The organism is Prevotella falsenii DSM 22864 = JCM 15124 (genome assembly GCF_000613945.1).
Lineage (GTDB): Bacteria > Bacteroidota > Bacteroidia > Bacteroidales > Bacteroidaceae > Prevotella > Prevotella falsenii.
Map to the genome: position 1 here is coordinate 1 of NZ_BAJY01000008.1, position 57,671 is coordinate 57,671.

Sequence of the window (57,671 nt, forward strand, 5' to 3'; positions counted from 1 at the left end):
GGATGTGTCTATTTGACACACCCGCTTTTTCATTTTTTCGGAGAAAACATCGGATTGCATTCCATCGCAGTACGTTCCTTGCAGTTTTACCAACCGATGGTAATACGATTACCGTAAGTCTGTAATCTTATTACCATCAATCTGTAATCGATTACCACCAATTGGTAATCCGATTATATGATGTGAGTAATCCGACTGTTCGATGTAAGTAATCCGATTATCTGATGTAAACAGTTTCTTGAACTGTTAATCCCAAATTGGTTCATGGTACATACTTTTTAAACTATGTTCTTATATTAAGTTCACATTGTATAGTAATATTTTTAATTATTTTGTTATAATTACATAAAAATTACTATCTTTGCAAGCGACAAAGAATAAGTGTGAAAAATAGTAATCTATACATCTATAACCATTTTGTAAGTATACTTTTATTTGAGCAGCTTGTTTTAGTCGTACATTAACTATCACCTAATATTAAATAACTATTGTTGTAGTATGGAAGAAAATGAAAAGAAAGGAGAGAAAGTTACAATCATCTTAGAAGATAGTAAGTATGCCCATGACTTTAAAAGAAGTCAGAACATACACATTGTTGAGTACGATCGTGTTACAAAACTTATTGATAAACAAATCACCCAAATCACCCAAAATCCCCCAAAAGAAGATAATACGGGAAAAGAAAAATCTGAATTAAGTATATTACACCAATATAACACAATTTCTATTTTTGGAGGAAGAGGCTCGGGGAAGACTACGTTTATCCTTAATATTCTTAGATATATAAGTAATAAAAAGGAGAAAGAGGAAATATTGGGGATTATCGACCCAACACAAATGGAAGAAAAAGAGCACGTATTCTTGGTTATTTTGTCATTAATCAATAAAAAGGTAACTGATAAAATAGAGGAGATGAAAAGCTGTTTTTCAAGCGGTATATGTTCTTATGAACGCGATTGGAAAGAAAGTTTGAGAAAGTTGGCGAAAGGTTTACCTACACTTGAAAAAATAGATACAAAGCGTTATGAGAATTGGGATGACGATAACTATATTATAGATCGTGGCTTAGAGAGCGTAACTGCAGCATATAATCTTGAAGATAATTTCCACAAATTAGTAGATTTGGCATTGAAAATTATAGGTAAGGATTTTTTTGTTTTGGCTTTCGACGATATTGATGTGAATATGTCAAAAGGTTGGCCGGTACTTGAAATTATTCGAAAGTATCTGACAACACCTAAGTTGATTATCCTTCTAAGCGGTAATTTGACACTTTATTCATATAATGTTCGATTACATCAATGGAAACAACTCAGTGAATTAATGCACTTTGACAGTTTTGACTTCTTAAAGCAGGTAAATCAATTGGAGGGACAGTATCTGCTAAAGATACTCAAACCGGAAAACCGAATTCATTTGATGTCGCTACAAGAAACAAAGCAACTATACGGAGTATCATATTATTTGAAGAAGACAAAGGCGGATGAAGAGAAAGAAACTCAAATAGAAAGTGAATATATTAGAAGATTGGAGCTGTTGGGTATCAATAGCACAAGACAACTCTTTATGGATTATCTTTTAGGGCTTTCTATACGAAGTCAGATTAGCATACTTTCAAATTTGGGCGACGATGGTATCTACAGCCAAATAGATGCATTCGTTTCTCGAATGATGGCTGCAAAAATAGATGTAGATGCAGCTATCAAGAGTGAAACTTTCACAATTACTAGCATTGTGGAATACTTATCAAAGAATAATTTCTTCTCACATTCGTATTTATTGATACCCAATACTGAAGATCATGATGCTAATGGATGCTTTATGGGACTTACCACTATATTTGTTAATCAAGCTAAGATACACCCATGGATTTTGCTTGGCTATATGTTAAGAGTTGGCTATGCAAGATCTTTTAATATGTCATTAGAAAAGGGAGCTTTCGAACTGATGCTATCCTATACAGGAATGCAACACGATATGTCAATAAAGAATATAGTTGCACTAATGATAGCTGTAGGTAAAGCAAACGAACTAAATATGCCAGAATTGATTCAGTTAAAGGGATTAGCCTTAAAAGCCAAGAAGAATCAAGAAGAAAGCAAAAACTCATTAGACAGTGTTCTAAAGGGAAAAGAACTTAATATGGCTCAAAGAACATTAGCCTTATTGCCATTATTTTCTTTAAGTAGTAGTCGGAAACAGCAGACAGGATTGTATTACTCTGTACCAGTCTTGTTATCAACAATATGTTATATCGTACGTTGGGGAAAGGAAGAGGAGGATATTAAACGTTGCCTACAGGAAATGAGTTTACACAGAACCTATCCTGTGCCTTCTATGCAATTAGGAAGAACTAATATTTTAGAAGAAGACATAGAGGGGAATGAAGAACTATCAAGAGTGCTCGAATTAAAGGATACGGATAGGGAAAAGGAAAAGGTTTACGATAACTTAGTTACAAGTTTGAAAGAATGGAGAGTCTCAATAATGGGCAAGGAAAATTTTCCTGCTATTCCCCCCTATCTACTCGGACGTATTATGACTCGGTTTACTTCTTCAGTAAAAAATATTAATACTGACGCTACCCTTGGCGATAGAATGCAACAGGCTGTCATATTATTCCTAAATGCATGTTTGGTGGAAGAGGTTAAAGAGAAATTAGATGGAATTGGAGTCAGCAATAATAATCCGACAGGTTCATACACAATATTTCAAGAAAATATTAATAAGGTTAAAGAAAATAATAGTTGGGAAAAGTTACAACTGACTCGTTGGCTTATAACCTGTCCATTACTTTATTGTTTCATCGATGAAGAACTATTAAAAGAAAGGAAAGAGGTTTTTAATTTTAAAGACAATACTAACTTTTTATTGTTCAGTATTCTAAGGGAAGTAGAATTAGCGAATAATCAAAAAGGTGCTATTAAGATAACTGGTGGTAACTATAGAAAATCTCTTAAAATCATTTTAGAAAAAGGTATCACACTGAAAGAGTTTAAGGAAAGATTCTATGACAAAAACAATGCAGAAGCAAAGGAATGGATAGAGTCTCTTGAGTTCGTGAATTCTATCAATCAAAAAGGCATGGACGGATTGAGGGTTGTATTAGAAGAAGAACTTAAACGTAATGGACTGATATAGAAAAGAACCTGTACCCTATGAAATACCATTCATATCTTTCATATCTACTGACAGACCGTCTTTCCCTCTCTTCGTATCAAGAAGGAGGGGAGGTTAGTGTCGGTGATGTTAAGCGTCGTTTGATGTTAATTGAACGAGAACATAATACAACGATTCCAGACCATTATCTAAGGCTTGATGCAAACTATTCATTTCAGAAAATAGAAGAGAAAAGTCAAATTTTTACGATAGGTCTTACTGAACTTGCAGACGCTTTCTTAGAGTACCGGTATAATCGGGTGTATGTCAAGGCTGAAAAGTTTAATGAATGGCAGTATCTGATAGCATATATACCTCCTATGCTGTTAGTTTGTGCTTATATTTTCAGAAACGGACATTTCTCAAGTCAGGAACTTACAACGGATTCTTTCTATAATCAATCTGTAGCACCCAATTTACGTTATACAAGCTTTGTTTCACCATATATTCGACAGATGGAAGATTTAAAAAGAAAGCATAACGGCTTTTGCGACCTTCACATCCATCTAAACGGAACATTAGAAACAGATACGGTTTGGCTTGATATACTTAAGTATCCTAATTGTGTCATCAGTGAGATGTATGATGCCGAAAAAGACGAATTAGTCAAGGAACAATATGAACAGTTCGATAATTGGTCACGCCCGGATAGATTTAAGGAGCTGATAGAGAAGGCGAATGAACTCAGAGTGGAACTTTTCGATGAGTTATCGAAGAAAATTCCTATCTTTATGGACTTTACTCGCCGATCGGAGAGTATTTTTTACATTGCCGTTCTCTACTACTTGTGTTTATATCCCACTAACAAAGATGTGGCAGACAAATTTCATCATTATCTTCTTATATTGGGACTTACTAATTCTATACTTGTACAGCAACCTGAATGCTTTGGGTTTGAGCAATTTCAAAAGTACACTTCGAATAAGTTGCGAGACTTCAGTGAGCGAGAATACGAACAACGTTTTTTCCAGTTGGCAGGAAATGGTCTTGATAACCTTAGGATTATCGAAGGAAGATTTTCCCCTAAAGATACAAAAGATAAAAACAATAATTTGATAGATAAAATACGAAGAGGCTGGAAAAAACTGAATACAGCACAAATGAATTTAGAACTTCCCAACTCAGAGCTTCGTCTTATTGCACACTTCATAAAGAAGAAAGATAAACAAAAAGGAAATATTCGCTTTCAGAAATTACGTGCCGACATTAAAAGAAGGAGTGAAATACTAATATCAATGCATAAAAGTGTAAGTAAGAATGGAAAGTTCATTGTTGGTATTGATGCAGCCGCAAGCGAATTTGACACTCCACCAGAAGTTTTTGCACCTGTTTTTAAGAGATTACGTGAGAAAGGGTTTCGGCACTTCACGTATCATGCAGGAGAAGATTTCTATCACTTGCTTGGTGGTTTACGTGCCATATATGAAGCGATAGAATTCTTAGGACTACAGCGAGGAGACCGAATAGGGCATGCAACAGCTGCCGGTGTCAGCTCTAAGATTTGGCATAAAAATGTTGGCGATAAGATTATAGTTCCTAAAGGAGCATATATGGACGACCTCCTTTTTGCATATTACTTAGCAAGTACTGAAGAAGGAGCGGATTTACGTCCACTTATGCCACAGATTTCAATGCGTGTTATGGAGCTTGCGGGGGAAATCTATCAAGGTGATGAAAATATTGAGGCTTACATATCTGCATGGAAGAATCGGAAACTTGATATTGTGGAATTAGACAAGCAAAATAAATTAATAGAGTATCATTTGTTGGAACTATATCATAAAAAAGATTACGTTGAGAAATATAATGAGAAAATAGAAGTGGAAATCTATGAAATTCTTGATGAAGCAGCTTTACATAAAGTACAATTAGCGATACTAAAATTGATGCATAAGAAAGAGATAGTGATAGAAACACTACCCACAAGTAATGTGCTTATTGGAAATCATCGTCAATTTTGCACCTTTCATCTGCATAATTGGTTCAAGTGGGAAGGCGAAGGAAAAGCCATTCCTCCCATTGTGCTTGGTACAGATGATGCAGGCATATTTGCTACCAATATATATAATGAGTACTGCCACGTTTTCACATTATTGGTATACGAATATGGGGTTAGTGTTAATGGGGCTTTAGACTTTATTAAAAAATTAAACTATAATACAGAAATCTATGCTTTTAGTTAAGACTGGTTTTAGAAGTTACCAAGTTTAAGCATTGAGTTGGCTCTGTCGATAATTAGTGGAAAGAAGTATAAAGTGATTTGACGAATAAAAGAGAGGATGAAATGTTAATAACTACGAAAGTATATTCTGTGTCCCACGGAAGTATATTTCGTGCCCTACGGAAGTATATTTCGTCATGTTCTCTGTCGTCTACACTTGTGTTGATTAAATTAATTCTTTCGGACTATACCTTTGAAAAATCACTTTTTGCGCAACAATACTCATTGCTTGGTTGATAGATGAATGTGTTAAATACGATATTGTTTTAGCCTTTTATAAGATGAAAAACTGTGTTTTGGTGTGTTTTTTAACCTTGTTTTCCTTTGTTGCGAATGCGCAAGAGCAGCGCGATTGGCAGCGGCTGTACGATGAATTGATGGTTTCGGAGGAGCAGGAGGGATTGATGAATGAGGAGAATTACGATTTGCTGTGCAGTTTGGCAGCGCACCCCATTGACTTGAATAAGGCGACACGGGAAGAATTAGAGCAGCTTCCGTTTCTTACGGCTACACAGGTGGAAGACATTTTGGCTTACATTTATCAGTATCATGGTATGCGCTCGGTGGGCGAACTGCTGATGATAGAGTCGCTTGATACCGCGAGAAGCGAATTGTTGAGCTGTTTTGTAACAATAAAGATTGATGAACAGAAGCATTTTCCACCACTTGCTACGATTTTAAAATATGGAAAACACGATATTACTTTTACGATGAAAGCACCTTTCTACGAACGAAAGGGCGATAAAAATGGCTACTTAGGCTATCCCTATACGCACTCGCTGCGCTATAAATTTTCTTATTCCGACTATTTCCGAGCCGGTCTTGTCGGTGCACAAGACAGCGGCGAACCTTTCTTTGCCAACCGCAATGCGCTTGGTTACGACCATTACAGCTTTTATATCTCAGTGCGCAAGTTGGGGCGCATAAAGTCTGCCGTTGCAGGACGCTATAAAGTGCGGTTCGGGCAAGGTCTTATAATCAACAACGATTTTAGTTTTGGCAAAACAATGACCCTTCTTTCGCAAGGCGTTCCTACACGGCTATTCGTCCATACTCTTCGCGTTCGCATGCCAATTATCTGCAAGGAGGGGCTGCAACGGTGGCTTTGACACGCCATATCGACCTATCGGCGTTTGCATCTTACCGCAAGAACGATGCTACGCTTAATGCCGATGGCACCATTCGCACACTGTTGAAGTCGGGTTATCATCGCACGCCCACCGAAATGAAGAAGAAAAACAACATTTCGCAAACCACTTTCGGCGGCAATTTACAATGGTTCGACCATGGCTTTCGTGCGGGTCTGACGGCACTGTACACACATTTCGACCGTCCGTTGATGCCCAATACCGGGCAAACTTACCGTTCCGATTACCCACAAGGGTACGATTTTTGGAACGTTGGTGTGAGTTACGGCTATCTGAACTATCGATGGAATATGAATGGCGAAATTGCAATGAGTGGCAATGGTGCTGTGGCTACTTTAAATTCCCTATCGTTTCAACCCACGAAACGGCTTTCTCTGACTGCCATTCAGCGATATTACGGCTCTCGATATTGGGCACTCCACGCCAATGCCTTTAGCGAAGGCGGACAGATGCGCAACGAGATGGGTATGTTGGTAGGAGCAAATTGGACTGTAAACCGCTTCCTCGCCCTTTCTGCCTATACCGACTATGCCTATTTTCGCAAGCCACGCTATCGCGCATCGGTAGCAAGCAGTGCATGGGACAATTATATTTCCGCCATTTACACCCGTGGAAATCTCTCGTTCTTAGCTCGCTACCGGTTTAAAATTCGCGAGAAAGACAATGCCGACCACACAAAATTAATCAATGAATATACGCAGCGAACACGTTTTGCATTCACCTGCTCGGGGCTGAATTGGGATTTCAAGACGCAGGCAGACCTTGCCTATAACCACCATAAAACCAATAGTTTTGGCTATATGCTAAGCGAATTTGTTGCTTGGCAACCTCTTTCGTGGCTGCAAACCTCGGCGAACATCGGTTATTTCCATACTGCGGACTTCGCTTCTCGCTTGTATATCTACGAGCGCAGCATGCTTTACAGTTTTAGTTTCCCCACTTTCTACGGCAAGGGCATTCGCTGGTCGGTGTTTGCTCGTGCCAACTTGCGTCAAAATCTGTCTGTTTTGCTGAAGGTAGGTACTACGCACTATTTCGACCGCAAGCATATTTCGTCGGGTTTGCAACAGATAAACCGTTCAGAACAGACCGATTTGGAAGTGCAATTGCATTGGAAAGTTTAGTGCGAACCGCTTTCTACTCAGGTTGCGGCTTTTACTACTTGCCGAAAGCAAAAAGAAAGGAAACAGTTTTCCTTACTGCTTTGGTCCGCTTGCCGGCATCTGCGCCGCCATTCCATCTCGGCGTAGTCCGCTACGCCTTCGATGAAACGCCGGCACATCTGCTCGACAATCGAACAAAACCGGTCAAGGACGCTAATAGCCAATTGGGGTTAAAAACAATAGACAGAATTGTTAGTGTTTCACAAAAAAGCGGCTTATCCTTTCCGTTTTCACCATTTTTTAAGTAAGTTTGCATTGCTATTATTATGATACAACGAAATATTCTGCCATATAAAATAAAGGCTTTGATGGTTTGGCTGCAACGAATGAAGCATATTCAGGGGTTTGGCATTCAGTCGCCATCGGCTTTTTCGTTTGATAGGAAGGTGATAAACGACCACACTTTCTATCCCGTTTATGCTGAATTGAAGCGAGCCGGCAATGCCTTAACAGCAATAGAGCGCAAGAAAGCTCGGCTGTTGTATCGGATAAACCGTTTTGCCGAAGCCGATAGATTTTGTTTCTATCCCACGAAGTTGCCGGCTTACGAAAGCTATATTAAGGCTGCGTGCGAGAAAACATTGATAGAAGAGGCGAAAACACTATGCGAGGCGAGCGAAGGCACTGCGTCTTGCGAGTCTGCTATCTATTTCCTGACGGTCAGCGAACACTGCCAAACGTTTTACGATACGTTGCGAACAACCATCAATGCGCAAAGTTTTATCATTGTAGACGGCATAAAGCGCAATGCAGAAACAAAAGCCTTTTGGCAGCAAATTGTGGACGACGAGCGCGTCAGCTTCTCGTTCGACCTATATCATATAGGTATCGCCTTTTTCGACAAGCGACCCAAGCAAAACCATATAATAAATTTCTAATAAACAAAGCGCAATGAGCAAAGTGTACACAAAGACAGGCGACAAGGGAACAACCGGTCTGATAGGGGGAACAAGAGTAAAGAAGAGCGATATTCGCATTGATTCTTATGGAACGGTAGACGAGCTGAACTCGTTCATCGGGTTGCTCGCAACCTATGTAAACGAACAAGAAACCGCCGACCTTTTAGCCGAAATACAGAACATACTCTTCAATATCGGCTGCAATTTAGCCATGGGCGAGAATTTTAAAAAGGAAATAAAAGAGTCGGTAGTTGCCGGTGTGTTCATCGAACACGTAGAAAACGCCATCGACAGAATGCAGGCTGCCATTCCCGAACTGAAAAGTTTCGTTATTCCCGGCGGCAGTCGTTCGGCTTCCATCGCCCACGTTTGCCGCACTGTTTGTCGGCGTGCCGAGCGTCTTATCATTGCTTTGGACGAGACTTCGGCGGTAGACAGCAACCTGATGGCGTATGTAAACCGTTTGTCAGACTACTTCTTCGTGCTTTCACGCTATTTAAACAATATCGAGAAAGTAGACGAAAAAATATGGCAAAATCCTTGCAAATAAGAAATAAAATAGTATTTTTGCACGCAAAACAAACTAAAGCAAATATTTTAAGCCTATGTATTGGACACTGGAATTAGCATCGAAGCTGGAAGACGCACCATGGCCGGCAACTAAAGAAGAGCTTATCGACTATGCCATTCGTTCAGGTTCGCCATTAGAAGTATTGGAAAACCTTCAGGAAATTGAAGACGAAGGCGATGTTTACGATAGTATCGAAGACATCTGGCCCGACTATCCGTCTAAGGACGACTTCTTGTGGAACGAAGATGAATATTAGTTATTGAATTTAAAATAATGCGGACAACTCACCATGGCTATGCCCCTTGGTGAGTTGTTTTTGTTTATTTTCTTTTGCAGTCTTATTTTATCGGTAAATGCAATAATACGCACAAACAATCGTTATACATACGTGTTTAAACGCTTAATATCCATAATCAGCCTGTATTTGCTCGTCAGTGCCACCGCATTGGCGCAGTACGACGTATCTTTTAGCCATTATTGGGAAATGGAACCTTACTATAATCCTGCTTCCGTGGGAAAGGAAAACCATCTCAACGTCGTAGGAACATACGCCTTGGACTTTGCAGGCTATAAAAACAATCCGCGTGTAATGTACGTCGGTGCCTGTATGCCGCTCTATTTCATGCGGCAATATCACGGCGTGGGTATGTCGATTTTGAACGACCAAATCGGACTTTTTACCCATCAACGCATCGCAGGACAGTACGCTTTTCGCAAAAGTCTTTTTGGTGGAATGTTGGCAGCCGGTGTGCAGTTAGGAGTGCTGTTGGAGAAGTTCGACGGCTCTAAGGCAGACCTTGAAGATGCCGGCGACCCTGCCTTTACACGCGCAGAAGTAAGCGGACAGAGCCTCGATTTGGGCGTCGGACTTTACTATATACACAAGAATTGGTACATCGGTGCATCTGTGCAGCATCTGAATGCGCCCCTTGTAGAGTTGGGCGAGAAGAACGAACTGCAAATAGATAAGACCTATTATTTGACAGGTGGATACAATATAAAACTAAGAAATCCGTTTCTTACTATACCAACCTCTGTTATGGCACGTTACGACGGTAACGGCTATCGGGCGGATATAACTGCACGATTGGTCTATACGAATGAGAAGAAAGTGCTGTACGGTGGTGTGTCTTACAGTCCTACAAACTCTGTAACGGCATACGTGGGAGGAAGTTTCCACAACATCAACGTTGGCTACAGTTACGAAATGTACACAGGAACAGCCGACGTGGGCAACGGCAGCCACGAGTTGGTGGTGAGTTATCAAACCGATATAAACCTGCAAAAGAAAGGACGAAACAAACATAAAAGCGTAAGATTTCTATAGAAACAAAATATGAAGATGAAAAAAAATATATTAATTCTTTGTCTTGGCATTGTTATGCTTGGCACACTCTCAGGCTGTTTTGCCGGAAAATCGGCTTCAATGTCGGGCAGAGGAGGCGAAGTAACCGGTGTTGGCGGCGGTAAACCTTTCCGCGAACCCACTCCTTACGGTATGACCTTGGTGAAGAGAGGTTGGCTGAAAATGGGTCTTGCCGACCAAGACAGCCTTTGGGGTAAGAACACTCCGGTAAAAGACATCTCTGTAGACGGCTTTTGGATGGACGAAACTGAAGTTACGAACTCTGAATATAAACAATTTGTAGAGTGGGTACGCGACTCTATCCTTCGTACACGCCTTGCTGATCCGGCGTATGGAGGCGATGAAACATATATGATAACCGAAGATAAGAGTGGCAATCCTGTTACTCCTCACTTGGATTGGAATAAACGATTACCACGTAAACCCAACGAAGACGAGCAGCGAGCTTTCGAGAGTTTGTACACAACAAACCCTGTTACGGGCGAGAAAAGTCTTGATGCTAAGCAGCTGAACTATCGTTACGAAATATACGACTATACTACGGCTGCACTTCGTCGCAACCGTTTGAATCCATCGGAACGCAACTTGAACACCGATATAGAGGTAGATCCGGAAGAAGTAGTGATGATTTCAAAGGACACTGCCTACATCGACGACGAGGGAAATATACATCAAGAAACCATCAATCGCCCATTGTCAGGTCCTTGGGACTTCTTGAATACCTATATTGTAAATATATATCCCGATACAACTTGTTGGGTAAACGATTTTCGTAACTCCGACAACGAAACCTATTTGCGCAATTATTTCAGCAACGACACCTACAATAGCTATCCTGTTGTGGGCGTTACATGGGAGCAAGCCAATGCTTTCTGCGCTTGGCGTACCGACTATTTGTTGAAGGGTTTAGGTAAGGAAGCACGTTTTGTGCAACGCTATCGCTTGCCGACCGAAGCTGAATGGGAATACGCAGCACGCGGAAAGAACCAAGACGAGTTCCCTTGGGAGAACCAAGATGTGAAGAGTGGAAACGGTTGTTTCTATGCCAACTTTAAGCCCGACCGAGGAAACTACACCAAGGACGGCAACCTTATAACCAGCAGAACAGGTATTTACAGTGCCAATTCAAATGGTCTTTACGATATGGCAGGCAATGTAGCCGAATGGACAAGCACCGTTTACACCGAAGCAGGAGTAAAGTCTATGAATGATTTGAACCCACAGCTGGAGTATAAGGCGGCTAAGGAAGACCCTTACCGACTAAAGAAAAAGAGCGTGCGTGGCGGTAGTTGGAAAGACCCTGAAAGCTATATCCGGAGCGCATGGCGTACTTGGGAATACCAAAATCAGCCGCGCAGCTATATCGGTTTCCGTTGTGTGCGTAGCTTAGCAAGCTCTTCGAGCGAAGCAGCAAAAGAGGCAAAGAAAAGTAGTAAGAAAAGAAAAAAGAATAGAAAGTAATGACACAATATAGCAAATACAACATTATATATCGTCTGCAAAAGTGGATTGATACCGTCCCGGGACAGACTTTCTTGAACTATGGTTATAGTTGGGGTGCCTCAATCGTTATTTTGGGTGCATTGTTCAAGCTCACTCACCTCCCGGGAGCTAACATTTGGTTGTTCTTGGGTATGGGAACAGAAGTCGTGGTGTTCTTCTTGTCTGCTTTCGACCGACCTTTCGATAAGACAGACGACGGCAAAGAAATACCAACACATTTCCAAGAAGACGATGAAGAGATTGAAACAGTCGGCATTAATACGAAAGGCAACGTTTCTTCTGTGCGCCAACCGGTTGTTTCTACTGATGCTACAGCCGAAGAAATAGCTCGCCAAACAATGCCATTGGCTGACCAAATAGCGGCTGCAGTGGTTAATCAGCAAAGCCAAGTTATCGCTAATGCCGAGCAGCAGACGCCTGAAATGGTAGAAGCGCAAACCAATTATGTCGATGCGCTGAAGAGTTTGACCGAGATGTTGGGCAAGGTGAACGACCAAAGCCAGCGTCTTACACGCGACAGCGAGGAGATGGAAAACCTCAATCGTACGCTTACGGGCATCACTAAGGTTTACGAAATGCAGCTGAAGGGTGCGAGTCAGCAGATTGGAACCATCGACCAAATCAACGAACAAACCCGCAAGATGGCGCAGCAGATAGAGCAACTCAACAAGGTTTATGCCCGAATGATAGAGGCAATGACTGTGAATATGCGTGTTGCATCGCCTGCCGTTCCGGCGCAACCTACAACAGAGGAATAAATCTAACGTGCGTTTGTCTGCCTCCAAACATAATAAATAGGCTATATGAACATAGCCGATAGGTTATGTAAACACAGCAGACGAACGGCATAATAACAGAAAGATATTACATGGCAATCATAAAGAGAAAGGTTTCCCCACGCCAGAAGATGATTAACCTGATGTACGTCGTCCTCATGGCAATGCTTGCGTTGAACATCTCGACGGAGGTTCTCAACGGCTTTTCTATTGTGGAGGAGAGCTTAAATCGTACTACGGGAAACTCTTCTATGGAGAACAAAGCCATCTTTGATGAGCTTGAGCAGATGATGCAGAAGAACCCGGAGAAGGTGAAAGCATGGTTTGCAATGGCTTCAACGGTGCGGAATATGAGCGATTCGCTCTTCAATTATGCACAGCAATTAAAGATAGACATTGTAAAAGAAGCCGATGGGAAAAATGGCGACCCACTAAATATTAGAAATAAAGAGAACCTTGAAGCTGCAGGAATCGTTATGTTGGCACCCGGAACAGGGCAGGGACACAAGCTCTACGATGCTATAAACAGCTATCGTGAACGCATTCTCCGCTTTGTTACCGACCCATTGCAGAAGAAAATCATAGCAAGCAACCTTTCAACTGCTGTTCCACACCATTCGTTAAATAAGAATTGGGAGGAGTATATGTTTGAGAACATGCCTACATCAGCTGCCGTAACCTTGCTTTCAAAGCTACAAAGCGATATTCGTTATGCTGAAGGCGAAGTCCTTCACACCCTCGTTGCCAATGTAGGACTGAAAGATTTGCGTGTGAATAAGCTGCAAGCGTTTGTTGTTCCAAGTCAGACGCGCCTTTATCCGGGCGAAACTCTTACGGCACAAATGCTGATGGGGGCTGTCGATTCTACCCAACAGCCACAGGTTTATGTGAACGGACAACTCATTCGAGGCAATAAAATCACGCTGAGAGCAGGTGCGCCGGGCAAACATACCATCAGCGGCTATATGTTGATAAAAGACCTTGCGGGCAACGTAATACGTCGAAACTTCAAGCAAGACTATTGGGTTACGGGCGGTCCAAAGCCCGAACGCTACATTAGTCCTGACGGAATGCAGCAGATACCGGCTTTTGAAGGTGTGGCAACGATAGCTGCCGACTTGATGAATGTGCTTTATGCAGGTTTCGACAACCCCATAACCATCAGTATTCCAAATACAGGTCAGAACGATATTCAAGCCTCTATGTCGGGCGGTTCGTTGGTTGCGCGTGGCGGTGGTAAGTTTGTTGCACGTCCAACGTCAGTCGGCAACCCCGTAACCATATCTGTTTCGGCAAAGGGAAGAAAGATAGGGGAGTACAAGTTCCGTGTGCGTAAGTTGCCGGACCCTGCTCCTTACATTGCCATGGGGGCTGACCGCTTCAAGAGCGGTGCACTGTCGAAGGCTGCTTTGATGTCGGCTTCAGGCATACATGCTGCCATCGACGATGGTTTGCTCGACATTCCGTTCAGCGTAACAAGTTTCCGCACGGTGTTCTTCGACAATATGGGTAATGCCGTACCGTTGGCAAGCAATGGCTCACAGTTCTCTGCGCAACAGAAAGAACAGTTCCGCCACCTCAGCCGCAACAAGCGTTTCTACATTACCAATGTTGTTGTTCACGGTCCGGACGGTACTACTCGTACGCTCAACGGACGAAACATGGAAGTGATAGTGCAGTAATAATAAAACGAAGATTAATTATTAGTTCTGCTTCGGCATAATAACCGCAGTGCGAACAATTATTTAAGATACAGAAAATGAAACGAATATTCCTGATAGTATGTGTTGCCGCAGCTGCAATAAGCACCTTTGCCCAGCCTGCTCGTCGCAGAGCGGAGCAACAACAAGGCACCCGCTCGAATGCGAACACCATAACAACGCGTGCGCAAATATCATTCCCTACCTCTGCTCCGATGGAGGAAGATGTGGTTTGGCGTCGCGACATCTATCGTGAACTCAACCTTGTAGAAGATGCCAATGCGGGCTTGTATTACCCGACAGAGCCTGTTGGCTCGCAGATGAACCTATTCTGCTACATCTTTAAACTTATGATGATGGGTCCTCGAAATGGTGGAATCAGCGCATACGAGTATCGAATGGACGGCAACGAAGTCTTTACCGATTCGGCACGCATAAAGCCTTTGCAATTCTTGGACAACTATCATGTTTACTACGAACGTACCGACCGTGGTATCCGACTTGACAATAGCGACATTCCATCGGCTGAGGTGAAAGGCTACTACTTAAAGGAAAGTGCCTATTACGACCAAGGAACATCGACCTTCCACCGCAAAGTCGTTGCGCTTTGCCCTATTATGTACCGTGCCGATGACTTTGGCGACGGCGAAGTGAAGTATCCTTTGTTCTGGGTGAAGTACGACGACTTGGCACCATTCCTCTCAAAGCAAACCATCATGACGAGTAATCTGAACAATGCTGCTACCATGAGCGTGGAAGACTACTTCACGATGAACCGCTACCAAGGTAAGATTTACAAGACCAACAACATGCTCGGCAGAACGCTTTCGCAGTATTGCACTACCGATTCTGCCATGACAAAGGAGCAACGAAAGATAGAAAACGAACTGCTTGCATTTGAAAAGAACATCTTTGGCGATGCTCAGAAACGAGATAGTTTGGACAGTATTGCTGCCTCGAAAGAAGATGTGAAGGCAGTAAAGAAAACCACTCGGCGCACACGTCGCAGTGCTGAAACCACCACTGTCCGCCCGTCTCGCCGTTCAAGTTCTTCGAGCGGAACGTCCAACAATGCGGCTCGCGTCAGCGTGCGTCGCCAACGACATTAGAAGATAATGAAATCGAGAGAATATAAATAATAAGTTGTGTTATGCCTTTGCAGCTTCTATCTTGAGGTTGCTTAGGCATTTTTTTAATCCTTTAAGTTATGAAAAAAATATTATCATTGGCATTCCTTACTTTAGGACTGTTTGTTTCAACTTCAGCAAACGCACAAGGCGTTAAGTTTGGTATTAAGGGTGGATTGAACGTTACCGACATGCACTTTAGTAGCGAAGTCTTCGACAAGTCAAATCAAATGGGTGGCTTTATAGGTCCAACCGTTAAGTTCACACTCCCGATTATAGGCTTGGGCGTCGATGCTTCAGCCCTCTACGACTTTCGTCAGGCAAAACTTACCGACCCTTCAAAGCAGGAAAAGACGGTAAAACAGCAGCAAATTGCTATTCCCGTGAACCTTCGTTACACTATTGGTTTGGGCGGAACAGCCAATGCTTTCCTCTTCGCCGGTCCGCAATGGGGCATTAACATTGGCGACAAAGATTTTAAATGGACAGACGGTAGCAGTTATTCTTTGAAAGAAAGCAACTTCAGCGTGAATGCAGGTGTTGGTGTTACCCTTATGGACCATTTGCAAATCAGTGCAAACTACAACATTGCTATGGGCAAAACTGCCGACATAGAGGCTCGCAAAGTGGTGCCGGACGCCATTAAAAACTATAAGAGCCGTAACAACTCTTGGCAAATAGCTGTTGCTTACTTCTTCTAAGCATCGCTTTATTGCATAACGAAATAAGCGGGTGTGCCGAATTGAACTTTCGGCATACCCGCTTTTCGTTTCCAATACATTCTAAAACACCCTTTTCTTCGTACTTTCAAACCTCATACGCATATAGGTTTGAAAGTGTCTTTTCTATCCTTTTCCTTGCACCTGTCAATGGTTTGCATTCGTTAAACCCCAATCGCTCATTAGAGACCTTTACTGATATTTTGTTCGATTGTTGAGCAGTTGTGCCGGCATTTCATCGAAGACGTAGCGGGCTACGGCGAGATGTAATGGTTGCGCAGATGCCGGTAAGCGGACGAAACCGGTAAGGAAGCATGCCGGAATAACAAGTATAAGCCAATGCCTCCTAATGAACGATTGGGGTTAAAAGTAAGTTTACGGAATTACTTACGTGTAAATAATTTCTTTTTTACGTGTAAGTAAATATTTTTCTACACGTAAAGAAATATTTCTTTACGTGTAAATAATTCGTGAGACTGCGTATATTGCTGTTTGTTATATTGTTATAACAAGAGAAAAGGAACGGTAAGGATTTAGAATTTATAAGTTATCGCACCGAAAGGAATGCAGCCACCGTTCAGTTTATAAGAGAAGTTGAACGACAGTTCGTTTTTCGATGGATTGCCGATGATGTTGTAGAGTCCGAAGCGGAGGAAGAGTTTAGAGTTTTTAAACTCCTTTCTGAATGCATAGCTGGCATCTATACGGTGGCGTGTAGGTTCTCTCTGCGTGCGGAAAGTTTCGAGTTTGTTGTTTTCGTCGCCGTAAAAAGAATCGTAAGGGAACTTGCCTGAATAGACAGTACCGCCGACAGTGAACGTAGAATGCGTGCAGAAATCGTATGAAACGAAGACATTCACCTCGTGAGGAAGGTCGAACAGCGATGGTATTTTGCCGAGTTGAGGCAGTTCGGCATACCATTCCCGGCTCTTGGAGAAACCGTATGAAAGCTGCCAGTTGAAGCGACGCCAACGGTTGTACATATAGATGTTTACGCCATAGCTTTCGCCGTTGCCTGCCATCATGTATTTATCCCACCGGCTATCCTCTATAAACGAGTTTGGACGGATTGCCAACAGGTTGTTGCGACGCTTGTAGTAAGCCGACAGTTCGATAATTCCTGCGGGCAAATAGTGTTTCCAGCCTACTTCGTAATGTGTTGCCGTTAAAGGTTTGAAGCCCTTTATGCTTGGCATAATGAAGTCGAACGGAGCCGAAATATTGGAAACAAGTACGTGGTGGAAATATTGTTCCATACGCAGGAACGTAACGTAGAACAGGTTTTTGTTGCTTACAGCCGCCTTCAGCGTGAGGCGTGGTTGCAGGCTTTGATAGTTGCGATAGTGGTTGGGAGCATACAGCACATAGTGCAAACCGGCTTGTGCATATAGCCGGTTCGTAAAAAATATGCGATTGTCGAAGAATGCCGACAGTTGTTTTATGGGTTCCTTAACGTTATATAAGCCTTTTCCGAAACCGGCAAGTTCGTATTGTTCCAAGTTGGTTTTCAGTCCCCAGTTTATCTTATAGCTCGAACTCAGTTGGTAAGTAAACTCTGTGTTGGCATAGAAATGCCTCGAACTGCTGGTAACCGACTTGTCTGCACGGAGTATAAACGCCTTTGCATCGGCACTGCTGCTGTTGTAGCTGTATGCTATAGCCGAAGAATTGGTGAGTCGGCGATTGATAATGGTGTTGAATTGCAGGGTGTAAAGTTGCGTGTTCCACTTCAAAACCGCATTCTTGTACTCGTTGTTGGGTTCTTTATACTTGTCGTTAGAGTTGTAAACAGATAGTTTCAGCATCGTAACCGAGTCCAAGTCCCACGACAGTTTCGCATTGAAATCGTTGAAAATGTGCGTAGAATACTTTTCAGAACTGAAATACTTGTCGAACAAATCGAGCCAACTTCGCCTCGCACCCACCAAGTATGACAGCTTATTCTTGACGATTGGACCTTCTGAAACTGCCGATGCCGCCGTTACATCGAACGATGCAGTGTGTTCAAACTTGCTCTTGTTGCCGTTGCGAAGTTTCACGTCCATTACCGACGACAGGCGTCCTTCGTATTGCGTAGGTATATAGCCATTGTAGAACGAAACCGACTTGATGGCATCGCCATTGAAGATTGGGAGCAAGGTATTGAGGTGGTTGGGACTGTAAAGCGGAAATCCTTCGAGCAATGTAAGGTTCTCGTCGGTTCCGCCTCCTGCCACATTGTAGCCGGTGTTGGCACTTGCGAGCGATACACTTGGCAGTATTTGTATTTGCGAGAATAGGTCGGAATTGCTGAACGATACCATATTGGAGGGTGCAACATCGCTCATTTCCTCCTTGCTTTTGCGCTGTTGCACCTGCACGGTCTTTATCTGATACGGTATAACCTTCAGTGTGATGTTTTTCCTTGTATTGTCTTGTATGTCGAGTGTTTGCTCGTAGGGTGAATAACCCATATAGGAAACAGTTAATTTGCTTGTTCCTTTATTGAGCATAAGGCAGAAAACACCATCTTTGTCGGTGGCTGTCATGGCTTTTACGCCTTGTCCGTCGGTTATCTGAACAGTAGCACCGAGTAGCTTTTCGCCTGTTCCTTCTTCCTCTACAATACCTGTAAGAAAGACGCTTTTCGCTTTCTGAATGTCAATTTTTAAATGCCTGTCTGTGCCGGCGATGAGTTTATACTCGTAGTCTTTCAGCAAAGTAGCGATGAGTTGCTTCACCGTTATCTTTCCATAACGCTGAAACTTCACCGTTCTTGTAAGGTCGATGCGGTCTGAAGGGTAGGAGAGGGCGATGCGTCCCTGTTGTTTTATAAGGTTGAACCATTGTTCCACCGTTGCAGACTGTGTGTTAATGGAGAGTATAAAGTCCTCTACGGGCGTTTCCGGTTTGGGTTCCGGAGGGCTTTTCTTGCCTTTTATCTGGATAAGCAGCTTACGATTGGCTAACGGTATAAGGTTGTAGTCGTACTCTGCCAGCACAATGCCGAGCAGTTGCGATACTTTCATCTTTCCCGAAGTGTTGATGCTGACTTTTTGTTGTAAATCGATTAATGCAGGATTGTATGAGAGTGTAACCTTTGCTTGACGTTCAATGTGTTGAAACCATGTATGCACAGTGGCAGAAGAAGCATCTATTCTGATGACTTCTCCTGCCACTGTATTTTGTCCGTGTGCCACAATCGTGGCAAGTAGGAACACGATTGATAAAAGCAATCTTGGCATTTATCTCATATTAGTTTGTTATTTGTGCATGCGGAAATGGATAGATGACACTATTTCGTATTGGCAGTTGCAAAGCATTGCCAGCTCGGCTACTGCTTCTTCGGGACTCTTGGTGCTAAGTTTGGTTGTAATTCTGTTGCCTATAAGTCCCTTGCCTATTTCTATTCGCACGTCCATTCCTTTCTCAATCTCCTTTATTGCCGTTTCCAAAGGAGTGTTGTTGAATACAAATTCTTTTATATCGTCCTTTGTATTGTTTTGCTTTTTGGCGATCAGCTTGCCATTCCTGTGCACAGCGGTTTCGCCTTTGGTAAGTGTAACGGCTTGCGAGTCAGCCATAACACGTACGCGCCCTGTTGTTACGGCTACGCTTTCAGCCCCTTTCTGTTTAGCATTTACGGTAAACGACGTACCCAATACCTCTACTTTTAAGTTTCCTGCCTCGACAGCAAAAGTGTTTTCGCCGTGCTTAACATCGAAGAAGGCTTGCCCTTCAAGTGCTGCAAGGCGTTCTCCGTCTTGTTCTTTAAACGTCAATGATGCTTTTGGGGCAAGCGTTACGCTCGATCCGTCGGGCAAAGTAACTGTATTTTCGATTGTAGAGTTGTTCGCAAACTGTGCTGTTGCTGCATTTACGAACCGGTGATAAACAAATGTGCCTATGCCAATGAGCAGTAAAAGCGATGCTGCGATGCTGAATATTTGTCGCAAAGGCAGTGTTTTTGCACGTTGTATAGTGCTTTCTGCCAGTCGGTTTTCTATTTTATTCCACGCTGCTTCTATGTCGAAGTCGTTTGTCGGTGCTATTTCTACCTGCACCATTGTGTTTCGTAGTATATCAAATTCTGCTCTGTTGGCATTTTGGTATGCCATCAAAGCTATCTTTTCTCGCTCTGCAAGTGGTTCGCCTGCAAAGTATTTACCCAGAATTTCGTCTATTTCAATTAAGTTTTTCATAAGTTTGTTGCGATTGATATAAATAGTATTACTGTTGTAACAACAGGATTATCGGCAATGTAAGCTCTGATTATCTTAATAGCTTTGCCTATATGGTTCTCTACTGTCTTTTCAGAGATATTCAAATGTGCAGCAATTTCTTTATATTTCATCTTTTGTAGTTTGCTCATAGTGAATACTTCTCTGCATTTTGGTGGCATTTCCTGCAGCACTTTCTCCAGCAATTGCTTGTAGTCGGTAGTGGCAACGCTCTCCGAATCTTCTGCAATCAGTGTCAGTGTGCTATCGTTATGCGATATTTTTTCGTATGTTTTATTGGTGTTCAAGAACGTTAAGCAGTTGTTGCGTATGGCTACTTTCATGTAAGCGAGCATTTCTTCTTCGGGTAAACGGTCTTTTTCTTTATCCCACACGCTTATGAAAAGAGTCTGAACGATGTCTTCACAGTCGTCTCTGTCAGCAATATAACCGTTTGCTATCTTGCATAGCATCGGGTAATATTTCTTGAATCGCAGCTTAAATTGTTCTTTTCTGTTCTCACTCATTGTATTTGAAGGAGTCCGACATCTATGTCTTAACCACTCCTAAACGGCAGTACAAAGATACTGCAAATACTTTTATTTCCATTCTTTTTTATGTTATAAAATATTTTTCCTTTGTTTTTCACTTTTAAAACAGCATAAACTTGAAAACCCCTATTAGTTTTTCACAGTTTATTAACATGATTTATTATTGTGCTGAAATTATTTAAATGTTTTCCAATGGATAATACTTTATTTCTTTGTATATTTGCATACATAAAACAAACTAATAATTAAAAAAGGATAAAAACCAAGGTATGGAATTAGTAAAAGATAAGAAATATGGGGGCGAACGTCCTCTGTTTGGCGTAAAGAACTTACGCTTGGAGAACATTGAGATTGTAGACGGGGAGTCAGGCATTAAGTGTTGCGAGAATTTAGAGTGCCATAACTCTCGCTTTTATGGCAAATACCCTTGGTGGCACGTAGACAAGAGCCTTATAACCAACTGCTATTTTGCCCCCGGTTCGCGTTCTGCGATTTGGTATGCCAACGATATGGTAATGAAAGACAGCGTCATCGACGGACCAAAATTCTTCCGTGAGATGAAAAACCTTGAGCTTGAGAACGTCAAAATAAACGATGCCGACGAGACATTCTGGAAAGTTGATGGACTGAAAATAAAGAATGTGGAGCTACACGAAGGCACTTATCCTTTTATGTTCTGCAACAATGTGTATGTGGACGGACTTGTTTCTGACGCTAAATACGTATTCCAATATTGCAAAAACGTGGAAGTACACAATGCAAAAATTGTAACGAAAGACTCTTTTTGGGAATGTGAAAACGTTACGGTGTACGACTCTGACCTCAACGGAGAATATCTTGCGTGGCACAGTAAGAACGTGAAACTCGTGCGTTGCCATATCAGTGGCGAGCAACCGTTGTGCTATCTTGATGGCATAACGTTGGAAGACTGCACTTTCGATGCTGCCTGCGACCGTGCATTTGAAGACAGCCGCAACATAAACGCACAGATAAAAGGTGCTATTACCGAAATAAAGAACCCCATTTCGGGCAGGATTGTTGCTGAAAAGGTAGGCAAAATAACTTACGACGAATATGCGAAAGGCAAGGATTGCGTAATCGAAGAGAAGTAGAATAATGTAGGAGGACTTATGGGAAAGTATAATTTCGACGAGCTTGTAAACCGCCGTGGTACGAACTCTGTGAAGTGGGACGAGGAAAAAGAAGACGGAATTATTCCGCTTTGGGTGGCAGATATGGACTTTTTGGCTGCTCCTGCCATTCGTCGGGCAGTGGAAGAACGTGCCAAACACGGTGTCTTCGGCTATGCCATAGTGGGCGACAGATATTACGATGCCATAACAAATTGGTTCAAACGCCGCCACAATTGGGCGATAGAACGCGATTGGATAATCTACACTACGGGTGTAATACCTGCCATCAGTGCAACCATACACGCCTTGGCAATGCCCGGCGAGAAAGTGCTGATACAAACACCGGTCTACAATTGTTTCTATTCTTGCATTCGCAATCAGGGTACGCGAGTCTTGGAAAGTCCGCTGAAGCGGGAAGGCAACACGTATGTGGTAGATTGGGACGACTTTGAAGCGAAGTGTGCCGACAAGAAAACCACGCTGTTTCTGCTTTGCAACCCCCACAATCCCGCAGGTCGTGTGTGGACAAAGGACGAGTTGGCACGTATGAACGAGATTTGTATGCGCCACGATGTGAAGGTGATAAGCGACGAAATTCATTGCGAGCTGATAATGCCCGGCTATGTTTTCACACCGTTTGCCACCGTGAACGCCGACTGCCAACGCAACAGTGTTGTCTTCAATTCGCCTACCAAGAACTTCAACATCGCAGGTTTGCAGATTGCCAATATCATCTGTGCCGATAAAGAATGGTACCGACGCATTGACCGAGCTATCAATATCTTCGAGGTATGCGATGTAAATCCGTTTGGTCCGTTGGCTCTTGAGGCGGCTTACAACGAGAGCGAGGACTGGATAGACGAGCTTATGCCTTATATTGCAGACAACTATGCACTGCTCAAAGATACCTTTGCAAAGGAATTGCCAAGCTATGAAGTTTTGAAATTGGAGGGCACTTATCTGGCTTGGGTAGACATTCGGAAGAGTGGTTTAACAGCCAACGCACTGACAGAAAAGTTGCTCCGTGAAGGAAAAGTGCAGGTGAACAGTGGTGTAATATATAGCAAAAACGATGGCGAGGGCTATATCAGAATCAACCTTGCTTGTCCACGGGCAACATTGCAAGAAGGATTGAAACGCATCGTAAACGTGTTGAAAACCTGCGAATAACGCTGAAGTAGTTCTGAAACAATAAAAAAAAGCTCCTAAACTTCTTGTATAAAGTTTGGGAGCTGTTTTCTGTAAAGGTCAGACCTGCGTTTTGGGGAAACAATCGGAACAGTGTGGAGAAGTAGTCTTGTTGTTTAAACATTCTGAAATACCCAACTTTTTATGTGTTGCCTTGCATTTTCCACCTTGTTTTATGTGCAAGAAAAAGGCGATAAGGTTGTAAATATTTCTTCAGAGAATAACTTTTGCTTAACTTGTTAATTGTCAATGCGTTGTAAAACCTATTGTTTCGCATTGCAAAAGCGTAGGTTTTGCAACGTAAAAGCGGCTCTTTTGCCGTCCAAAAGAGCCGCTTTCGCAATGTCAAATCGAAATTATCATTTCCTTTCGGAATTATATTTACAACACCAAAGTAAATTTTTGGTCTTTGTATTGCATAATAAAGAGGAAGTCAATCCTCCACAGCAGTTCTACTGATTTGCCTTTTGCTTGAACCTTTCGGCTTGGCTACGGATTAGTTCAGCGTCATCGAAATAGTTTATTTGCATGGCTGCCTTCACCTCCGAGAGGGTCTGCGCCGCTGTTTCGCGTGCTGCCTCAGAACCCTTTTTCAAGATGTTGTAGATTTCGGGAATATCTTGTTCAAACTCCTGACGGCGTTTGCGAATAGGCTCTAACATCTTGTTCAACACGCTGTTGAGCAGTTTTTTGCACTTCATGTCGCCGATACCGCCCGCTGTGTAGGCAGCTTTCAGCTCGTCGAGCGTCTTGAATTCCGGCCAAAATTCGGCAAAATCGTCATCGGTAGAGAATGCGTCGAGATAGGTAAACACGGCGTTTCCCTCTACATGTCCGGGGTCGGAAACGTTCAAATGGGTAGGGTCGGTGTACATACCTTTCACCTTTTGCCATACTGTGTCGGCATCGTCGGAAAGGTAAATGCAGTTGCCGAGGCTCTTGCTCATCTTTTCCTTGCCGTCGGTTCCGGGCAAGCGGCGCGCCGTTGCATTTTCGGGGAGCATGATATTAGGCTCTACCAGCACCGGCGCATAAATCTGATTGAAACGGCGAACAATTTCGCGTGCCACCTCCACCATCGGTTCTTGGTCTTCGCCGGCCGGCACGGTGGTAGCCTTGAAAGTAGCAATGTCGGCTGCCTGAGATACCGGATAGCTGAAGAAACCCATTGGAATGTTTGCCTCGAAGTTGCGCATCTTTATCTCGGTCTTTACTGTTGGGTTGCGCTGTATGCGGCTAACGCTTACAAGATTCATGAAGAAAGTTGTAAGTTCCGATATTTCGGGTATCTGACTTTGTATGAAAAGCGTGCATTTCGTAGGGTCGAGACCGGCCGAAAGGTAGTCTAACGCTACTTCTATGATGTTCTGACGAATTTTTTCAGGGTTTTCTGCATTGTCGGTAAGTGCCTGTATGTCTGCCATAAATACAAACATCTTGTCGAAGTCGCCGGCGTTTTGGAGTTCCACACGGCGGCGTAACGAACCGACATAGTGCCCAAGATGCAGCTTGCCGGTGGGGCGGTCGCCTGTCAAAATTATTTTTCCCATTTCTTTTTATCCTTTCTTTGCACAAGCTACGCAGGCGTATCTTGCTATTTTGTTTGCTTGTTGTGTACTTCTTTCAGTTGTTGTTTATTGGTCCACAAACGTTGTGTCGTTGTTTTGTTTTTGCTCGCGACGATGATGAACCACCGTGTCGCGCACTTCTTCCTCTATATCGAAATTCGGCGCAGCCACCGTGTCGATGGACTCTTCCATTGTCGGTTCCTGTTCCATTTCGTATGGAATGGTATCTGCCGTTACAGGTGTTGGTTCGGGCGCAGCAGGGTTTGGGCGCAGCCAAAGGAAATAAGCACCTATTCCGAGTGCTATGACCAGCAAGCCAATGATGACTCCCATGAGTACTGTTTGGTTGTTGGTTTTCAGCGATGTGCCCTCTATGGGTTCCTGAATGTAGTCGTTGGGTTGCTCAAACGTCTGCTCACCGGTTGGCGCAGCACCCGAAACGATGGGCAGTGTAACCTCTATGATACCGTTGCAATGAGGGCATTGGCATTCAATTACCTGTCCTTCGCCGGCCTCTACAATGAACTGTGTACCGCAATTATCGCACGTTATTTGATATTTCATAACTTAATGCTTGAAAAAACTTTATCGGTTGCACCCGATAACTTCTTTACATAGTTGTTGGCAGCTTCTTTGCTTTGTTGCAAATGCACTTTATCGGAACTGAATTTCTCCATTATTCGTGCAAAAGTTTCGTAGTCGTTCACCTCGAAACCGCCTCCCGAAGCAAGCAAGCCTTGCGCTTCGGCAAAGCGTTTGTTGTTTGGACCGAAGACGACGGGCATAGCCCAGACTGCCGCTTCCAGCACGTTGTGAATGCCAACGCCGAAACCTCCGCCTACGTAGCTACGTCGCCATAATGGTAAATCGACGATAGCAGACCAAAGCAGTTTATAACGAGTACGTCGGCATCGGCAATTTCTGCTTCGGCAGCTTCTGTATAGAGCACTGTTTTCTTTCCTTTCAGCAGCTGTAATATCTGTTGCAGATGGCTTTCAGCGATAACGTGGGGCGCAATAATGAGCTTCCAATCGTTGTGCTCGTTGAAGTATTTTATGAAAATCTCTTCGTCGGGCAGCCAAGAAGACCCTGCCACGAACACAGGACGCTGCTTTTCGGTGTTGCCTTCGGCAGACTTTGTTTCGTCGTAACCTATAAACTTTTCTACCAATGGTAAGTGTTTGCAGGCTTCTTTTATCTGCAATACGCGGTCGAAGCGTGTGTCGCCCACAACAGTAACGTCGTTTATGCCGATTTTAGCCAAAAGTTCTTTGCTCAAATCGTTCTGTACGAAGAAGTGAGAGAAGCATTTCAGCACGGCAGCATACTGCTTTCCGTAAGGTCTGAAGAAGATTTGGTCGGGGCGGAAAATGCTCGAGACGCTGTAAACGGGTATGTTGCGATGGCGCAATATGTGCAAATAGTTGTACCAAAACTCGTATTTAATGAAGAAAGCCATTATGGGACGCACCGTGCGCAAGAACTTTCGTGCGTTCGCCACGGTGTCGATGGGCAGATAAGTTACGATGTCAGCCTGCTCATAGTTCTTTCTCACCTCGTATCCGGAGGGCGAAAAGAACGTTAGGAGTATTTTGTAATCGGGGTGTTCTTTCTTTATCTTCTCGATAAGCGGGCGTCCCTGCTCGAATTCGCCTAAGGAAGCAGCATGAAACCAAATGTATTTTGCGTTCGGGTCTACCTGCTTTTTGAGTACGCCAAAGGCAGCACGCTCGCCCGTCCACATCTTCTTTACTTTCTCGTTGAAGCGACTGTAGACGGCAACACCGGCTTGATACGCATACATTATAATATTGTATAACATGGCTATCCTTATTTGCGAATTATTGCATAGCGCGTTTTATCCTAACACTTCGATGGCTTTGTGCAAACGATGCAAGGTTTCTTCTTTGCCGAGGAAAGCCGAAATGTCGAACATTCCCGGACCTTTGCCGATGCCAACAAGGGCAAGGCGGAAGGCATTCATTACATCGCCGAGCTTGTAACCTTTCTCTTCTACCCACTTCATAACGATGGGTTCTTGCCCTTCTACGCTGAAGTCGTCGATGTCGGCTAACACTTGAGAAAGCTCACCCATCTGTTTTGCAGAGTATTCCTTCCAACGTTTCTTTGCCGTTTTTGCATCGTATTCGGTCGGAGGAATAAAGAAGAACGAGCAAAGATTCCAGAGTTCGTGCACAAAATCTACACGGTCTTTCATCATGTGAACCACTTCCGTAACTTGTTTCATCGTTGCGTCCACACCGTTATTTGCTACGATAGGTGCAAAAAGGTTTGCTATCTCTTCGTCGCTCTTGTGCAATATATACTCGTGATTGAACCAAATGCACTTCTGATAATCGAACTTAGCACCGCTTTTTGAACATTTTGTGATGTCGAAAGCCTGCACGAGTTCGTCGAGTGTAAAGAGTTCCTGCTCTGTTCCCGGGTTCCAGCCCAAGAGAGCGAGGAAGTTTACAACAGCTTCGGGGAAGTATCCGCTTTCTCTATAACCTGAACTAACCTCTTCGGTCTTAGGGTCTTGCCACTCCAATGGGAACACAGGGAAGCCCAAACGGTCGCCATCGCGCTTGCTGAGCTTGCCTTTGCCTTCCGGTTTCAGCAATAAAGGAAGGTGAGCAAAGCGCGGCATGGTGTCTTCCCAACCGAAAGCACGGTACAAAAGAACATGCAAAGGTGCGCTTGGCAGCCATTCTTCGCCACGGATAACATGACTTATCTCCATTAAATGGTCGTCCACGATGTTGGCAAGATGGTAGGTCGGCAACTCGTCGGCACTCTTATAAAGCACCTTATCGTCGAGTATGTCGGTCTTGATGCACACATCTCCCCGAATCATATCGTCTACGTGAACATCTGTTCCCGGTTCTATCTTGAAGCGAACAACATACTGTTCGCCGTCTTCAATGAGCTTTTCAACTTCTTCTTTCGCAAGCGTGAGCGAGTTGCGCATCTGCATACGGGTGCGAGCGTCGTACTGGAAGTTTGCAATCTCGTTACGTTTAGCTTCCAATTCTTCAGGTGTGTCGAATGCAATGTATGCTTTTCCTTCATCTAAAAGCCGGTTTACATACGTCTTATAGATGTCGCGGCGTTCGCTTTGGCGGTACGGGCCATGCTCGCCGCCGAAGGTTACACCCTCGTCGAACTTTATTCCCAGCCATTCAAATGCCTCTATGATGTATTCTTCTGCACCGGGAACAAAACGATTTGAGTCTGTATCCTCGATTCTGAATACCATTTCGCCTCCATGCTGACGCGCAAAGAGGTAGTTATACAATGCTGTACGTACGCCACCAATATGCAACGGTCCGGTAGGACTGGGCGCAAAGCGTACTCTTACTTTTCTTTCTGCCATTGCTTAAATTAAAATTTTGTGCAAAATTACTGTTTTTTTTCGACTATAAGGCTTTTTTTTTGTATTTTCGCATATTGATAAAAGAATGGGGCAAGGATAGGTCTTGTCTCCCAAGTGATAAATGTGGAAGATTTTATTGTACTGCGATACTTTTTCAATTCGATAAGAATGGAATTGCGACAGCGGGTGAAATGCCTCGTGCAAGCATTGCAATGTATCCACAAAACGAAGAATAGAGATGATAAAATTTACCAATCCCGACAACCTTGTGTGGCGTAGTTACGCCGCAAGAATTATATTGGTGCTGATTACCACAGCGATTATTATTGCCGTGTTGCCACGTTCACAGGGCAAAATGTACCACTACGATGAAGGAAAACCGTGGCTGTATGAGCAGCTTATCGCCAAGTTCGACTTCCCAATCTTTAAAAGTGAAGAGACATTGAAGAGCGAACGCGATTCGTTGATGAAGAATTTCGTTCCTTATTTCAATCTAAATGAAAATATTGGAAAGGCGAAAATAGCCCAATTCCGCAAAGATTACAAAGACGGCATACCGGGTTTACCACTTGAATATGTCAATATTGTGGCGCAAAGACTGCACGAACTCTATGAAACAGGCATTATCAATTCTGCCAATTTCGCCTCTTTAATGAAAGACAGCAGCAATGTTGTACACGTCGTAGTGGGCAAACAAGCTATAAGCAAGCCTGTCGGACAACTCTTTACAACGCTTGGTGCTTACGAAAACCTTTTCGCCACACAGCTGTTGAGTGCCAAACGTTCCGTATTGCAGCAGTGCAATCTTAACGAATATATAGAGCCTAACCTTGTTTACGACAAGGAACGCAGTGAAAGCGAAATGAACGATATGCTCAGTCTTATTCCGCAGGCTTCCGGTATGGTGCTCGAAGGACAGCGAATTATAGACCGTGGCGATATTGTAGATGCGAAAACCTATCGTGTTCTTTCCTCGTTTGAACAGGCAAACGAGAAGCGAAACGAAACGAAAGACCAAATTACGTCCACTTTACTTGGGCAATCGCTTTACGTTTTCATACTTATCGTGTTGTTTACGCTTTATATGGCTCTCTTCCGCAAGGACTATTTTGAGAAGCCGCGCTCTATTTCGTTCCTGTATGCCTTGTTTATCATCTTCCCCACAATAACTTCTTTGATGATAAAGTACAATATTTTGAGTGTTTATATCGTACCTTTCGCAATGGCAGCTGTCTTCGTTCGTGTGTTCATGGACTCTCGAACGGCGTTCAATTCCTATGTTATCATGATTTTGCTTTCTGCCGTTGCCGTGCGTTATCAATACGAATTTATAGTTGTTCAGTTGGTTGCAGGTCTTATCGCCATATTTTCGTTGCGCGAATTGTCGAAACGCAGTCAGATATTTCTTACGGCTTTGCTCGTTACGTTAGGTTCGGCAGCTGTCTATTTGGCACTCCAGCTCATACAGACGGACGACTTCTCGAAGCTCGATAGTTCTATGTACTATCACATTGGCGTCAATGGCTTCCTCCTTCTCTTTACTTATCCGTTGATGTTGATTATTGAAAAGCTCTTCGGTTTCATATCTACGGTAACCATGTTCGAGCTTTCCAACACCAACAACGAGTTGTTGCGCCGACTGAGCGAAGTAGCTCCGGGAACTTTCCAACACTCCATTACGGTGGGCAACCTTGGTGTCGAGATTGCCAGCAAGATACACGCAAAGGGGCAACTCGTCCGTACAGGTGCGCTTTACCATGATATTGGCAAGATGGTTAATCCTGTTTTCTTTACCGAAAACCAAGTTGGTGTAAACCCACACGATAAGATTTCCGACTTGGAAAGTGCAAAAATCATTATCGGACACGTTACGGAAGGACTTCGATTGGCAGAGAAACACAATCTGCCCAATATCATTAAAGCCTTTATTACCACCCACCACGGAATGGGATTGGTGAAGTATTTCTATATCAACTATAAGAATGCGCACCCCGACGAGGAAGTAGACGAAGCACCATTCCGCTATCCCGGTCCTAATCCGTGGACGCGTGAGCAAGCCATACTGATGATGTGCGATACCGTTGAGGCTGCTTCGCGCTCGCTTCCGGAGTACACCGAGGAGAGTATAAGCAACTTGGTGAACAAACTTATCGACGCGCAGATGGCTGAAGGCTTCTTTACCGACTGCCCGATTACATTCCGCGACGTAAGTATAGCAAAGCAAGTGCTTATCGAACGTTTGAAGTCAATCTACCATACACGTATCCAGTATCCTGAATTGAAGTCGTAGTGAAATACGTTGAAGTAATTTTACCACTTCCACTTGAGGGAACTTTCACTTATGGCGTGCCCGATGCGCTGCTCGAAAAGGTAGTGCCGGGCGTGCGTTTGCTTGTTCCGTTCGGCAAGATAAAGACGTATATCGGCATTTGCAACGCTGCTCCTACCGACCAACCTTGCAAGAGCGAGACCGATGGAACGGTGGAATACAAGTGCATTCTTTCTGTCCTCGACGATACGCCCGTATTGCTTCCGCAGCAATTGCAACTGTGGCACTGGATAGCCGACTACTATATGTCGCCCCTCGGCGATGTCTACAAGGCGGCATTGCCCTCCGGACTGAAGGCAGAAGATGCTTACAAGCCCCGCACCGAGGTGTATGTTTGCTTGGGAAAACAGTTCCGAGGCAAGCGCGAACTGCACATTGCGCTCGACAGTCTTACTCGTGTGGCAAAGCAACTGAATGTGCTGACAACCTATTTGCAACTGAGTGGTATTGCCGATACTCCCGAATTGGCAACCATCGACGCAACGCAAAGTGCCGACAACGAGGGCTGCAAGCTCAAAACGGTGTCGCAAGAAGAACTTATGAACGAAAGCCATTGCACGGCAGCGGTATTGCGCGGACTCATTTCAAAGGGCATCTTGCAAACCTATCGTAAGGAAGTGGGACGACTGAACAACAGCTATGGCGAGGTGCAACCTAACGCCATACACCCGCTGAACGAAGCCCAAAGCACCGCCTACGATAAGTTGTTGTTGCAGATGATGTCGCACAACGTAACCCTTCTCCACGGTGTTACCTCGTCGGGTAAGACCGAAATCTACATACATCTTATTCTGAAAGCCCTTCAAGAACACAAGCAGGTGTTGTATTTGTTGCCCGAAATAGCACTGACGGTGCAGATGACCGACCGCCTTCGCCGTGTTTTTGGCAACAAGCTCGGCATTTATCATAGCCGATACAACGACGACGAGCGTGTGGAAATATGGAAAAAGCAACTTTCCGCCACGCCTTACGATGTTATGCTCGGTGCGCGAAGTGCCGTGTTCCTGCCTTTCCAACGTCTCGGACTGGTGATTATCGACGAAGAACACGAAACAAGTTTCAAACAACAAGACCCTGCGCCACGCTACCACGCACGCTCGGCAGCCATTGTTCTGGCGCAGATGTATGGGGCAAAAACGCTGCTGGGCACTGCCACACCGTCTGCCGAAAGCTACCGAAACGCACAGCTGGGCAAGTATGGGCTCGTTTCCTTGTCGCAACGGTATAAGGATATTCAGCTGCCTGCCATTGAAGTGGTGGACGTGAAAGACCTTCGGCGTCGCAAGATGATGTCGGGACTGTTCTCTCCGCACTTGCTTTCCGCCGTCCGCGAGGCATTGCAGCGTGGCGAACAAGCCATCTTGTTCCAGAACAGGCGCGGGTTTGCCCCTATGGTAGAGTGCCACGTCTGCGGCTGGGTGCCACGATGTCCCAACTGCGATGTGTCGCTGACACACCACAAGAATATGAACTTGCTTACCTGCCACTATTGCGGCTACACCGAACGAGTGCCCGAACAGTGTCCAAGTTGCGAGAGCAAAGACATAAAAGGGCGTGGCTACGGAACAGAAAAGATAGAAGACGAGATAATGAACTTATTTCCCGATGCGCGTGTGGCACGTATGGACTTGGACACGACGCGCACGAAGAACGCCTACGAACGACTGATAACCGATTTCTCGGCAGGAAAAACAAACCTTCTGATAGGCACACAGATGGTTTCAAAGGGCTTGGACTTCGACCGTGTGTCGGTTGTTGGCATACTCGATGCCGACAATATGCTGAACTATCCCGATTTTCGGGCTTACGAACACGCCTTTACAATGATGGCGCAAGTGAGCGGAAGGGCAGGGCGGAAAGGCAAACAAGGGCGGGTTATCTTACAGACGAAGAGCCCTGAACTGCCCGTAATCCGCCAAGTAGTAAGGCACGACTATGCTACTTTCTACGCATCGTTGCTCGAAGAGCGTGCCGCCTTTCGTTATCCGCCCTTCTTCCACCTTATATATATATACTTGAAACATCGCAGCGACGACACGGTGAACTCGGCAAGTCTTGAATTTGGCTCCCGACTTCGTGAGATTTTTGGCGACCGTGTGCTCGGTCCCGACAAGCCATCGGTAGCGCGGGTGAAGACGTTGCATATACGAAAGATTATCCTGAAACTTGAAAACGGACTCGACTACAAGCTGGCGAAGCAATATTTGCGCACGATGAAGGACGCCATGATAAAGGAAAAACGCTATGGCGCACTCACTGTCTATTACGATATAGACCCATTGTAAACCGAATTATACAAGCAAGAAAACGGTGGGAAGTATGTAAATGTTTTTCACGCGTGTAGCTGTTGCGTAACATTCTTGTTACCAACGCTTTGCAAAACCTATTGTTTTGCATTCCAAAAGCGGCTGTTTTGCACGGTAAAACCGTAGGTTTTGCGTTGCAAAACAGCCGCTTTCGCAGTGCCGAAGCGTAGCTCTCGCTTTTTAAGGGAATTATCCTTACAAAACCGGAGCTGTTTTCACACAGAGTCCATACTTTTGCGTAACGTAAGTTCGGCGACAGTTCGCCTTTAAATAACCGTCAAAGTCGCAACGGAGTTATGGCAATTATCGCAACGGAGTTACGGCAATCATCGCAACGGAGTTACGGCAATCATCGCAACGGAGTTACGGCAATCGTCGCAACGGAGTTACGACAATCATCGTAACGGAGTTACGACAAAAGCCGTTACGGAGTGTTTACAGAAAGCGAAACGGGGTTGTAGGAAAAGTCCTACAACCCCGTCTGTATTATCAGTGGTAGAAGTCTGATTGATTAAAGCGTTATATCAAGCCCTACACCGAACACTTTGTTGGTGCGTGTAAATTCGTCGGTATTTTGCATTTTAATGTCTTTTTCGCCGGATTTGGTGCTTGTTTCATACGTCTTGTTGAACTTTTCGTAGTCCGTAAAGAAGTATGCGATATTCAGATGAGCATTCTTTGCCACCTTGATTTTAGCACCGACACCAAAGCTGTAGCTGCTTGTTACGAAGCTAAGGTCAGACAGATAGCTGCCGTCGCCAAGTCCGTACTGTGTACGTTGTCCGCCCATACTTACCGTAATGCCCGGTTTAATGTCCCATTCCACACCTGCAAGATATTCACGTGTGTTGCTCGAGAGCAGGCGTTGCTTGTTGTTTGCCATGCGTGCGTCCTTGTCGAAGTAGTAATGATAGCCTGCCAAGAGGCGAAGATTGTCTAATACTTCGTACTGTGCACCTATCGACAACAGACCCGGAAGGTCGTTGGGAGTGTTCACGCCGTCTTTAAACTGTCCGGTGTCGTCGCGCTTTGTGTTGTTCTCAATGTTGAACTTGGTGGTAAATTCGTAGTGTGCGGCAAAGTTCCAACGCCCTGTCTTATAGTCGATACCGATGATTGGAGTGATACCCCAGCCACGTTGCGTGCAGTCTAAGTACTTGTCGGCAACCTTCTCCTTGGCTGTATTCAAACTCTCTGCACCTGCTTGGTATTGCTTTGCAGCAGCTTCGTACTTTGCTTTTGTTGCAGGGTCGGTAGCCTGTTCTGCCATCTGCTTGTTCTGATTGGCAAGCTGTGTCATCGCATTAGCCCTTGTACCGAAGAAGTCGTACAGGTTTACCATATTGCCATTTATGTTGGCAGAGATGTTCACAATGTTACCTTCGTACTTATTGTATATATAGTTGAAGCGTGCACCACCGTAAACAGCAAGCTTTTCGTTTATCTTGTAGGTTGCACCCAACTGCAAACCGAAGTCGTATTGCTGTCCGTGCATATAGCTGTTTACACTGTAACCCGGTTCTGTTGTGGTAAAGCCCTGACTTGCAAGCATAGCGGGAAGCATTGCAATTTGGCGTTCGAATGATGGTAAACCGCTGTTGAAAGTAGCCTTACCGCCACCGCCTACGATACCGAAACCCATCTGGAAGCCCCACTTGTCGTAGTTCTTGGCAATCTGGAACGATGGAAGAATAGGTACAGAAGCCTCTCCTTTAAATTCCTTGATACCGTCTTTATTGCCTCCGTTCAGTTTGAAAGGCTGATAGTAAGGTGTGCCTTTCAGTGCAGGAATGGTTAATCCCGAGTTGATGATACGGGTTTGATAAACGTTTTGCACGTTGAACGAAATATGAAGACCGTTTGGCAAGAATGCCACACCTGCCGGATTGGAATAGACACCGTCGATACCGATGGCACCATCACGTGCAATACTACGCAAAAATGCAATGCTTTGATTTGTATTTGTAAGTAATCCGCCTGCTTTAATGCTTGACGAAAAGGCAAGCAAAGCAACCATAAGGGGTAATAACTTTTGTTTCATTCTTTAACTGTTGTTATATAAATATCTGCAAAATTGGCTGCAAAGTTATATAGATTGTTCTTTTCTACCAAATTTATTTGCACGTTTTTTCTTCAAATGTGTAGTTATATGACGATTGGAACAAAAACTTATACGGTTTATTCCATACGTTCTTTTGGTCTTTTCATGCAAAAAATATCTTGTTTGGCTTGCTGAAGTAGCTTTAAAATACTAACTTTGAACCCATAATTAAACAATGTAATTGAATAAATAAATAATTGTAGTCAAGATGAAGAAGACAACTTTGCCATTGTTACTGCTCTTTGTAGCAGTTGTATCAACATGGGGACAGTCCACCTTTACCGTCCTTCCTAAGTTTCAAATAGGCGATACGCTCGTCTACGAAGCTTCGAGTGTGAACAACGAAAGCTTTAAGGAAATACTCCCAAGTGCCGTTAATCCGAGTAACCGAAAGTTCTATTTAGTTGTGAAAGGAACCGACAATGATGGGAACTTAAAGGTAGATTACCTGATGAAAGAAGTGAAGACAGTAGAGAAAACAGAACTGCTAAAGGAGATGCCGCTTATAGGAGAGGTGGAGAAATTCTTCAAAGAAGACATGCTGAAGAACCCGCTTCGGCTGACGCTCGACAGAGCAGGGCGACTTCAGGGCATCGATAATAAAGATGAACTGACAGAGCTTTACTTTCAAAGAATACTGCCGGCAATTCTTGACATTGCGATGAAAGGCAAGAAACACAGACCTACTGCCAAGGAAATACAGGAGGTAAAGGAATCCCTAAAGGATGAAATAGACATTATGGATATATTCGAAGAAGTTCCCGCACTGTTCAAATACTACGGTCAGCCTTTGATGGAAGGTAAGTCGGAAACGGTAGATTCGGTTACAACAAAGTATGTTGTGGCACGTATGGGAGATGGGACCACGTGGCTGAAAACCAATACCGACCTTATGCACGGTAGCGAAGAAGTGGAAGAAATCAACCCCGGGGAGGAGTTTCTCGAAGATAGCGGTGCTGCCACTGATGATGAAGAAGGCGACGAAGGCTTCGACTTAGGAATCACTGCCACGCAGATAGAAGACTATAAGTATAGTAAGGAAGGCATCGTAACCTATCTGAAACTTGTTGTTTCGCTCGGCAGCAAAGATATAAGCGAACCAAATTCGGCATACACCGGCGGAACAGAAGTGAAGCTGATAGAGATAAAAAAAGGATCAAGGAAGGTTTAAAAATGCCGTAAGAAATATAAGAAAAAAATAACATCAATCTATTCTGGTTTGGTGTTTATTATTGTATTTCCCATCATAATATCTGAAGGTAAGAGGCAAGGTTTATGAAAACTGAACACATTAATGTTGTGTTTTCTGCCTTCAGATATGTCAATTCCAGCATGAAAATAGGCTTTCCACACAAGTTCAGTGCAGTAAAACTTAGTTGTATCTGCTGTATTGAAATCATCATCGAATGGAACCCCCACCTTCTTTAAGGCATATTGAACTGCCTTTTGTGCAACATAGGGCTCACAAGATACACGAAAAACCTTTGCTTTCGCACACCTATCAGGGTGAAGATACGCATTGATGGGCTCGATTTTTACCGTGTCTACATTATTATCAGACTCTCCGGGGACAGCATGAACAACCTTCCACGCACCATCATGCTTACAGAGCAAACCCACATGGGAGTAGTTGCTGCTGTCTAACGTTGTAATAAACGTACTTTCGACACTGCGTCCTTCCCGAAAGATAAGGTCGCCATTGCGTAACGACATCGTATCAATATAGGCAGCAAGAAGTTTCTTTTCATGCTGCCTATAACAGGAAGTAAATAGGAAAACTGTGGCAGCTAATACTGCAAACAGCTTATATTTCATTCTAATTTAGTAATGTTAGTTCCTAAAGAGCAGGTATCTTATCTTTCTTAATACATTTTTTTAAGAGTATCTTTTTCGAGTCCAAATATGAAAACATTACCCAAAATGCCCAACGAGACCATCTTTCTTTTGCCTCCTTCTTTAAGAGAACCTGTGCTAAAAAGCAGGTAATTGCTTACGTCTAATTTTGAAACGATCACCTTATCAATAATATCTGCACCCCAAGAAGCTAACTTTGCTTCTCCGCTTCCACTCTTTTCTTCAACATAATCTATCAGTTCTGTGTGGATTGCTTCGACATGTTTCTCCTTATTAGGGCATGTAAAGGCTAACACAAGAAGTATTGCCGCTGGGATAATAATGCGCCATATCTTCTTAGAAGTATTGAACATGCCACCTTCCTGAGGTTCTTCGGTATCGTTTTGTTGAACCGGTTGTTCGTTTGAACCACCGCATTGAGGACAGATTTCTGAATTTTCATTGAGCGGAGAGCCGCAGTTAGGACAGTATGCCATAATCTTATTATTATTTTAAGTTATTATTTAATTCAATAGGTATTAAGATAGTTGCCTAAAGAATAGTTCACTATCAGTGTTACTTTTTGAATACAAAGGTAATAAAAAAATAAATAATATATTAAGGCATCTAATTTTTTGTTGGTTAATTACTGAAAAATAAGATGGGTATATCAAAGTCTGAACCACATATTAGGAACTTACTTTGGTACACCCACCGTTTTTTTATGTTTGCCACCACTTAGCGGCAGCTATCTTTTAATTAAAGATTTGGATTGTCGTTCTTCCATTCTGCCACTGCAGGAATGATGCCGAGGCTTACAATCTCGTCGCGCATCTTGCAGAGATGCTCGTATGAAGCCTTCAATGCAGCCATTTCTTCGTCGGTACCGGTTGGCAATTCGTAGTGAACACCGGTAGCATCGATAGTTGTTGGCATAGCCATCATTACGTTCTTGAAGCCAAGACGGTCGTCGTTTACATAGCAACCGGCAGGAAGTGTGAACTTTTCGCCACCCATTGCTGCTTCAATCATCTTAACAGCGTTGTGTGCCGGGCTTTGGAAAGAGCTGCGACCACGGAGCTTGATGATGCGTGAGCCACCTTGAATGGTGTCGTGTTTGATTGCCTCCCAACGCTCGTCGCTGAGGTTCATCTCTGCCAATGGCTTGCCGTCAATCTTCACTTTAGAAGCGAATACTGCCATCTGTTCGCCGTGTCCGCCATAAGTGTGCGCACCGGTAACCTTGTCTTGCTGTACACCAAACTCTAAAGCCAAAGCCTGTTGTAAGCGAGTTGAGTCGAGAGCAGCCAACGAAGTGAGTTGGTTTGGTTTTAAACCGGAGTGGATAAGTGCCGTAAGCGCAGTAACGTCGGCAGGGTTAAAGATAACTACAACGTGCTTAACGTCCGGGCAGTATTGCTTTATGTAGTCGCCAAACTCAGCAGCTATCTTGCAATTACCTTTCAGCAAGTCTTCACGTGTCATACCTTCTTTACGAGGTGCACCACCGGAAGAGATGATGTACTTAGCACCTGTGAAAGCTTCTTTAGGGTCAGTGGTCCAAGTAACATTTGCGCCGGGGAATCCGCAATGAGCTATTTCGTCTGCTACACCATGCAGACCCGGTTCAAAAATGTCGTAAAGACATACGTTAGGAGTAAGACCCAGCGTCAGAACACTCTGCGCCATGTTTGAACCAATCATACCGCCGGCACCGACGATAACGAGTTTCTCGTTTGTTAAAAATGACATAATATTTTGTTTGTATTTAATGAAATGAAACTTTGAATTATCCTTATCGAATTTGTACGGCAAATTTACAGAAAAAGAAATACATAGCAGCAACTTTATGAAAGGATATTTGTTATTTAATGTAAAAACGAATAAAATTCAATGTTTGAGTAGCAAAAGCGAGCGGATAACGGTTGTTGGCAACAGCTATTGCGGCTGTATCGTGGTTTCGTTTTCTTGTTATTGCAGCACGACATTGCGTGTATTACGATATTGTTTAACGTGAGTTCGGCATAAGAAAAGCAAGGTTAAACAAGCAATCTCGCAGATGTGTTTAAGTAAATCCCTTGATGCAATAGTGAACGTTTTCAGTTTAGCGTTGTAAATCTTATACCGAACTCACGTTTATTTAGTTGGAACGATGCAAAAAACGTAATGTTTTTTCTCTGTTTACAGCAAAGAATTGTATTTTTGCAAGCAACTACGAACAAGATTAACGGCAATGTGTGCATCGCCGAAAATGGTGCAGAACGCATTGCGAAGATAATTATCATTACAGAAACGCAATGGAAATACGACCTTTAACAAGTGTGGGAAGTGCCGAAGGAAAAGGTTTTGAATTCGCACATGTTACGACAATGATACCTGTCGGCGACTATGCGGCAGGCTATCGCAATGTAGAAAAGTTTCTCGGATTGTGCCAACAATGCCCTAAGTTTGGCAAATCGTGGACTTGTCCGCCTTGCGAATTTGATGTCAAAGCGTTTGTAGATAAATTTAAATATGCCCATATTCTTGGTTCAAAGATGACTTTCGATGAGGCTACGCTTGCCGAAACAACCACTCCCGAAGCGTAGACAGGGTGTGCAAGGAGGCGATGCGCTACGGACTGACGAAGGCTTCGGCATACCTGCGCCGCTATGAACGCAAGTCGCCCGGTAGCATTTGCTTTCTTGGTTCGCAGTGTTTGCTTTGCGGCGTTAAGCCTGTGCACGTCTGAGTGGCGAACCTTGCCGCCACCCCAACGATGTTCGTGTATCGTTGGAAGCGGTTGGATTCGACCTTGGCAAAACTACGCAAGACCTTTTGGGCATCGAACTGAAATGGGGCAAGCATGGTCGCCTGCCCCAATATATCACGCTTGTTACGGCATTGTTTACCAACGATGCCACGTTGCGGTTGGAATGAGTGGTTTAAAATCCTGCTTTAAATCTTTCTTGCTGTAACGTGAATGCAATGTTGGTCGCGCTCAAAGATAGCCCAACATTCGCCCTTTTGGCGCAAGTCGTAAACTATTTTGCCTAAGATGTTGCACATAACCTCGTTGCTTACGGCTTTTCCGTCCATACTTGTGCGGTTGAAGCGGGTAAAACTTATATCGAAGGTAGTGCCGTACATGTGTGCGGAGTTTGCGCTTGCGGTGCTGTTTGTTTCTCGAAGTGCCTTCACATCTTCACGGGTTCGGAACATCGAGGTTACGATGATGCGATGCTGACGATAGCCTGCAACTTCCAATTCCTCTTGAAACCTTTGAGCAATCTCCTTCAAAATACTCTTGGCACCATTTGTAAGATAAGGCGCAGAGTGGGTCAAAGGGTCTATCAAATAATACTCGTTCGACGTTATTTTCTTCAGTCTTCTATGATTTTCTGCCAGTTTCTCCCTTGTATCAATGGGCGTAACTCCATATTTCTGTGCGGCATATAGCTGTTCGCCATGTAGGTCTTTGAAATGATAGGCACTCTGCATCGTAACATTGTCGTCTCTAAAGGTCTCTCCTTCGCTGCCGGTTTTGCTGCTTGCACATGATGCAGCAAACACCACTACTGACGCAAATACGCCTCCTGAAAGTACGTTTCGCCAGTTCTTCTTTGTGTTGTACTTCTTTCTTGTTTGCATAGTTATTTTGATTGAATAATTATATCTGCTACATCTTTCGGCTCGTTGAAAAGCATTCCCTCTTCCAATTCCTCATCGGTAAGTTCCTTCAACAAGTCTTTTGCAGTCTTCTCGTCGATAATAGGCTTTCCTTTGGCATCTTTTCGTGCCAAAAGTTCGTCCAGAATGAGTTGTCTATATTCTTGTATTTCCATATTTTAAAAGGTTGAATAACGGATAAAATCTGTTGCAAAGATAGTATTTTTTTCTTTCAGCAATACTTTATTTAGTATCTTTGCGCTATAAATAAATTATTTTCACATAATGCAACATATACAAACATACGAGTCGCCTTTGGGCGAATTGACTTTCGTGAGCGATGGAGTAGCCCTGTTGGGCGTGTGGTACGAGAGGCAAGAACCTTTAGAACAGTTCCTGCAATCGCCATACGAAACGTGCAATTTGCCTGTGTTTGATGAAACAAGGCGTTGGTTTGACATCTATTTCGATGGGCGAAATCCGAACTTTACACCGCCGTTGCGCTTTGTAGGTACAGATTTTCGCCAACAAGTATGGAATGACTTGCTGCTCGTTCCTTATGGCGAAACCACCACTTACGGCACGTTGGCTAAGCAAACGGCGCACCGTTTGGGCAAAAACAGAATGTTGGCACAAGCCATTGGTGGGGCAGTGGGGCACAATCCTATTTCAATCATCGTGCCGTGCCACCGCGTTATTGGTGCCGACGGTGCACTGACGGGCTATGCAGGCGGCATTTGGCGAAAGGAATATCTGCTGAACTTAGAAGCTAAAAATTGTTTTGGCTAAATTGTACAAAGTCTTTTTTGCATTTTGTTAAATCTATAAATTCGGCATTGTTTTCAAATAATGAAACTTCATCTATTCCCATTCGGTCTTTTGTTGTTTTTATAGCTAAATCCGATTGGTCTATTCCTATCCATTTACGTGATAAACTTGTTGCAGCTTGAAGAGTAGTACCGGAACCGCAAAACGGGTCAAGTACAATACTGTCTTTATTAGACGAAGTTTCAATTATCATCTTAATAAAGTCAATGTTCTTTTCTGTTGGATAAACAGGGTATTGCGGGTCTTTGTATTCCCATATATCTTGGACTCGTTTTCCTTTTTGTTCGTCAGCATAAACTATTTTGCGTGGCACGCCATTTGCCGACCATTCTATTAAGCCTTCTTTGTCCCATTGATTTAAAGTTTCAACATCTGTGCGCCAATGTCTTCCCACAGGTGGTAGCATACCTTTAAATTTTTGCGGGTTTAAAGTTTCGCCCGGTGCATGTATTGGAACTGTTGTATAAGGTCGCCCATTTTTATTTTTCTTAAAAAGTCTGTTTATATCTTCATCGGTATAGGTTGTTCTTGGTTCGTTCCAAATAGGATTTTGCCCTTTTGAATAGAACAAAATCATATCTTTTATATTTCCATATCCTATCTTATTGAAATTTTTGGGGTTGCATTTTATTCGTGTTATGTCGTTTCTAAAGTTTTCTATGCCAAACACTTCATCTAACATTACTTTTACATAATGTCCTATTTTATAGTCAGTATGAATATAGAATGAACCTTTATCAGAAAGTAATTCGTGCATAAGAATTACTCTTTTTTTAATATATTCTACAAATTCTTTGCCTGTAAGTTTATCCGAATAAGCTATTTCTCCACGCTGTGAATTGCTTATTGTAGTTGCTCGTCCATTGGTAATCGTAAAATTTCCATTGGTAGCAAAAGGAGGGTCGGTATATATTAAATCAATTTTACCTGCCAACCCCTTTTGCTTGATAAGAAATTCTAAACCTACTAAGTTATCTGTTTTTAATAGAATATTCATTATATAGAATATAAAAAATTCTTTAAAAGTAAAGCACTCATAATATTTAAGTCTTTATATTTCCCTGTGATATTTTTATACATCTTATTCTTACCTTTAATGTAGAGAACTCCATCTAATATGGCAATCTTTTCAGCTTTTGCATTACTTTCAATGACAGCTATTGCATCGTTGAACTGTGCATTTTGATGTCCACCGAAATCTGAAAGGAATTTGGCTTCTCCAATAATGTATTTACCATTCATTCGAGCTATAAAGTCTAACCCTTTTTCATGTGTATAGGATAACCTTTCTTTTGCAAAGCTCTGCATTTCTTTATCTGAACCATCTAAAATTCCATCATCGCTTGTTTTGGAAAACTCGTCTAAGTTCATCAGAGATATACCAAAATCGGTATTTCTTATCCAATTTTTAAACATTGGTCCTATCTGTCGATTTGTTTCTTTGGGCTGACTGCATTTATCGTACAGTTGTTGTAAGTCCATTTCAAGAATTTCAGAAGCTAATCTCTGAATGGTCTTAGGGTTGCGAGTTATAGCATTTTTATCTCTTTTTAAATATGCCACATAACTATCTTTTATTGGGAACAATTTCAGTTTAAGAAGGTTTCTGATGAGTTCTTCATAGTTTCGAGTATTATACGAGCTCTCAATTTTTCCCCAAACCGTTTTATCTATCTCTCTTATACCATTTGGAATTGTTGGATATACTTTAAATAAATCGTCCAAATAGGATTTTTGTTGAGCATATTCAATGCTCTGTTCCATAAACCAATTCATAGGAATATTATGTTTTATTATAACGTTATGCTATATTTAGCTCGAATGCAAAAGTAGCTAATTTATTTGGATATTTCAAATTTAGTAACTTAAAATGTTTTATTATAGTTAGTATATTCTACATAAGATGAATAGTAAAATATACACCACATCTGCTTTTTTGTTATCGTTAAAAGGTATTGATGATTAATTATATAATTTGTTTGCCGATTTACTTACACGTAAAGAAATATTTATTTACGTGTAAGTAAATTATTATTTACGTGTAGAGAAATATTTATTTACACGTAAATAATTTGGTAGACTTGCTTTTAAAACGAATGCAAGGTATAGGAAGGAGCAGGGAAATGGGATAGAAAGCACTCCGAAACCTATATGCGGGTGAGGCTTGGGGGCGTGAAAGGTAGGTATATTGTGGTATGTTGAAAACGAAAAGCGGGCGTGCCGGAAATTCAATTCGGCACACCCGCTTAAAGTATAATGCTTTTAAGAGCAAACTTCTGAAGAAGTTTCTCGTTTTATTTCAATATCATCTTCTTTACAAAAGACTTGTTGCCATCTACGCACTTGATAACGTAGATGCCACTTGGAATAGACCGGTTAGGCACCTCGACACCATAGACGTTGTAGATGAATACCTTTCCGGCGAAACCATTGACATTCAGTGTGCCGTTGGCGAAAGTAAATTCGGGTACAAGAAGTGTACGGTTGTCCATGATAGACATAGCCGGGTCCGGAGTAACCTTTGTTTCAGCGGCATTCTCTATTTGTCCTTTGGCATTGATGAGCAGGGCAACGAGGTAGAGATTGTCAGGGTTTTGAACATTCTGAGGTACGTCAAGCTGAACTGCATACTCTACGGTCTGGTCTGCTTCTACACTGGCAGGAATGCTGCCGGTTGCTCCACTGTAGTTGTAGTTCATACGTGCCACATGGTTCATATCGATAGAAACCGGGCTTGGATAGTCTTCCCAACCTCCCATTTTGCCTTTACTTCCTCCGGCATAATAGTTGTTTTGTTTGTAACCCTTGACGCCATTCTCTATCAGAACGAAAGAAACCTTGTAGTTTACGCCTTGTTCTTCGGCGAAGAATGTGGCGAAAGCCTTTGCATTGATACGTTTCTTGGTGTCGTCAGAGAAGTCTGCCTTCACCTCTACGCCTACATTCGGTGCATTCTCAACAATCTTGTTGTGCATCACTTCCAGTGTTTTGGCGTCCGGAGATGTAGCATTTTTCTTGTCGCGATTGACATAGCACTTGGGAAAACCTGAGAAGGTTAGTTCCTTGTAAGAGCCGGTTTCCAATGCGTCTTGTTTATGAACGGCAATACCGATAAAGGTTTCAGGATACGTTTTGGACATATATTCGAAGCCAACGATACCTGTTGGGCAGTAGCCACACCATAAACCTGTTCCCTCTTCTACGACAACGCGCTGTTGAGGCACTGCGTCCTTTACCTTTACGTTGGTGTAGTCGATATTGTTGCCTGCATAGGCGTCAGCTTCGCCATCAACACTGATGAGGCGGAACTTAACGGTTTGGGTGCCATACTCCTTGAAACCGGCATAGTTGATGGTAAATTCTTTTTCGACATTGGTGCCCATTGTAGTTGTGAATTCTTCTACTTTCTCTTCCGCATCGCCTATTGTATAGCCCACTTTCAAGGTTCTGGCAATGCTTGAACTCAAGTTCATAATGCCAAAGCTGAGCTTGCAAGGTGCATCTTTCTTCACGATAACGTTGCGGTTGGCATAGAGCCACAAGTCTTTGGGCATATCTTCGCCTTCAATCTTTGCCTGTATGGCGAGTGCGAGTGCATTGTAATTCTTGTCGGTAGCATAGTTTTTCCAGCCTCCGCCCAAGTTAGCCCAGCACCCGTTCTCTGAATAAGTAGCCGAATGACCCAACGATTTCTTGGTTCCATCGTAGCTGTAGCCAATGTAGAATGCCTCTCCGTCGATGGTGTAAGCCGAACTTAGCTTCACATCGTTCCAGCCATTGTAGAGCTTTCCGGCTTTCTTTGATTCGATAAGGTCGCCATCAAGATTCTTTGTAATAAAGACATTAACGTTGTCGGACATGGCTGCCAAGCCTATTTTGATGGTAGAAATGGTTTTTCCTTTGTACAGTTGAGCAACCTCAGCCGGAATGTAAATGGCTCCTTTGGCTTTTATTTTAGAGCCAAACTCGCCTGTAACTTTACCATTGCTGTATCCCCAGAAACAATAGGTGGGCGTTGCTCCGGTCTCAATAGCGATGAAGCTGAACAATAACAGGAAAATAGAGATGATTTTTTTCATAAGATATTTGTGTTTAACGGTTTATATGTATTTTCTTCGTAATAACTTTTGCGCCGTTCGTAGCCTTTACAACATAGAGTCCATTGCCTAATTGGCCGGTGCTAACCTTTCTGCCTGCAATATCGTAAATGCCTACAAGCTGATAGCCTTGCGACATAATCAGGCTGCCATTCACTACACGGAAGGCGTTGTTGGGGCTGTAAGTGTGTGATGTAATGCCTGATACGGAAGAGCAAAAAGCCTGTGTGGTATTGTAAACGGTGCGCTTAGCCACGTCTGCGTTGTAGTTGCTGACGAAAGAAACAACGCGCATATTGTTTACATTCCATTCCGGCTTTATGTTTACAGAGTAGGTCTTCTCGAAGTCGTAGCCTGAAATATCCAAGGCATCGCCCCATGCGTTACCGCTGAGCACGGCACGTATTACACCATTTTGCACAAAAACGTCCTTTCCTTGCTGCTGTGTACTCTTTATGCTGTCTTCTACAAGCCAAGTCGTTAGGCGTAAATCGGTCTGCAATGGCATCTCGTTTGTTCCGGCATGGCCGCTGATTTTTACATTCAGTTTGTTGCCGTTGGCATCGGTTTGTGGCTCTGCTTTCAATGTAACGAAAGAGTATTGGGATTTGGCTAAGTCAAGGAACTTAGCTACTTCCTCCTCGTTTGCAATGAAGTAGGCCGGTCCCGGGTCTTCAAGACCTGTTACAATAATGCGGTCAGCGGCAATTGCAGGAACGAAAGTCTTTGATTTTCCGTATAGTTGTTCGTATTCTGTGTCTTGAGGAATACGGAACTGGTCCTTATGTTCCTTGTAGTCCAAGTGGTGTTTCACGCGGATAACGTCTTTGCGTGGGTTCAGAACATTGCTGTAAAGTTCGTCTGCCGTAGCGCATTCGTCGTAGCCTTCAGAGCTAAATTCCTCAAAGAGGACTGTACGTTCAACCGGTTTTGTACCTTCCTTGATAGCGAAACCTTTGGTCTCTTTTGAATTATCGCTCATATCAGGGTCGGTTGTACCGTTTACTTTTGTTACAGTAAAGGTGGCTGTGTAGTTTCCTTCTGCGGGAATAGGGATATTATCAAGTATTATCTGTTGAGGAATATTGTTTGGAACATTGAAGCCATTTAGTGTTATTTCTTTGCTCTGTACACCTTTTGCTGAAACGGTGACCGTGAGAGAATTTATAGGTGTTATGCCATTGTTCTGAATATAAGCCATGTAAGACTTAGGCATGTTCTGTTCGACAAATTCACTACCATCTTCAGTTGTAAGTTTCATCAAAGATATATCATTGTTGGGAATATTGTCGCCCGATACAGCCACACGGATACAAAGGTTCTTGTCGATACCGGTTGTATTGTTGTACCAGTTGCCGTCATAGCCATACCAGTTCTTTCCCACTACGGAGTAAGGACTTTCGTCGAACAAAATGCAGTCGTATGCTTCTCCGTCGTTCAGGTAAAGCATGTAGCCGATATAGAGATCCATATCTTTCTTGATGGTTACAGGATTGCTGAATTTCATCTTGTTCCACCCCTCTGTGTAGGTTTTAGAGGAACCTTTTGCCAGTGTGGTTTCCTTCATGTAGTCCAAATCTGTGCATATAAAGTATTCAACTCTTTGTCCACGTTTTGGTTTAATGGCAAATTCAATTGCATCAATCTTGTCGCCAACATACTTGTTCAGCAGTTCCGGAGGGTAATGCGCAGCCGCATGGTAGGTATGTGAACCTGTTATTTGCGCAATAAGTCCTCGGCTAACCTCTGTGGTGCAGTAGCCGATGTGCATGCCCTCGCCCGAAGTTGGTGCGGTAAGACTTTGGTTTGAAGAGAGAAGTTGTCCTAATTTAAACGGATTTTCGTTTGCTGTTTGAGCAAACAAGCCTCCCCCCGTGAAGGGGAGACTTGCAAGCGATAACAGAAATATAGATTTTCTGATAGAGTTCATTGTTATTTTACATTAAGTTTTACACTGGTAGCTGCACCATTCCGGTCGATAGTGCGAACGATGTAAAGGCCTGTAGGCAAGTTGAGTTTTGTCTTTTCGTTGCCTGAAACTTTGACAGTCTTGACGAGTTTGCCATCTACTGAGTAGAAGTTGGCAATCTGAATGTCCTTCATGAAAGTCATTATGCCGCTGTTAGCATCGTAGAAGAATGTCTTGCCTGCTACGTATGTGTTGTTGATACTGTTTGGAACATCAATTCCAAGATAGAGAATTGGAGCTGACCTGTAAACGTGCGACTTGGTTGCATCAAACGGAGACTTGTTTGAATACTCCAATGTACGGTAGTTATTTGCGGTGTTATTCCAATTGCTGTTGAACACTTTGTAAAGTGCACAGAACTGAATGTCAGATGGTACGGCACCTTCTTTGTCGAATACTACAACAAGGTTCTTTGTGTTGTCGTACTTGAAAGGAGTGTTGAGGTCGAACGCCAAGATGTTGTCGCGACCCGGTTGGAGTGTAAATGTACCATCGTAAACGAGAGTTAGCTCGTTTTCCGGCAACCATTCATCGTTAGTTGTGAAATTCTTCTTGTCTGTGTGGCCAAGGTAAATCTTCACATTGAATGGGTCGGTTCTGTCGGTCAGGTTATCGTTTGAGTTGTAGATGTAGCCCAGACGCTTGATTTGACCACCCTTTTCTGCATTGACTTCAGTAGAAAGGTAAACAGACTGCGTCTTTTCATATGCATCGCTGTTAAGACAAGGACCGTGAGTATCTTCTTTTTCGTCCTTTCCACTGGTAACGATATTGGTCCATGGAGTTGTGCCGGCAGGATAAACCTTGATATGTGCAATGGCAGTTGTATCGTTCTTGTGGTCTTGGTCGCCCTCGAGGTCTACTACAGCGAAGAAGTCGAACATACCGTCTTTGGTTGGTTTGAATGTTACAGGAATATCTGCTACCTTACCGGCTTCTATTGTTGGAACTTCTGTTGTTTCGCCAACAAGTGTCTTGGTGCCTTCGTCGTCGCAATATACCTTAACGCTATATTTGCTCTGAGTCTTGGAACCTACATTGCGTACTTTAACGGTACATTTATTGTTATAGTCGGCAACTGCTTCCTGAATGCCGTCAATAGAGAATGCTTTTAAGTCATTTTCTGCAACGTAGTCTACATTGATACCAAAGAGTTTAAAACAGTTGTATTGGTTATGAGTTGCAACAGACATACCGAAGTAGTATGTTCCTGTAGTTGGTGCTGTGAACATATCTTCGAATTTCTCGCGAGTGTACATATTCTCGTAAGAGTAATCCTTAAGTTCTCTGAGTACTTGTGCTCCTGAGAGGTCTTCTCCGCTTGTACCCATTGTTAACTTTAAGTCGAATGGAGCTTCTCTTTGGTGTCCGTAGAAGTCGGTCGTGATACGATAAGTCTTACCACCTTCGAGCTTGAGAGGAGGTGAAGTAACAAATCCGTCGGCTTCACTGTAATTGCTATAGCCTATCAAACACTTAGAGCCCTCGTCATATCCTCCACAGTAATAGAAGTAGATGACACGGTCGTTCGGGCAATACCAACGATTGGCATCGTCTTGGCTCTCAAATTTCAAATCGATAGGAGTTACTAATGCACTACCTGCCATAATGCCTTCAGATTCTACAATACCACCTTCGCCGGCATTGCTCTTTGCTTGAATCTTATAAGAGTATTTTTGCTGTTCGCCCAAAGTGTTGTCTTCGTATGTTGTTCCGGATAGATCTTTTGCTACAACCACCTTGTCGGGCATACGTGTTAAAGTATAAGTAAGTTCTGATTCTTTGATGTAGCCATTGTTTATGCCCTTTGTGGGAGCCTTCCAAGACAACTCTATGCCGGTGCCTTTTCTCTTTATTTGAATGTCTTGAACAATTCCGGGAACATCTATACCCATGAAACAACGCACGCTATCGGGCACACCCTTCTCGCCGTTAGCGAGTGAAGCAACAACATAATAAGTATTAATACCGGAATATGGGTGCTCGTCTACGTATTTCATAGGTTTGCCCATCATATTCGTTGCATCTACAGTAGCAATGAGGTCGGCATTAGTAGCAGAGAGCAATGTTGCTGTTGGGGTAAGTTCGGTTGTTGCAACATTCTGCTTTTTGCGATACACCAATACTTCCTTGAGGTCTTTCAGGTCGCTCTTATTCCATGCCTTGGTTGGGTTTACCCATTTAATGGTATCGACCATTGCACCGTTGATGTCTGCTTGAGCATCAATATTAGATACCTGTGCAGGTGCTACGCGGCTATCTGCAGTCATATAAGGAATGGTAAGACCTACAAAAGAGTTGCCAACGTTGAACCATGATGTGCTCTTGTAGACTCCGGTTTCAGTGTTAAGCGTATAGATTGTTGTTGCACCATGCTCTCCAACGGGTATCCACCAAAGATTTCCAGTAGTATAATCGAAACTCATAGTACCAAAGTATCTTTGGATATAGACTTCGCCCCATTCGCTCTTACATTCGGCAGCGGCGACTTCATTGAGATTAGTATCAAACTTAACGATTTCTGTTCCAACGATAGTTACGTCTTCAGCACTCTTTGCTTTCGGACGTATCATATAACAGTTACCGTCGTAGTCGAAGCAGAAATTATAATAAACTTGTTCTAAACTCTTAACTTTTGAGAATTCACCGGTTTCTTTATTGAGGGTATAAATTGTAGAGAAAGCTTTTACTATTTTATCCTCTCCATCAATATTTTTGGTTTCATAATCTTTACCGAGACCGTAAATCTGCTTTGAAACGGGATCATAGCTCAACGCATAGATATCATAACCATTATACCATTTGTCCTTTTCATCTTCGTTAAAGGTATAGATGGTTGTGGTATCGCCTGTTGCGACGTCCATCTTTGCAAAGTAAAGTGGTTGTACGCCATAGGTGTAAGAGTGTCCGAAGATTACATAACAGTCTTTTCCATCGTATGCAGAACAAAGAGGACCATGAGCCTGAAATTGGTCATTCTCCGGTGTGAAGTTCTTTATAGTTTCAAACTCTGAGGCTTTAGATGTAAGGAATCTAATCCAACCACGTTTTTTGCTTTGGCCTACTAATTGCCCCGCATACATCGTTACTCCTTTTGCCTTGTCATCAATCGCCTGAGGTGTACGAGGGGGTGGAGCCATCATAGTAGGCAATAGAGGCTTCTCTCCCAATTTAGGGAAACTTTTGATTGTCGTTTGTCCCAAAGTTGGTGTAGCCACCAAACTTGCGAACAAAAGGCCTGCTAAATAAGAATGTTTCATGTTTAATAATAATTTTAAGTTAAAATGGTATGATAATATCTCTCTATCTCTATTTCTTAAGAATTTTTATCGTGTGAGTAATTCCATTCTCGGTGGCTTTCAATAAATAAATACCGGCCGGAATGGTTTCAATGTTGATTTTGTCTGTATTCTTAGCTGACATTATAGTAGCCCCGGAAATGTTCATTATTTCTATCCGATTGCATACAGAAGAAGCATACAGCATGTTGTTCTTTTGGATAACCTTAAACGAATTGTTGCCTATCGTGAGGATACCGGCTGGGTTGTTGTCCTTATACTCTAACATCAAGAAAGGAATATACTCTGAAATAAAAATCTCTTTCTCATTAATAGTTTCCGTCTTATTGTCATATTTTGCTGAACGAGCATCGCCTTTAGGCATATCAAAATGCCATTCAGGGTGTTGTGAACCGGTTAAAACGTTATCACCCGGAAGAGCCTCGAACTTGAAAATGACATTTCCTCCCATATACTTGAACGGTGTATCGAATACTATTTTCAACTCCTTGTTTTCTCCTGTGCCTTCAAGCGTAATGTTTCCTTCGTACACTTTTGTCCAATCAGTTGTATCAAAGAACCCAAGATACCCCGAGTCGGGAGCTTTCATATTATTGCGCTCTGTTGTTTTCATCGAAATCTTGGCTGGGAATGTGTAAGGAGAATTGTTCTTCCCATTATATTTGAATTGTATGGCAGTTATGTCAATATTCTTCTTTCGTATTTCGTTTTCAAGATACAAGCATTGCGCTTGCGCGTATGGTGAAAGTAAATAGAACGGCATTACCCAACCGGAACTGACATCGGTGTTAAGTGTAAGCCACATATCTGCATCAGCGGCAGCCACTTTTACTTTCAAAGGCTTCGTCAGAGCATTGTCTGCCGGATAAGTATCGCCTGCAAGAACGACACGTGCTGAAACGTTCACTTCGCCCTCAGTCTTGGGAGTCCAATATATCATAGTTGTAGTTGTAGCATCGGGAGTGATGGAACTTCCCTTTGCACTTCCCAATACTTCTTGCGTATCGGTGTTGAACAATTCCACTACATAATCATTTACAGTTGCCGAACCTTCATTACCTATGGTAGCAATGAAAGATTGTTCCACGTTGCAATTCGCTGTAATCGACCCTTTCAGTTCTTTTATGCTAAGATCCTTCTCGCTATACTCGCGTAAAGAAACATCTTTCAGGAAGATTTGCCCTTTAAGTGCTTCTGAACAAGCGTGGAAAGCGATGTGCCCATTTCCCGTTTCGCTTGGTGTGAATAAGTCTTTTCCGTAGTAATAGTTTCCGGAAGAAGTGTGGAACTCTTCCAAATCCTTAATCAACGTAGATAGCTTCTCTGGTGTTGGCTGTGTACCATAGAATACTTTCATCTTCTCCATTACCGGTTTGTGTGTCGCCGGGTCTATCCAGTTTGCCGAAAAGTAAGTGTATCTTAACTGATATTTCTTGTTTTTAGAGAATGCCAAAGGTGGAGAAACCAACCAATCGTCAGCACTCTTTTCGCTGCGGTCGTACATTGCGCAAGCAGAAGTTTCGTTGAAGCTCCACGACATACCGTCTTGGTTGTTGTCGATGATGGTCCATTTGTCGAACTCGTCTTTTGCGCCAAGACTCGAGATAAACGGAATTGTCTCTATCGAACCAAAAGCAACGATGTTGGAAGTGGCAGAAAGTCCTTTACCTTTCTTGTTGCAAGCCGTTACAACATAGCTGTAACCTGCATGGCTTTTCACGTTGTCTTTCACCGAACGTGCGGCAGTTCCGGTAACAATCTTCACGCTATCGGGCAAGCGCATTACATCGTAGGTGAGGGTTGAGTTGTCGAAATACCCATCGTGCGCACCTGTTGTCGGTTCGTTCCAAGTAATAGTACCTTCCGTTCCGTTTGCTACAAGTTTGACATTTACGGGTGCACCCGGTACGTCTTCGCCAACGAAAGCAGCTGCTTCTTTATAAACGCCATCTCCGTGCGTATTGTAAGGCACCACCTTATATATATAGTAGCCTTCAGAAAGTTCAGTGTCTTTCCAAGTCATCTGCTCGCCTTTTCCTGTCATATTTAAAGTTTTGACGAGTTCATTATTGCGGTAAATTTTTATTCCGTCAATGGTTGTCAAACTCTTATTACGGTAATTGAGAGTTGGGGTTGTCCAAGACAAGGTGGCATTGTTGGCTCCTTGTTCTCCAGCTTTTATAGCAAGACCCTTTACAAACGACGGTGCTTCGTCTGCCACATATTGGTACGAAATAGCCATTGAAAGCAATTGCAATTCATCTACTATGAGTTTTTGGCTCATTGAAGTTCCTGTTTCAGGATTTAATTCTACCAAATATGATTTTCCGTCAGCTGCCTGAGCCGCCCACCACAAACGGTGTGTGGTCTTGTCAAATTCCATCGACTGACTGTAGTTGCCAATGTTGATGCCTGTGCCTGTTGCAGGACTTATGGTTTCTACCGTACAAGTTTGTTTCCCTGCATCTATGGAACTTTGATTTATTTTTACGAGAAAGGATTTTTGAATATCTCTTTCACATGTTACGGCATATAAGAAACCGTTGTCTGCAGAAAGTGTGAAGAAAGGCTTGTTGATAGTTGCAACCTTAGCCAATGCGAAGGTTGTATTATTGATTTCATACAAGTCAGTGGTAAATTTGTCTGTATCATAGTGCATTCCGAAAATCTTTTGGGTCTTCGGGTCATAAGTCATTTCGTCCAAAATCAGTATCGGTGTATTCTCCGGGAAGGTAGTTTTACTTTCGTATTCACCTGTTATCGGGTCTATGATACTTATTCCCTTGGGCATAAGCACATTCGAATACAATGTGGTTTCATAAGCAATATATTTATTCTCAACGTATGTTCCTGCTGTAAAGACAGGTGTTTTCCCCAATATAGTGCCATAATCTTTTATCAAAGTGTATTTGTTGGGAAAATCTGTTCTGAAACCGGTCAGTCCATTGGTGCGGTATTTCATGTCATAGCGCAGATAACCACAGATTTCTGCTTCTCCGTCAGGCACATTATATATAGGTACTCTGTTTTCGTGAATGCCTGTTTTTAAAGGTTGTGCACTACAAAGGCTGTTAATTCCAAATAGAATTGATAATACAATAAGTAACTTTTTTTTCATATGTAACTGCTTTTAGGTAGGTTTTGGCTTATAGCGTTTGGGGTAAAGTTACGGCTTTTTTATAAATTCAAGTGCGTTTTTAAAAACGTAGAGTGTATTTTTTATCATTAAATAACAAAACAGGGCGTTATCAGACTTTTCGTTATACAATAATTAACTAATAGGAGCTTTATTCCCGCCAAACCGTTCTAAATGTCTTAAATTTTAACAATTCGGCATGTTTATACGGTTTATATTCCGTATAAGATGAAATAATAAAAGGTTTTGGAGAAGTTTCCAAAACCTTTTACCGTTGATTATCTTATTTATTTTTCATCATTTCGCGCACCGCTCTTTCCAATTGTCGGTCGTAACCGTTAATGTAATCGGCCGGCGTGTTATATACTTCGATGTCGGGATTAAGCTGTAAGTTCTCTGCAAATCTGCCACTCATATCCTGACAACCTACTTGCGGAATACCGAATATCATACCATTGATGAGCGTTTCCCACCAAACGGCAGTCATTGTACCTGCGATTGGCGCACCGATGAGTTTACCGATGCCAAGGTATTTATAGATTTGTGGGAAGCCCATACCATTGCTGTAATCGTCTTCGCAAATCAGAACGCACGACGGTTTGTTCCATTTGTTGAATGGGTCGTTGCCGATGTGCTTGCCGTGCGGTATGAATTTCTGATATTCTTTACCGCTAAGAAGAGTGCAAAGGTCGTCGTGCAACCACCCACCACCGTTGTGGCGTTCGTCCACGATTACGGCGTCTTTCACACGATTTTCGGCACTTAACAACTCGCTGTATACGGTACGGAAGCTCGAACTGTTCATTGCCTTGACGTGAACGTAGCTATACGCCCTCCGGAAATGCTATCAACGAAAGCGCGGTTGCGGTCTACCCAACGCTTGTAAAGCAATTCGTCTTGCTGTCCTTTGCTTATTGCCTTCACGGTAACGTCGAAACGCTTTTTGTTATCAGGGTTGTAAACCGATACAATGACACGTTTTCCTATCTTGCCATCGAGCATATTGTTGTAGTCTTTGCCTTTAAGGATAGGCTCTCCGTCAATCTTTTCGATGATGCAACCTGCTGTTACACCTGTCTTGCGTACGGCAAACGGACCGCGCTTAATCACCTCTTCCACTTTCAAACCGTCGCCATCGTAAGCGTTATCGAAGAAAAGACCCAATGCTGCCGTGTATAGCGAAGGATTGTCGCCATAGTAGCGTGCCCCCGTATGCGATGCGTTCAACTCGCCGAGCAACTCTCCAAGCATGTCGCGGAAGTCGTATTCATTATTAATATAAGGTAAGAAGCGTTGGTAAATCTTGCGATAGCCTTCCCAATCCACGCCGTGAATGTCTTCTACATAGAACTTATCCTTCACCTGTTGCCATACGTGGTTGAAGATGTATTCGCGTTCTTGGTAAGGCTTGTAGTCGAAACGAGCTTCAAAGTTAATGTTTGAGCTTGACTGTTTGGCAAGGTCTACCTTCTTAATGCCATTACGAACACAAAGGTAAAGGTTCTTGAAGTCTTTGTCGGCTTCTAACGAACCGCCACCCACTTCTTTCATTACGATTTGCGTCTTACCCTCTTTCAGGTCGCGTTTCCAAAGGTCGTAGCCTCCTTCAAAGGCTGCTTGATAGTACAGAACATCGCCTTCAGGGTTTAAAACGGCATCGCCCAATCGAGAAGAATTTACCGTTAGGCGTACAATACGGTCGCGACAGTTTTCCAAATCGAATTGTAAAGGCTTAATGTTTTCCTTTTTCTTCTCGTCGTCTTTCGTTTCTTTGTCGTCCTTTTTCTTTTCCTTTTCAGCTTCGTTGAGCATTTCCCGTTCTTCTTTCGACATGCGGAAACGGTCGTAAGCATCAAGGTCGAAGAACATTAAGTAGGCATCAGACTCTGCACCCCAACTTCCGTGGCTGCGATAGCCCGCACGGTCGCTGAAGAACAACATAGCCTTTCCCTTCAACACCCATTTGGCACCGTTGTCGTTGTAACCGCTTTGTGTAAGGTTGAAAGGTGCTTTTTTGCCCGAAGCGTCTACGAGCGAGATGTCCGGATTGTTCCAACCTGCATTGCCCATGTAGGGGGTTAAGAGCCAGCGACTGTCGGGACTCCATGAGAACCATATATCGCCGTCGCTGTAAGAATAAAGGTCTTTGCCGTCGGTAGCTGTTATAACGTCTTTCGACTTGAGGTCTAAAACTTTCAGCGATGCACGGTTTTCAAAGAAAGCCACCTTCTTTCCGTCGGGGCTGTATTGCGGCATCTGCGACGTTTGGTCGGTGTCGGTCAGGCGTTCTTCCACCAGTTCCGTTGCATAGGTGAAGTTCTTTTCATCTTTATTCTTAATCTTTGTCTCGTAAATCTGCCAAATTCCGTTGCGTTCCGAGCCGTAGACAATGCCTCTGCCGTCAGGTGCAAAGTCGATGTCGCGCTCTTGCTCTGCCGTGTTTGTTACTTGCTTGGTTGTACGGTAGTCTAACGAAGTAACGTAAACATCGCCGTGCAGCACGAATGCAATTTCCTTTCCCTTTGGCGAAAGTTTTATTTCGGTTGCCCCCGTTGTGCGTATTTGGCGCACAAGGTCTTTGTCTATTTGGTCGGTAACAACGTTGATGTTCACCTTCTTTGGCTGTTCGCCCTCTTTAAGCGTGTAGATTTCGCCATCGTAGCCATAGCATAAAGTGCCGTTGTTCGCCACTGTAAGGAAGCGTACAGGGTTCTTCTTGTGGAATGTAAGTTGCTTTTTGCCACTGCCGTCGATGTTGCGCTTGTAGACGTTGAACGTACCGTCTTCCTCGCTTAGGTAGTAGTAAGCATTGTCGTTGCCTGCCCATACGGGTGTGCGGTCTTCGCCGTTGAAGTCTGTCAGCTTCGTGTAGTTACCCTTGCTGTAAAGCCAAATGTCGCGTGTTACGGGCGAACGGTGATGTTTACGGAAGTTGTCTTCGTAGCCTTTTACATCGTGATAGAGTATGTCGCCATTGCTTCTTACGCTGACATCGCACATCGTCATTGGCGAATAAAGGCGTGGGCGACTTGCGTCGATGCCCACTTCGTAGGTCTGTGGGAATGTGCCTGAAGCAAAGAAGATAGACTTTGCGGTCGGCATAACTGTCGATGTAAACAGCACGTGGCTGTTGTCGGTGAACGCCATTGGCGTTTCGCTGCCACTGTTGGTGGTCAGACGTTTGGGCACGCCACCATTCTTGTCCATCAAGTAGACGTCCATACTGCCCTCGCGTGTAGATGCAAAGGCTATCTTCTGCCCGTCAGGACTCCACACCGGGTAGGCGTCGTAGGCGGAATTGGTGGTCAGTTGCTTTGCAGTTCCACCGTTTACAGGAACCGAAAAGATGTCGCCTTTATACGAAAAAGCAATGGTTTGTCCGTCGGGCGAAATGGCACTAAAGCGCAACCACAACGGAGCGTTGTCGGCAAAGCTGTTGAGCGAAAGACCCAACAGTGCCGCAGTAAGAAGTTTTTTCATTACGTTGATATTGTTTGTTATTATAATTTTGGTTGTGATTTACAGTTTTACAGCTGCCGTATTTTCGGCAAGCCATGCCCTTTCTTCTTCGCTCAGATGGGGCGAGAGCGTTTCGTACACCCTTGCGTGGTAGCGGTTGAGCCACTCTACCTCCTCTGCGGTAAGCAAATCGAAGTCGATGGGCGCAGTGTCGATGGGTGCAAGCGTGAGCGATTCAAACTGAAGGAACGTTCCAAAGTCGGTTTTCTTGTAAGGCTTTATATATAAGGTGTTCTCTA

At 43.3% G+C, this 57,671-nt stretch carries 40 protein-coding genes and 3 pseudogenes (1 of these 43 running past the window's edge); 22 read left to right on the plus strand and 21 right to left on the minus strand.

The features are described 5' to 3' along the window. Positions 1-498: 498 nt before the first annotated feature. The 13 genes and pseudogenes from JCM15124_RS04465 (at position 499) to JCM15124_RS04520 (ending at position 16,334) form a co-directional block, all read left to right on the plus strand. Positions 499-3,141, plus strand: a complete 2,643-nt coding sequence (locus tag JCM15124_RS04465) for a hypothetical protein (RefSeq protein WP_024998464.1) — start codon at positions 499-501, stop codon at positions 3,139-3,141. A gap of 17 nt (positions 3,142-3,158) precedes the next feature. Further along, complete coding sequence (locus JCM15124_RS04470; protein ID WP_024998465.1) at positions 3,159-5,342, plus strand: amidohydrolase family protein; 2,184 nt, start codon at positions 3,159-3,161, stop codon at positions 5,340-5,342. Between the two features lie 319 nt (positions 5,343-5,661). Continuing rightward, a pseudogene (locus JCM15124_RS17145) lies at positions 5,662-7,652 on the plus strand (ComEA family DNA-binding protein). Further along, the gene (locus tag JCM15124_RS15830; RefSeq protein ID WP_156930667.1) at positions 7,640-7,939 is read left to right on the plus strand and encodes a hypothetical protein; all 300 of its coding nucleotides are present in this window, start codon (positions 7,640-7,642) and stop codon (positions 7,937-7,939) included. Before JCM15124_RS17145 ends, JCM15124_RS15830 begins: the two are co-directional and overlap by 13 nt. A gap of 18 nt (positions 7,940-7,957) precedes the next feature. Then, positions 7,958-8,569 (plus strand): hypothetical protein, encoded by a 612-nt coding sequence (locus tag JCM15124_RS04480; RefSeq protein WP_024998466.1) that lies wholly within the window; start codon positions 7,958-7,960, stop codon positions 8,567-8,569. A gap of 13 nt (positions 8,570-8,582) precedes the next feature. After that, positions 8,583-9,140, plus strand: a complete 558-nt coding sequence (locus JCM15124_RS04485; RefSeq protein WP_024998467.1) for a cob(I)yrinic acid a,c-diamide adenosyltransferase — start codon at positions 8,583-8,585, stop codon at positions 9,138-9,140. A gap of 55 nt (positions 9,141-9,195) precedes the next feature. After that, complete coding sequence (locus tag JCM15124_RS04490; RefSeq protein WP_024998468.1) at positions 9,196-9,417, plus strand: DUF2795 domain-containing protein; 222 nt, start codon at positions 9,196-9,198, stop codon at positions 9,415-9,417. Positions 9,418-9,549: 132 nt separating this feature from the next. Then, on the plus strand, positions 9,550-10,488 hold the full coding sequence (locus JCM15124_RS04495) for a PorP/SprF family type IX secretion system membrane protein (protein WP_024998469.1): 939 nt from the start codon (positions 9,550-9,552) through the stop codon (positions 10,486-10,488). A gap of 9 nt (positions 10,489-10,497) precedes the next feature. Then, positions 10,498-11,988 (plus strand): T9SS ring complex lipoprotein PorK/GldK, encoded by a 1,491-nt coding sequence (gene porK / locus JCM15124_RS04500; RefSeq protein ID WP_024998470.1) that lies wholly within the window; start codon positions 10,498-10,500, stop codon positions 11,986-11,988. Next, a complete protein-coding gene (gene porL / locus JCM15124_RS04505) occupies positions 11,988-12,788 on the plus strand; it encodes a type IX secretion system motor protein PorL/GldL (RefSeq protein WP_024998471.1) in 801 nt (266 codons plus the stop codon). Before porK ends, porL begins: the two co-directional genes overlap by 1 nt. A gap of 110 nt (positions 12,789-12,898) precedes the next feature. Further along, positions 12,899-14,488 carry a type IX secretion system motor protein PorM/GldM gene (gene porM, locus JCM15124_RS04510; RefSeq protein ID WP_024998472.1) on the plus strand — a complete coding sequence of 530 codons (1,590 nt, stop codon included), beginning with the start codon at positions 12,899-12,901 and terminating at the stop codon, positions 14,486-14,488. A gap of 77 nt (positions 14,489-14,565) precedes the next feature. Then, positions 14,566-15,615, plus strand: a complete 1,050-nt coding sequence (gene porN / locus JCM15124_RS04515; protein ID WP_024998473.1) for a type IX secretion system ring subunit PorN/GldN — start codon at positions 14,566-14,568, stop codon at positions 15,613-15,615. 98 nt (positions 15,616-15,713) lie between these two features. After that, entirely contained in the window at positions 15,714-16,334 is a 621-nt protein-coding gene (locus JCM15124_RS04520) for a porin family protein (protein ID WP_024998474.1), read from the plus strand. A 551-nt stretch (positions 16,335-16,885) separates the two neighbouring features. On the opposite strand, the gene JCM15124_RS04525 is transcribed toward JCM15124_RS04520, so the two are convergent. From JCM15124_RS04525 to JCM15124_RS04535, 3 genes are read right to left on the minus strand one after another with little or no spacing between them, the layout of a single operon-like run. After that, positions 16,886-19,576, minus strand: a complete 2,691-nt coding sequence (locus JCM15124_RS04525) for a TonB-dependent receptor (RefSeq protein WP_024998475.1) — start codon at positions 19,574-19,576, stop codon at positions 16,886-16,888. An 18-nt stretch (positions 19,577-19,594) separates the two neighbouring features. Next, positions 19,595-20,533, minus strand: coding sequence for a FecR family protein (locus tag JCM15124_RS04530; protein WP_024998476.1), 939 nt, complete (start codon positions 20,531-20,533; stop codon positions 19,595-19,597). Beyond that, positions 20,530-21,078 (minus strand): RNA polymerase sigma-70 factor, encoded by a 549-nt coding sequence (locus JCM15124_RS04535; RefSeq protein WP_024998477.1) that lies wholly within the window; start codon positions 21,076-21,078, stop codon positions 20,530-20,532. The genes JCM15124_RS04530 and JCM15124_RS04535 overlap by 4 nt, the downstream gene beginning before the upstream one ends. Positions 21,079-21,371: 293 nt before the next feature. Here JCM15124_RS04535 and JCM15124_RS04540 point away from each other — a divergent pair, with 293 nt between their 5' ends. After that, positions 21,372-22,214 (plus strand): DUF3737 family protein, encoded by an 843-nt coding sequence (locus JCM15124_RS04540; RefSeq protein ID WP_024998478.1) that lies wholly within the window; start codon positions 21,372-21,374, stop codon positions 22,212-22,214. Between the two features lie 18 nt (positions 22,215-22,232). Beyond that, positions 22,233-23,405 (plus strand): MalY/PatB family protein, encoded by a 1,173-nt coding sequence (locus JCM15124_RS04545; RefSeq protein WP_024998479.1) that lies wholly within the window; start codon positions 22,233-22,235, stop codon positions 23,403-23,405. Between the two features lie 470 nt (positions 23,406-23,875). Here JCM15124_RS04545 and trpS read toward each other — a convergent pair whose 3' ends face one another. The 4 genes and pseudogenes from trpS to gltX all read right to left on the minus strand — a co-directional run bounded on the left by trpS (position 23,876) and on the right by gltX (position 28,367). Then, positions 23,876-24,973: a tryptophan--tRNA ligase gene (gene trpS / locus JCM15124_RS04550; RefSeq protein WP_024998480.1), complete on the minus strand. Its 1,098-nt coding sequence runs from the start codon at positions 24,971-24,973 to the stop codon at positions 23,876-23,878. A gap of 84 nt (positions 24,974-25,057) precedes the next feature. After that, positions 25,058-25,555, minus strand: coding sequence for a DnaJ-like cysteine-rich domain-containing protein (locus JCM15124_RS04555; RefSeq protein WP_024998481.1), 498 nt, complete (start codon positions 25,553-25,555; stop codon positions 25,058-25,060). Continuing rightward, a pseudogene (locus JCM15124_RS13270) lies at positions 25,552-26,813 on the minus strand (3-deoxy-D-manno-octulosonic acid transferase). The gene JCM15124_RS04555 and the pseudogene JCM15124_RS13270 overlap by 4 nt, the downstream one beginning before the upstream one ends. Before the next feature lie 36 nt (positions 26,814-26,849). Continuing rightward, the gene (gene gltX / locus JCM15124_RS04565) at positions 26,850-28,367 is read right to left on the minus strand and encodes a glutamate--tRNA ligase (protein WP_024998482.1); all 1,518 of its coding nucleotides are present in this window, start codon (positions 28,365-28,367) and stop codon (positions 26,850-26,852) included. A gap of 238 nt (positions 28,368-28,605) precedes the next feature. Between gltX and JCM15124_RS04575 the strand changes: the two genes are divergently transcribed. Next, positions 28,606-30,657 (plus strand): HD family phosphohydrolase, encoded by a 2,052-nt coding sequence (locus JCM15124_RS04575; RefSeq protein WP_024998484.1) that lies wholly within the window; start codon positions 28,606-28,608, stop codon positions 30,655-30,657. Continuing rightward, positions 30,657-32,981: a replication restart helicase PriA gene (gene priA / locus JCM15124_RS04580; RefSeq protein WP_024998485.1), complete on the plus strand. Its 2,325-nt coding sequence runs from the start codon at positions 30,657-30,659 to the stop codon at positions 32,979-32,981. Before JCM15124_RS04575 ends, priA begins: the two co-directional genes overlap by 1 nt. 532 nt (positions 32,982-33,513) lie before the next feature. Here priA and JCM15124_RS04590 read toward each other — a convergent pair. Continuing rightward, complete coding sequence (locus tag JCM15124_RS04590; protein WP_024998486.1) at positions 33,514-35,043, minus strand: membrane protein; 1,530 nt, start codon at positions 35,041-35,043, stop codon at positions 33,514-33,516. Between the two features lie 268 nt (positions 35,044-35,311). Between JCM15124_RS04590 and JCM15124_RS04600 the strand changes: the two genes are divergently transcribed. Then, positions 35,312-36,274 (plus strand): hypothetical protein, encoded by a 963-nt coding sequence (locus JCM15124_RS04600; protein WP_024998487.1) that lies wholly within the window; start codon positions 35,312-35,314, stop codon positions 36,272-36,274. Positions 36,275-36,312: 38 nt separating this feature from the next. Here JCM15124_RS04600 and JCM15124_RS04605 read toward each other — a convergent pair whose 3' ends face one another. The 3 genes from JCM15124_RS04605 to JCM15124_RS04615 form a co-directional block, all read right to left on the minus strand. Next, entirely contained in the window at positions 36,313-36,918 is a 606-nt protein-coding gene (locus tag JCM15124_RS04605) for a YiiX/YebB-like N1pC/P60 family cysteine hydrolase (RefSeq protein WP_024998488.1), read from the minus strand. Between the two features lie 47 nt (positions 36,919-36,965). Continuing rightward, entirely contained in the window at positions 36,966-37,433 is a 468-nt protein-coding gene (locus tag JCM15124_RS04610; RefSeq protein WP_024998489.1) for a zinc-ribbon domain-containing protein, read from the minus strand. 262 nt (positions 37,434-37,695) lie between these two features. Next, the gene (locus JCM15124_RS04615; protein WP_024998490.1) at positions 37,696-38,688 is read right to left on the minus strand and encodes a malate dehydrogenase; all 993 of its coding nucleotides are present in this window, start codon (positions 38,686-38,688) and stop codon (positions 37,696-37,698) included. Positions 38,689-39,233: 545 nt separating this feature from the next. Here JCM15124_RS04615 and JCM15124_RS16465 point away from each other — a divergent pair. From JCM15124_RS16465 to JCM15124_RS16470, 3 genes are read left to right on the plus strand one after another with little or no spacing between them, the layout of a single operon-like run. Next, positions 39,234-39,524 carry a DUF2284 domain-containing protein gene (locus JCM15124_RS16465; RefSeq protein WP_232220082.1) on the plus strand — a complete coding sequence of 97 codons (291 nt, stop codon included), beginning with the start codon at positions 39,234-39,236 and terminating at the stop codon, positions 39,522-39,524. 20 nt (positions 39,525-39,544) lie between these two features. Further along, positions 39,545-39,667, plus strand: a complete 123-nt coding sequence (locus JCM15124_RS16925; RefSeq protein ID WP_262499265.1) for a hypothetical protein — start codon at positions 39,545-39,547, stop codon at positions 39,665-39,667. Positions 39,668-39,708: 41 nt separating this feature from the next. Next, positions 39,709-39,855 (plus strand): hypothetical protein, encoded by a 147-nt coding sequence (locus JCM15124_RS16470; protein WP_232220083.1) that lies wholly within the window; start codon positions 39,709-39,711, stop codon positions 39,853-39,855. An 18-nt stretch (positions 39,856-39,873) separates the two neighbouring features. Here the strand turns inward: JCM15124_RS16470 and JCM15124_RS04630 are convergent, their stop codons facing one another. Both JCM15124_RS04630 and JCM15124_RS04635 read right to left on the minus strand, forming a co-directional pair. Further along, the gene (locus JCM15124_RS04630) at positions 39,874-40,566 is read right to left on the minus strand and encodes a DUF5715 family protein (RefSeq protein WP_024998491.1); all 693 of its coding nucleotides are present in this window, start codon (positions 40,564-40,566) and stop codon (positions 39,874-39,876) included. 2 nt (positions 40,567-40,568) lie between these two features. After that, on the minus strand, positions 40,569-40,760 hold the full coding sequence (locus JCM15124_RS04635) for a hypothetical protein (RefSeq protein WP_024998492.1): 192 nt from the start codon (positions 40,758-40,760) through the stop codon (positions 40,569-40,571). A gap of 109 nt (positions 40,761-40,869) precedes the next feature. Between JCM15124_RS04635 and JCM15124_RS04640 the strand changes: the two genes are divergently transcribed. Beyond that, positions 40,870-41,373: a methylated-DNA--[protein]-cysteine S-methyltransferase gene (locus tag JCM15124_RS04640; protein ID WP_024998493.1), complete on the plus strand. Its 504-nt coding sequence runs from the start codon at positions 40,870-40,872 to the stop codon at positions 41,371-41,373. Here the strand turns inward: JCM15124_RS04640 and JCM15124_RS04645 are convergent. The 8 genes and pseudogenes from JCM15124_RS04645 to JCM15124_RS04680 form a co-directional block, all read right to left on the minus strand. Further along, on the minus strand, positions 41,354-42,409 hold the full coding sequence (locus JCM15124_RS04645; protein WP_232220084.1) for a site-specific DNA-methyltransferase: 1,056 nt from the start codon (positions 42,407-42,409) through the stop codon (positions 41,354-41,356). The two genes, JCM15124_RS04640 and JCM15124_RS04645, sit on opposite strands and share 20 nt — an antisense overlap. After that, a complete protein-coding gene (locus JCM15124_RS04650; RefSeq protein ID WP_024998495.1) occupies positions 42,409-43,188 on the minus strand; it encodes a restriction endonuclease in 780 nt (259 codons plus the stop codon). Before JCM15124_RS04650 ends, JCM15124_RS04645 begins: the two co-directional genes overlap by 1 nt. 518 nt (positions 43,189-43,706) lie before the next feature. Then, positions 43,707-45,491, minus strand: coding sequence for an Omp28-related outer membrane protein (locus JCM15124_RS04655; protein WP_024998496.1), 1,785 nt, complete (start codon positions 45,489-45,491; stop codon positions 43,707-43,709). A 13-nt stretch (positions 45,492-45,504) separates the two neighbouring features. Further along, a complete protein-coding gene (locus JCM15124_RS04660; RefSeq protein WP_024998497.1) occupies positions 45,505-47,439 on the minus strand; it encodes an Omp28-related outer membrane protein in 1,935 nt (644 codons plus the stop codon). A 2-nt stretch (positions 47,440-47,441) separates the two neighbouring features. After that, positions 47,442-50,738, minus strand: coding sequence for a CARDB domain-containing protein (locus JCM15124_RS04665; RefSeq protein WP_024998498.1), 3,297 nt, complete (start codon positions 50,736-50,738; stop codon positions 47,442-47,444). 49 nt (positions 50,739-50,787) lie between these two features. Further along, the gene (locus JCM15124_RS04670) at positions 50,788-53,895 is read right to left on the minus strand and encodes a T9SS-dependent choice-of-anchor J family protein (protein WP_024998499.1); all 3,108 of its coding nucleotides are present in this window, start codon (positions 53,893-53,895) and stop codon (positions 50,788-50,790) included. Between the two features lie 301 nt (positions 53,896-54,196). Beyond that, a pseudogene (locus JCM15124_RS13280) lies at positions 54,197-57,393 on the minus strand (S41 family peptidase). A 39-nt stretch (positions 57,394-57,432) separates the two neighbouring features. Beyond that, a protein-coding gene (locus JCM15124_RS04680) for an aminopeptidase family protein P (RefSeq protein WP_024998500.1) crosses the window boundary here: on the minus strand, positions 57,433-57,671 show its 3' end. Its footprint extends 1,555 nt past the window's final position; only the last 239 of its 1,794 coding nucleotides appear in the window; its start codon lies beyond the right edge, outside the window; its stop codon occupies positions 57,433-57,435.

What these genes read in the sequence shown, in the direction of transcription:
- porN (WP_024998473.1), top strand. Translation starts at nt 14,566, where the DNA reads ATGAAACGAATATTCCTGATAGTATGTGTTGCCGCAGCTGCAATAAGC.
- JCM15124_RS04490 (WP_024998468.1), top strand. Translation starts at nt 9,196, where the DNA reads ATGTATTGGACACTGGAATTAGCATCGAAGCTGGAAGACGCACCATGG.
- JCM15124_RS04590 (WP_024998486.1), bottom strand. Translation starts at nt 35,043, where the DNA reads ATGAAACAAAAGTTATTACCCCTTATGGTTGCTTTGCTTGCCTTTTCG.
- JCM15124_RS04540 (WP_024998478.1), top strand. Translation starts at nt 21,372, where the DNA reads ATGGAATTAGTAAAAGATAAGAAATATGGGGGCGAACGTCCTCTGTTT.
- JCM15124_RS04610 (WP_024998489.1), bottom strand. Translation starts at nt 37,433, where the DNA reads ATGGCATACTGTCCTAACTGCGGCTCTCCGCTCAATGAAAATTCAGAA.
- JCM15124_RS16465 (WP_232220082.1), top strand. Translation starts at nt 39,234, where the DNA reads ATGGAAATACGACCTTTAACAAGTGTGGGAAGTGCCGAAGGAAAAGGT.
- JCM15124_RS04485 (WP_024998467.1), top strand. Translation starts at nt 8,583, where the DNA reads ATGAGCAAAGTGTACACAAAGACAGGCGACAAGGGAACAACCGGTCTG.
- JCM15124_RS04655 (WP_024998496.1), bottom strand. Translation starts at nt 45,491, where the DNA reads ATGAAAAAAATCATCTCTATTTTCCTGTTATTGTTCAGCTTCATCGCT.
- trpS (WP_024998480.1), bottom strand. Translation starts at nt 24,973, where the DNA reads ATGGGAAAAATAATTTTGACAGGCGACCGCCCCACCGGCAAGCTGCAT.
- porK (WP_024998470.1), top strand. Translation starts at nt 10,498, where the DNA reads ATGAAGATGAAAAAAAATATATTAATTCTTTGTCTTGGCATTGTTATG.
- JCM15124_RS04520 (WP_024998474.1), top strand. Translation starts at nt 15,714, where the DNA reads ATGAAAAAAATATTATCATTGGCATTCCTTACTTTAGGACTGTTTGTT.
- porL (WP_024998471.1), top strand. Translation starts at nt 11,988, where the DNA reads ATGACACAATATAGCAAATACAACATTATATATCGTCTGCAAAAGTGG.
- JCM15124_RS04670 (WP_024998499.1), bottom strand. Translation starts at nt 53,895, where the DNA reads ATGAAAAAAAAGTTACTTATTGTATTATCAATTCTATTTGGAATTAAC.
- JCM15124_RS04530 (WP_024998476.1), bottom strand. Translation starts at nt 20,533, where the DNA reads ATGAAAAACTTAATTGAAATAGACGAAATTCTGGGTAAATACTTTGCA.
- JCM15124_RS04555 (WP_024998481.1), bottom strand. Translation starts at nt 25,555, where the DNA reads ATGAAATATCAAATAACGTGCGATAATTGCGGTACACAGTTCATTGTA.
- JCM15124_RS04535 (WP_024998477.1), bottom strand. Translation starts at nt 21,078, where the DNA reads ATGAGTGAGAACAGAAAAGAACAATTTAAGCTGCGATTCAAGAAATAT.
- JCM15124_RS04465 (WP_024998464.1), top strand. Translation starts at nt 499, where the DNA reads ATGGAAGAAAATGAAAAGAAAGGAGAGAAAGTTACAATCATCTTAGAA.
- JCM15124_RS04600 (WP_024998487.1), top strand. Translation starts at nt 35,312, where the DNA reads ATGAAGAAGACAACTTTGCCATTGTTACTGCTCTTTGTAGCAGTTGTA.
- JCM15124_RS04635 (WP_024998492.1), bottom strand. Translation starts at nt 40,760, where the DNA reads ATGGAAATACAAGAATATAGACAACTCATTCTGGACGAACTTTTGGCA.
- JCM15124_RS04525 (WP_024998475.1), bottom strand. Translation starts at nt 19,576, where the DNA reads ATGCCAAGATTGCTTTTATCAATCGTGTTCCTACTTGCCACGATTGTG.
- JCM15124_RS16925 (WP_262499265.1), top strand. Translation starts at nt 39,545, where the DNA reads ATGCGCTACGGACTGACGAAGGCTTCGGCATACCTGCGCCGCTATGAA.
- JCM15124_RS04545 (WP_024998479.1), top strand. Translation starts at nt 22,233, where the DNA reads ATGGGAAAGTATAATTTCGACGAGCTTGTAAACCGCCGTGGTACGAAC.
- gltX (WP_024998482.1), bottom strand. Translation starts at nt 28,367, where the DNA reads ATGGCAGAAAGAAAAGTAAGAGTACGCTTTGCGCCCAGTCCTACCGGA.
- JCM15124_RS04665 (WP_024998498.1), bottom strand. Translation starts at nt 50,738, where the DNA reads ATGAAACATTCTTATTTAGCAGGCCTTTTGTTCGCAAGTTTGGTGGCT.
- JCM15124_RS04640 (WP_024998493.1), top strand. Translation starts at nt 40,870, where the DNA reads ATGCAACATATACAAACATACGAGTCGCCTTTGGGCGAATTGACTTTC.
- JCM15124_RS04660 (WP_024998497.1), bottom strand. Translation starts at nt 47,439, where the DNA reads ATGAACTCTATCAGAAAATCTATATTTCTGTTATCGCTTGCAAGTCTC.
- JCM15124_RS04480 (WP_024998466.1), top strand. Translation starts at nt 7,958, where the DNA reads ATGATACAACGAAATATTCTGCCATATAAAATAAAGGCTTTGATGGTT.
- JCM15124_RS04645 (WP_232220084.1), bottom strand. Translation starts at nt 42,409, where the DNA reads ATGAATATTCTATTAAAAACAGATAACTTAGTAGGTTTAGAATTTCTT.
- JCM15124_RS04630 (WP_024998491.1), bottom strand. Translation starts at nt 40,566, where the DNA reads ATGCAAACAAGAAAGAAGTACAACACAAAGAAGAACTGGCGAAACGTA.
- porM (WP_024998472.1), top strand. Translation starts at nt 12,899, where the DNA reads ATGGCAATCATAAAGAGAAAGGTTTCCCCACGCCAGAAGATGATTAAC.
- JCM15124_RS04575 (WP_024998484.1), top strand. Translation starts at nt 28,606, where the DNA reads ATGATAAAATTTACCAATCCCGACAACCTTGTGTGGCGTAGTTACGCC.
- JCM15124_RS04650 (WP_024998495.1), bottom strand. Translation starts at nt 43,188, where the DNA reads ATGAATTGGTTTATGGAACAGAGCATTGAATATGCTCAACAAAAATCC.
- JCM15124_RS04470 (WP_024998465.1), top strand. Translation starts at nt 3,159, where the DNA reads ATGAAATACCATTCATATCTTTCATATCTACTGACAGACCGTCTTTCC.
- JCM15124_RS04615 (WP_024998490.1), bottom strand. Translation starts at nt 38,688, where the DNA reads ATGTCATTTTTAACAAACGAGAAACTCGTTATCGTCGGTGCCGGCGGT.
- JCM15124_RS04605 (WP_024998488.1), bottom strand. Translation starts at nt 36,918, where the DNA reads ATGAAATATAAGCTGTTTGCAGTATTAGCTGCCACAGTTTTCCTATTT.